Origin of the sequence: uncultured Vibrio sp., assembly GCF_947488985.1 — a bacterium.
Lineage (GTDB): Bacteria > Pseudomonadota > Gammaproteobacteria > Enterobacterales > Vibrionaceae > Vibrio.
Window position 1 is genome coordinate 1 of the sequence record NZ_CANLBV010000011.1, and the last position, 57,671, is coordinate 57,671.

At 46.5% G+C, this 57,671-nt stretch carries 56 protein-coding genes and 2 pseudogenes; 15 read left to right on the top strand and 43 right to left on the bottom strand.

Features of this window, described 5'->3' with window-relative positions; translation table 11 throughout:
- Positions 1 to 225 precede the first annotated feature (225 nt).
- The 8 genes from fusA to fkpA all read right to left on the bottom strand — a co-directional run bounded on the left by fusA (position 226) and on the right by fkpA (position 6,349).
- Positions 226 to 2,322, bottom strand: coding sequence for an elongation factor G (gene fusA / locus Q1A70_RS03995; protein WP_299687366.1), 2,097 nt, complete (start codon positions 2,320 to 2,322; stop codon positions 226 to 228).
- Between the two features lie 165 nt (positions 2,323 to 2,487).
- Positions 2,488 to 2,958: a 30S ribosomal protein S7 gene (rpsG, locus tag Q1A70_RS04000; RefSeq protein ID WP_010435163.1), complete on the bottom strand. Its 471-nt coding sequence runs from the start codon at positions 2,956 to 2,958 to the stop codon at positions 2,488 to 2,490.
- A 106-nt stretch (positions 2,959 to 3,064) separates the two neighbouring features.
- On the bottom strand, positions 3,065 to 3,439 hold the full coding sequence (rpsL, locus tag Q1A70_RS04005) for a 30S ribosomal protein S12 (protein ID WP_004737194.1): 375 nt from the start codon (positions 3,437 to 3,439) through the stop codon (positions 3,065 to 3,067).
- 182 nt (positions 3,440 to 3,621) lie between these two features.
- Positions 3,622 to 3,897, bottom strand: coding sequence for a sulfurtransferase complex subunit TusB (gene tusB / locus Q1A70_RS04010; protein WP_299687363.1), 276 nt, complete (start codon positions 3,895 to 3,897; stop codon positions 3,622 to 3,624).
- Positions 3,898 to 3,905: 8 nt separating this feature from the next.
- Positions 3,906 to 4,262 carry a sulfurtransferase complex subunit TusC gene (gene tusC, locus Q1A70_RS04015; protein WP_299687361.1) on the bottom strand — a complete coding sequence of 119 codons (357 nt, stop codon included), beginning with the start codon at positions 4,260 to 4,262 and terminating at the stop codon, positions 3,906 to 3,908.
- The gene (tusD, locus tag Q1A70_RS04020) at positions 4,259 to 4,648 is read right to left on the bottom strand and encodes a sulfurtransferase complex subunit TusD (RefSeq protein WP_299687359.1); all 390 of its coding nucleotides are present in this window, start codon (positions 4,646 to 4,648) and stop codon (positions 4,259 to 4,261) included. The genes tusC and tusD overlap by 4 nt, the downstream gene beginning before the upstream one ends.
- On the bottom strand, positions 4,642 to 5,367 hold the full coding sequence (locus Q1A70_RS04025) for a transcriptional regulator (RefSeq protein ID WP_299687357.1): 726 nt from the start codon (positions 5,365 to 5,367) through the stop codon (positions 4,642 to 4,644). Before Q1A70_RS04025 ends, tusD begins: the two co-directional genes overlap by 7 nt.
- Positions 5,368 to 5,572: 205 nt before the next feature.
- The gene (fkpA, locus tag Q1A70_RS04030) at positions 5,573 to 6,349 is read right to left on the bottom strand and encodes an FKBP-type peptidyl-prolyl cis-trans isomerase (RefSeq protein WP_299687355.1); all 777 of its coding nucleotides are present in this window, start codon (positions 6,347 to 6,349) and stop codon (positions 5,573 to 5,575) included.
- A 131-nt stretch (positions 6,350 to 6,480) separates the two neighbouring features.
- Between fkpA and Q1A70_RS04035 the strand changes: the two genes are divergently transcribed.
- Both Q1A70_RS04035 and Q1A70_RS04040 read left to right on the top strand, forming a co-directional pair.
- A complete protein-coding gene (locus Q1A70_RS04035) occupies positions 6,481 to 7,458 on the top strand; it encodes a hypothetical protein (RefSeq protein WP_299687372.1) in 978 nt (325 codons plus the stop codon).
- A 4-nt stretch (positions 7,459 to 7,462) separates the two neighbouring features.
- Entirely contained in the window at positions 7,463 to 7,690 is a 228-nt protein-coding gene (locus tag Q1A70_RS04040; RefSeq protein ID WP_299687353.1) for a SlyX family protein, read from the top strand.
- 195 nt (positions 7,691 to 7,885) lie between these two features.
- Here the strand turns inward: Q1A70_RS04040 and Q1A70_RS04045 are convergent, their stop codons facing one another.
- The 5 genes from Q1A70_RS04045 to kefG all read right to left on the bottom strand — a co-directional run bounded on the left by Q1A70_RS04045 (position 7,886) and on the right by kefG (position 12,361).
- Positions 7,886 to 8,851: an isoaspartyl peptidase/L-asparaginase gene (locus Q1A70_RS04045; protein ID WP_299687351.1), complete on the bottom strand. Its 966-nt coding sequence runs from the start codon at positions 8,849 to 8,851 to the stop codon at positions 7,886 to 7,888.
- Positions 8,852 to 9,074: 223 nt separating this feature from the next.
- On the bottom strand, positions 9,075 to 9,653 hold the full coding sequence (gene slyD / locus Q1A70_RS04050; RefSeq protein ID WP_299687349.1) for a peptidylprolyl isomerase: 579 nt from the start codon (positions 9,651 to 9,653) through the stop codon (positions 9,075 to 9,077).
- 94 nt (positions 9,654 to 9,747) lie between these two features.
- Positions 9,748 to 9,948, bottom strand: a complete 201-nt coding sequence (locus Q1A70_RS04055) for a YheV family putative zinc ribbon protein (protein ID WP_299687347.1) — start codon at positions 9,946 to 9,948, stop codon at positions 9,748 to 9,750.
- Positions 9,949 to 9,993: 45 nt separating this feature from the next.
- Positions 9,994 to 11,790, bottom strand: coding sequence for a glutathione-regulated potassium-efflux system protein KefB (gene kefB / locus Q1A70_RS04060; protein WP_299687345.1), 1,797 nt, complete (start codon positions 11,788 to 11,790; stop codon positions 9,994 to 9,996).
- A complete protein-coding gene (kefG, locus tag Q1A70_RS04065) occupies positions 11,774 to 12,361 on the bottom strand; it encodes a glutathione-regulated potassium-efflux system ancillary protein KefG (protein ID WP_299687343.1) in 588 nt (195 codons plus the stop codon). The genes kefB and kefG overlap by 17 nt, the downstream gene beginning before the upstream one ends.
- Before the next feature lie 171 nt (positions 12,362 to 12,532).
- Between kefG and Q1A70_RS04070 the strand changes: the two genes are divergently transcribed.
- Positions 12,533 to 14,455, top strand: a complete 1,923-nt coding sequence (locus tag Q1A70_RS04070; RefSeq protein ID WP_299687341.1) for an ABC transporter ATP-binding protein — start codon at positions 12,533 to 12,535, stop codon at positions 14,453 to 14,455.
- The gene (locus Q1A70_RS04075) at positions 14,452 to 14,922 is read left to right on the top strand and encodes a TIGR02444 family protein (RefSeq protein ID WP_299687339.1); all 471 of its coding nucleotides are present in this window, start codon (positions 14,452 to 14,454) and stop codon (positions 14,920 to 14,922) included. Before Q1A70_RS04070 ends, Q1A70_RS04075 begins: the two co-directional genes overlap by 4 nt.
- Before the next feature lie 127 nt (positions 14,923 to 15,049).
- On the opposite strand, the gene Q1A70_RS04080 is transcribed toward Q1A70_RS04075, so the two are convergent.
- The 6 genes and pseudogenes from Q1A70_RS04080 to Q1A70_RS04105 all read right to left on the bottom strand — a co-directional run.
- Complete coding sequence (locus Q1A70_RS04080; protein ID WP_299687337.1) at positions 15,050 to 15,349, bottom strand: hypothetical protein; 300 nt, start codon at positions 15,347 to 15,349, stop codon at positions 15,050 to 15,052.
- Positions 15,350 to 15,399: 50 nt separating this feature from the next.
- On the bottom strand, positions 15,400 to 15,867 hold the full coding sequence (locus Q1A70_RS04085; protein WP_299687335.1) for a MarR family winged helix-turn-helix transcriptional regulator: 468 nt from the start codon (positions 15,865 to 15,867) through the stop codon (positions 15,400 to 15,402).
- Positions 15,830 to 16,840 (bottom strand): DUF2955 domain-containing protein, encoded by a 1,011-nt coding sequence (locus Q1A70_RS04090; protein WP_299687332.1) that lies wholly within the window; start codon positions 16,838 to 16,840, stop codon positions 15,830 to 15,832. Before Q1A70_RS04090 ends, Q1A70_RS04085 begins: the two co-directional genes overlap by 38 nt.
- 72 nt (positions 16,841 to 16,912) lie before the next feature.
- A complete protein-coding gene (locus Q1A70_RS04095) occupies positions 16,913 to 17,962 on the bottom strand; it encodes an HlyD family secretion protein (RefSeq protein ID WP_299687330.1) in 1,050 nt (349 codons plus the stop codon).
- Positions 17,963 to 18,149: 187 nt separating this feature from the next.
- Positions 18,150 to 18,344 carry an EamA family transporter gene (locus tag Q1A70_RS04100; protein WP_363318228.1) on the bottom strand — a complete coding sequence of 65 codons (195 nt, stop codon included), beginning with the start codon at positions 18,342 to 18,344 and terminating at the stop codon, positions 18,150 to 18,152.
- Positions 18,253 to 18,964: pseudogene (locus tag Q1A70_RS04105) on the bottom strand (ISAs1 family transposase); the annotation flags it as partial. The gene Q1A70_RS04100 and the pseudogene Q1A70_RS04105, both read right to left, overlap by 92 nt.
- A gap of 102 nt (positions 18,965 to 19,066) precedes the next feature.
- On the opposite strand from Q1A70_RS04105, the gene Q1A70_RS04110 reads away from it, so the two are divergent.
- The 4 genes from Q1A70_RS04110 (at position 19,067) to crp (ending at position 22,198) form a co-directional block, all read left to right on the top strand.
- Entirely contained in the window at positions 19,067 to 20,074 is a 1,008-nt protein-coding gene (locus tag Q1A70_RS04110; RefSeq protein ID WP_299687327.1) for a hydrolase, read from the top strand.
- A 94-nt stretch (positions 20,075 to 20,168) separates the two neighbouring features.
- The gene (locus Q1A70_RS04115; protein ID WP_299687325.1) at positions 20,169 to 20,381 is read left to right on the top strand and encodes a YheU family protein; all 213 of its coding nucleotides are present in this window, start codon (positions 20,169 to 20,171) and stop codon (positions 20,379 to 20,381) included.
- A gap of 75 nt (positions 20,382 to 20,456) precedes the next feature.
- Positions 20,457 to 21,326 carry a phosphoribulokinase gene (locus tag Q1A70_RS04120; RefSeq protein WP_010435210.1) on the top strand — a complete coding sequence of 290 codons (870 nt, stop codon included), beginning with the start codon at positions 20,457 to 20,459 and terminating at the stop codon, positions 21,324 to 21,326.
- Positions 21,327 to 21,565: 239 nt separating this feature from the next.
- Entirely contained in the window at positions 21,566 to 22,198 is a 633-nt protein-coding gene (crp, locus tag Q1A70_RS04125) for a cAMP-activated global transcriptional regulator CRP (RefSeq protein WP_004410522.1), read from the top strand.
- Positions 22,199 to 22,353: 155 nt separating this feature from the next.
- Here crp and Q1A70_RS04130 read toward each other — a convergent pair whose 3' ends face one another.
- The 17 genes from Q1A70_RS04130 to pilM form a co-directional block, all read right to left on the bottom strand.
- Positions 22,354 to 23,145 (bottom strand): DUF1338 domain-containing protein, encoded by a 792-nt coding sequence (locus Q1A70_RS04130; protein WP_299687321.1) that lies wholly within the window; start codon positions 23,143 to 23,145, stop codon positions 22,354 to 22,356.
- Between the two features lie 182 nt (positions 23,146 to 23,327).
- Positions 23,328 to 24,785 (bottom strand): succinylglutamate-semialdehyde dehydrogenase, encoded by a 1,458-nt coding sequence (gene astD / locus Q1A70_RS04135; protein ID WP_299687319.1) that lies wholly within the window; start codon positions 24,783 to 24,785, stop codon positions 23,328 to 23,330.
- 61 nt (positions 24,786 to 24,846) lie between these two features.
- Positions 24,847 to 25,872: an arginine N-succinyltransferase gene (astA, locus tag Q1A70_RS04140; protein ID WP_299687317.1), complete on the bottom strand. Its 1,026-nt coding sequence runs from the start codon at positions 25,870 to 25,872 to the stop codon at positions 24,847 to 24,849.
- 107 nt (positions 25,873 to 25,979) lie between these two features.
- Positions 25,980 to 27,191, bottom strand: a complete 1,212-nt coding sequence (locus Q1A70_RS04145) for an aspartate aminotransferase family protein (RefSeq protein WP_299687316.1) — start codon at positions 27,189 to 27,191, stop codon at positions 25,980 to 25,982.
- Between the two features lie 465 nt (positions 27,192 to 27,656).
- Positions 27,657 to 28,235, bottom strand: coding sequence for an aminodeoxychorismate/anthranilate synthase component II (locus tag Q1A70_RS04150; RefSeq protein ID WP_299687368.1), 579 nt, complete (start codon positions 28,233 to 28,235; stop codon positions 27,657 to 27,659).
- A 254-nt stretch (positions 28,236 to 28,489) separates the two neighbouring features.
- Entirely contained in the window at positions 28,490 to 29,506 is a 1,017-nt protein-coding gene (trpS, locus tag Q1A70_RS04155; RefSeq protein ID WP_299687315.1) for a tryptophan--tRNA ligase, read from the bottom strand.
- Between the two features lie 151 nt (positions 29,507 to 29,657).
- Entirely contained in the window at positions 29,658 to 30,344 is a 687-nt protein-coding gene (locus tag Q1A70_RS04160) for a phosphoglycolate phosphatase (protein WP_299687314.1), read from the bottom strand.
- Between the two features lie 119 nt (positions 30,345 to 30,463).
- Complete coding sequence (gene rpe, locus Q1A70_RS04165) at positions 30,464 to 31,138, bottom strand: ribulose-phosphate 3-epimerase (protein ID WP_017068835.1); 675 nt, start codon at positions 31,136 to 31,138, stop codon at positions 30,464 to 30,466.
- A gap of 204 nt (positions 31,139 to 31,342) precedes the next feature.
- Entirely contained in the window at positions 31,343 to 32,188 is an 846-nt protein-coding gene (locus tag Q1A70_RS04170) for a Dam family site-specific DNA-(adenine-N6)-methyltransferase (RefSeq protein WP_299687312.1), read from the bottom strand.
- A 69-nt stretch (positions 32,189 to 32,257) separates the two neighbouring features.
- On the bottom strand, positions 32,258 to 33,799 hold the full coding sequence (locus Q1A70_RS04175; RefSeq protein WP_299687310.1) for an AAA family ATPase: 1,542 nt from the start codon (positions 33,797 to 33,799) through the stop codon (positions 32,258 to 32,260).
- Positions 33,800 to 33,878: 79 nt separating this feature from the next.
- Positions 33,879 to 34,967 (bottom strand): 3-dehydroquinate synthase, encoded by a 1,089-nt coding sequence (aroB, locus tag Q1A70_RS04180; protein ID WP_299687308.1) that lies wholly within the window; start codon positions 34,965 to 34,967, stop codon positions 33,879 to 33,881.
- Between the two features lie 25 nt (positions 34,968 to 34,992).
- Complete coding sequence (aroK, locus tag Q1A70_RS04185; RefSeq protein ID WP_009848907.1) at positions 34,993 to 35,511, bottom strand: shikimate kinase AroK; 519 nt, start codon at positions 35,509 to 35,511, stop codon at positions 34,993 to 34,995.
- 176 nt (positions 35,512 to 35,687) lie between these two features.
- Positions 35,688 to 37,406, bottom strand: a complete 1,719-nt coding sequence (locus tag Q1A70_RS04190) for a type IV pilus secretin PilQ family protein (RefSeq protein WP_299687305.1) — start codon at positions 37,404 to 37,406, stop codon at positions 35,688 to 35,690.
- 35 nt (positions 37,407 to 37,441) lie between these two features.
- Entirely contained in the window at positions 37,442 to 37,960 is a 519-nt protein-coding gene (locus Q1A70_RS04195) for a pilus assembly protein PilP (RefSeq protein WP_299687304.1), read from the bottom strand.
- On the bottom strand, positions 37,947 to 38,540 hold the full coding sequence (gene pilO / locus Q1A70_RS04200) for a type 4a pilus biogenesis protein PilO (protein WP_299687302.1): 594 nt from the start codon (positions 38,538 to 38,540) through the stop codon (positions 37,947 to 37,949). The genes Q1A70_RS04195 and pilO overlap by 14 nt, the downstream gene beginning before the upstream one ends.
- The gene (locus Q1A70_RS04205; RefSeq protein ID WP_299687300.1) at positions 38,540 to 39,127 is read right to left on the bottom strand and encodes a PilN domain-containing protein; all 588 of its coding nucleotides are present in this window, start codon (positions 39,125 to 39,127) and stop codon (positions 38,540 to 38,542) included. The genes pilO and Q1A70_RS04205 overlap by 1 nt, the downstream gene beginning before the upstream one ends.
- Positions 39,111 to 40,136, bottom strand: a complete 1,026-nt coding sequence (gene pilM, locus Q1A70_RS04210; protein ID WP_299687298.1) for a type IV pilus assembly protein PilM — start codon at positions 40,134 to 40,136, stop codon at positions 39,111 to 39,113. Before pilM ends, Q1A70_RS04205 begins: the two co-directional genes overlap by 17 nt.
- A gap of 151 nt (positions 40,137 to 40,287) precedes the next feature.
- On the opposite strand from pilM, the gene Q1A70_RS04215 reads away from it, so the two are divergent.
- Positions 40,288 to 42,849 carry a PBP1A family penicillin-binding protein gene (locus tag Q1A70_RS04215; RefSeq protein WP_299687296.1) on the top strand — a complete coding sequence of 854 codons (2,562 nt, stop codon included), beginning with the start codon at positions 40,288 to 40,290 and terminating at the stop codon, positions 42,847 to 42,849.
- Between the two features lie 262 nt (positions 42,850 to 43,111).
- Here Q1A70_RS04215 and oxyR read toward each other — a convergent pair whose 3' ends face one another.
- Positions 43,112 to 44,005, bottom strand: a complete 894-nt coding sequence (gene oxyR, locus Q1A70_RS04220; protein WP_299687294.1) for a DNA-binding transcriptional regulator OxyR — start codon at positions 44,003 to 44,005, stop codon at positions 43,112 to 43,114.
- Between oxyR and Q1A70_RS04225 the strand changes: the two are divergent.
- Both Q1A70_RS04225 and Q1A70_RS04230 read left to right on the top strand, forming a co-directional pair.
- A pseudogene (locus tag Q1A70_RS04225) lies at positions 43,998 to 44,182 on the top strand (hypothetical protein). The gene oxyR and the pseudogene Q1A70_RS04225 overlap by 8 nt on opposite strands.
- Before the next feature lie 46 nt (positions 44,183 to 44,228).
- The gene (locus Q1A70_RS04230) at positions 44,229 to 44,957 is read left to right on the top strand and encodes a glutathione peroxidase (protein ID WP_299687292.1); all 729 of its coding nucleotides are present in this window, start codon (positions 44,229 to 44,231) and stop codon (positions 44,955 to 44,957) included.
- Positions 44,958 to 45,043: 86 nt separating this feature from the next.
- On the opposite strand, the gene Q1A70_RS04235 is transcribed toward Q1A70_RS04230, so the two are convergent.
- On the bottom strand, positions 45,044 to 45,391 hold the full coding sequence (locus tag Q1A70_RS04235) for a RidA family protein (protein WP_076656781.1): 348 nt from the start codon (positions 45,389 to 45,391) through the stop codon (positions 45,044 to 45,046).
- Positions 45,392 to 45,478: 87 nt separating this feature from the next.
- On the opposite strand from Q1A70_RS04235, the gene Q1A70_RS04240 reads away from it, so the two are divergent.
- Complete coding sequence (locus Q1A70_RS04240; protein WP_299687258.1) at positions 45,479 to 45,727, top strand: DUF3624 domain-containing protein; 249 nt, start codon at positions 45,479 to 45,481, stop codon at positions 45,725 to 45,727.
- A 242-nt stretch (positions 45,728 to 45,969) separates the two neighbouring features.
- On the opposite strand, the gene argH is transcribed toward Q1A70_RS04240, so the two are convergent.
- The 4 genes from argH to argC all read right to left on the bottom strand — a co-directional run bounded on the left by argH (position 45,970) and on the right by argC (position 51,338).
- Entirely contained in the window at positions 45,970 to 47,844 is a 1,875-nt protein-coding gene (gene argH, locus Q1A70_RS04245; protein ID WP_017061136.1) for an argininosuccinate lyase, read from the bottom strand.
- Between the two features lie 347 nt (positions 47,845 to 48,191).
- Positions 48,192 to 49,403 (bottom strand): argininosuccinate synthase, encoded by a 1,212-nt coding sequence (locus tag Q1A70_RS04250; protein WP_299687253.1) that lies wholly within the window; start codon positions 49,401 to 49,403, stop codon positions 48,192 to 48,194.
- Between the two features lie 130 nt (positions 49,404 to 49,533).
- Positions 49,534 to 50,322, bottom strand: a complete 789-nt coding sequence (gene argB, locus Q1A70_RS04255) for an acetylglutamate kinase (RefSeq protein ID WP_299687251.1) — start codon at positions 50,320 to 50,322, stop codon at positions 49,534 to 49,536.
- An 11-nt stretch (positions 50,323 to 50,333) separates the two neighbouring features.
- The gene (gene argC / locus Q1A70_RS04260) at positions 50,334 to 51,338 is read right to left on the bottom strand and encodes an N-acetyl-gamma-glutamyl-phosphate reductase (protein ID WP_299687249.1); all 1,005 of its coding nucleotides are present in this window, start codon (positions 51,336 to 51,338) and stop codon (positions 50,334 to 50,336) included.
- Between the two features lie 153 nt (positions 51,339 to 51,491).
- On the opposite strand from argC, the gene argE reads away from it, so the two are divergent.
- The 3 genes from argE to Q1A70_RS04275 all read left to right on the top strand — a co-directional run bounded on the left by argE (position 51,492) and on the right by Q1A70_RS04275 (position 56,405).
- A complete protein-coding gene (argE, locus tag Q1A70_RS04265) occupies positions 51,492 to 52,628 on the top strand; it encodes an acetylornithine deacetylase (RefSeq protein ID WP_299687247.1) in 1,137 nt (378 codons plus the stop codon).
- 251 nt (positions 52,629 to 52,879) lie between these two features.
- Positions 52,880 to 55,516 (top strand): phosphoenolpyruvate carboxylase, encoded by a 2,637-nt coding sequence (gene ppc, locus Q1A70_RS04270; protein WP_299687245.1) that lies wholly within the window; start codon positions 52,880 to 52,882, stop codon positions 55,514 to 55,516.
- 349 nt (positions 55,517 to 55,865) lie between these two features.
- On the top strand, positions 55,866 to 56,405 hold the full coding sequence (locus tag Q1A70_RS04275; RefSeq protein WP_299687243.1) for a PadR family transcriptional regulator: 540 nt from the start codon (positions 55,866 to 55,868) through the stop codon (positions 56,403 to 56,405).
- Positions 56,406 to 56,555: 150 nt separating this feature from the next.
- Here the strand turns inward: Q1A70_RS04275 and metF are convergent, their stop codons facing one another.
- Positions 56,556 to 57,455, bottom strand: a complete 900-nt coding sequence (gene metF / locus Q1A70_RS04280; RefSeq protein ID WP_299687241.1) for a methylenetetrahydrofolate reductase — start codon at positions 57,453 to 57,455, stop codon at positions 56,556 to 56,558.
- Between the last annotated feature and the right edge of the window lie 216 nt (positions 57,456 to 57,671).

Consider the following 57,671-nt stretch of genomic DNA (forward strand, 5'->3'; position numbering starts at 1 on the left):
TGTTTTACCGTGGTCAACGTGGCCGATAGTACCAACGTTTACGTGCGGTTTCGTACGTTCAAATTTTTCTTTAGACACAATCGTGTTCCTTCCTAGTTATGATTCGCCACGTTCATTATTGAGCGAGACGCGCCAGAAATTGCTATTTTATGCGCCAACTCTCGTTAGCGCAATATTTGGACGCATTAGATCTTTCAAAAAATGAAAAAAATGCGTTCCTTTTGTTTAACCACGCTCTGCAATGATTGCTTTTGCAACATTGTTAGGCACTTCAGCGTACTCACTAAACTCCATAGAGTAAGAAGCACGACCTTGTGTCGCAGAACGTAAATCAGTTGAGTAACCGAACATGACAGACAACGGAACTTGTGCACGAATTATCTTCAGGCCAGCTGTCCCCTCGTCCATACCTTCGATGATGCCGCGACGACGGTTAATATCGCCAACAACGTCACCCATCCAGTCTTCTGGAGTAGTCACTTCAACTTTCATCATAGGCTCAAGCAGAACTGGTTGCGCTTCAAGTGCACCCGCTCTGAAAGCCATAGAGGCAGCGATTGTAAACGCCATCTCACTTGAATCTGTTTCATGGTAAGAACCATCATATAGTGTAGCTTTGATATCCAGAACTGGATAGCCAGCAAGCACACCATTGTTCATCTGCTCTTCAACGCCTTTAGCAACTGAAGCGATAAACTCTTTCGGTACGATACCATTGGCAATTTCATCCACAAAGACAAAGCCTTCGCCAACTTCTGATGGTTCCAGTTTCAGCCATACATGACCGTACTGACCTTTACCACCATGTTCACGGATAAATTTACCTTCCGCTTTCGCTGTACCACGAATAGTCTCACGGTAAGCCACTTGCGGGTTACCAACGTTGCAGTTCACGCTAAACTCACGCTTCATACGGTCAACGATGATATCTAAGTGTAGTTCACCCATACCAGAAATCAGTGTCTGGCCTGTTTCCGCATCCATATCAACGCGGAATGATGGGTCTTCCGCTGCTAGTTTTCCTAGAGCGATAGTCATTTTGTCTTGATCAGCTTGAGAGCTTGGCTCTACAACGATCTGAATAACTGGGTCTGGGAACTCCATGCGCTCAAGAACAATCTTATGGTTCTGGTCACAAAGGGTTTCACCAGTAGTCACATCTTTAAGGCCAATGATGGCTGCGATGTCACCTGCTCGTACTTCTTTTACTTCTTCACGCTTGTTTGAGTGCATTTGAACAATGCGACCTAGGCGTTCACGTTGTTTCTTCACTGAGTTGTAAGCTGTTTTACCGCTTTCAACCACACCGGAGTAAACACGGATGAAAGTTAAAGTACCAACGAATGGGTCTGTTGCAATCTTGAATGCTAACGCTGAGAACGGTTCTTTGTCGTCTGCGTGACGCTCTGCTTCGTTCTCGTCTTCATCGATGCCCTTAATTGCAGGTACATCGACTGGAGAAGGAAGGAAATCTACCACTGCATCTAGAACAGCTTGTACACCTTTGTTTTTGAATGCACTACCACAAGTCGCCAGTACGATTTCATTATTAAGGGTACGAGTACGAAGACCTTGTTTGATTTCAGCTTCTGTTAGTTCACCTTCTTCAAGGTACTTATCCATCAGCTCTTCATTGGCTTCTGCAGCTGCTTCAACAAGTTCTGTACGATATTCTTCAGCCATTTCTTGCATGTCTGCCGGAATATCTTCGTACGTGAAAGTCATGCCTTGGTCAGCTTCGTTCCAGTTAATTGCCTTCATCTTGATAAGGTCGACAACGCCTTGGAAGTTTTCTTCAGCACCAATGTTCAGTTGAATTGGAACAGGAGTTGCGCCTAGGCGATCCTTGATCTGTTCAACGACGCGCAAAAAGTCTGCGCCGGTACGGTCCATTTTATTAACGAAAACCATACGTGGAACTTGGTACTTATCTGCTTGACGCCATACTGTCTCTGACTGAGGTTCAACACCCGATGAGCCACAGAACACAACAACAGCACCATCAAGTACACGCAAAGAACGTTCTACTTCGATAGTAAAGTCTACGTGTCCAGGAGTGTCGATGATATTGATACGGTGATCCGGGAACTGAGCTTCCATACCACGCCAAAACGTAGTGGTTGCTGCTGAAGTGATCGTAATACCGCGCTCTTGCTCTTGCTCCATCCAGTCCATGGTGGCTGCACCATCGTGAACTTCGCCGATTTTGTGAGAAAGGCCAGTATAGAACAGAATACGTTCACTTGTGGTTGTTTTACCTGCATCTACGTGAGCAACGATACCAATATTACGGTATTGCTCAATAGGAGTTTTACGAGCCACGGTTGAATCCTCTTATTAGAGACTTAGGGACTATTGCTATGTCTAGATGATGCATGGACAGCGACGCTTCGCTAAAAATTGCTTGCCCTAGAAATAGCAATAGTTCCTAGCATAAGCATAGGAACTAAAGAAGTGCTGCAAGGATCCTTGCAGCACTGAAAGGTATTACCAGCGGTAATGTGCGAACGCTTTGTTTGCGTCAGCCATGCGGTGAACGTCTTCACGTTTCTTAACCGCAGTACCTTTGTTCTCAGACGCATCTAGCATTTCAGCAGCTAGGCGTTGAGCCATAGATTTTTCACCACGCTTACGCGCAGCTTCAACTACCCAACGCATAGCAAGAGCGTTACGGCGAACCGGACGAACTTCTACAGGTACTTGGTAAGTTGAACCACCCACACGGCGAGATTTAACTTCTACCGCTGGACGAACATTTTCAAGAGCTTCTTCAAATACAGCTAAGTGGTCTTTACCAGACTTCTCAGCCATTGAATCTAGTGCAGTGTAAACAATTTTCTCTGCAGTAGATTTCTTTCCGTCAACCATAAGGATGTTAACGAATTTTGCCAGCAATTCAGATTTGAACTTAGGATCTGGAAGGATCTTACGCTGACCTATTACGCGACGACGTGGCATGGATATTCTCCGTTGTCTTCTTCAGGTTTTTTCCAAAACTTTTCAGAATAATAAATAAAATAGTGTTTGGCCTTACTTAACGCTTTCTTTTAAAAAAGAAAATGCATTAAGACTTAGGACGTTTCACACCGTACTTAGAACGACCTTGTTTACGGTCGTTAACGCCAGCACAGTCAAGCGCGCCGCGAACAGTGTGGTAACGTACACCCGGAAGGTCTTTTACACGACCGCCACGGATTAGTACAACACTGTGCTCTTGAAGGTTGTGACCTTCACCACCGATGTACGAAGTTACTTCGAAACCGTTGGTTAGACGTACACGACATACTTTACGTAGTGCCGAGTTAGGTTTTTTAGGTGTAGTAGTGTAAACACGAGTACATACACCACGTTTTTGTGGGCACGCTTCTAGTGCAGGCACGTTGCTTTTAACAACTTGCTTTACACGAGGCTTGCGAACCAACTGGTTAATAGTTGCCATTAACTAGCTCCTGAAATTTACTTGAAAGTAAGCTTTGTGAAAAATCTATCCCTAGTTACAAGTCGTAATTAGGGACGCAAAATTCTATTCAGCAGTGGGATGTGTGTCAAGAAATATACAGATTTTTTTTAGCCATCCAGAGCTCAGGATGGTCTAAGTCTGGTTGTTGCGATAAAAGCCAACTACCAAGTCACTGATTTATCGTTTAAAATCGTTAATTTCACAAACCCTTCATAGTCTACCTGAGTCAGCGAACTTGAAACGAGCTGTTGTAAACCTCGGCTCTCCAGATCAGGTTTCAGTACCGATACGCGTCCGACCGATGAAATTTGAGCAAATAATTGATGATTTGGAAGGCAAACATACACGGAATCTTCAACCAAAAGGAAATCATCTTCTGGCTGTGAGTAAGCGAGTGCGAGTTTGAGTTTGTCGGCAGTCTTTACAATGTGAAGCATATCATTTCCTAGAAGGTCAGTATCTGATGGCTCTCGGCTAACTTCAGGGCTAGCTCATCAACCTCTATGGTGGTCACATCGATCAGCAGGTTATCTTGCGAAAGGCCAAATTGATTCAGGCTATGCTGACACGCGTATACCTGCTCAATATCGTACAGTTCCATCAGCTTAAATGCAGTGATGTAGTCTCGTGATAGCACTTTGTCGGGCTGCTGCGCTTCTAGGAGTTGCGTTACGCCATTACCAATGAAGAACACAGCGATATCTTCGCTATAGGCAGAGGCCGCTAGCAGGGCGTCTAGTCCTTCTCTGCCAGCTGCGGTGGTGTGAGGAAAACTATTAAATATGAAGGCTAATTTTCTCAAAATTGCACCACCCTATCTTGCGTTAAGAGGGCTTCCGATAGGCTACCTAACCCAGCTTGGGTGAAACCAGCCGCTAGGTTAGAGGCGCTTAGTTGATGTTGCCTTGCTTCTTCAGAGCTAATCACTCCACGTCTTAACGCGGCAGCCACGCACGTTTCAAGGCTAATACCTTGCTCATCCGCCAGCTTTTGCCAAGCAGAGGCCAAGTCAAATTCATCGTTAGCGGGCACGGTAAGATCTGAGCCATTACTGACGCCGTCTTGATAGAAAAATACACTATGAAGTTTATGGCCCTGTTTGATCAGAGCCTCAGCAAACAAATAGGCACTTCTCGCTGATTGTGAGCCATAAACAGGCCCATTGACTATGAGTGTATAGCTTAGCAAGCCTCGCCATCCTCTGTTTTACGTTGGCGGATATACAAATACACGGTGTGCTTAGAGATGTTCAGTCGCTCAGCAACACGGTTAATTGCATCTTTGATATCGAAAATACCTTTATCGTAAAGCTCCATCACAATTTGACGGTTCTTGGTATTGTTTGATACTGACTTGTCTGCATTGATTTCTTCAATGGTGCGCTCAACCGTTTGGTCAACAAGCTCTTCAACATCGCTGGCAAAGTTAACCGATGAAGCCGCTTCGTCCGCATCTTGGGTAGGCATGAAAGATTGCAGCACTTGTGAGAATGGCGCATCTAGGTTGACGTTAATACACAGCAGGCCGATCACTCTGTCATCACCATTGCGGATAGCCACAGTGATCGATTTCATTAACACGCCACCTTTCGCTCGCGTGAAATATGAACGTGAGAAATTGCGCTTAGAACCTTCGATGTCTTTGAGCATCTTCAGTGCAAGGTCGGTGATAGGAGAGCCAACCTGACGACCGGTGTTCTCACCATTAGCAATTTTAATCGCCGAGGTATTTAGGTCTTCTAACGAGTGCAATACGATTTCACAAAACGGCCCAATCAGGCTTGCAATGCCATCTACCACCGCTTCATACGATCTTAAAATAATTTTATCGTGTTCACTGAATGGCATAACGTGGACTGATTCCATTTCAAGTAACACATCTGCATTGACTGTTTCTGTAGTAGTCACTTATTCCTTACCTTCGTGTGAAAAATCAACAAATTTATGTAAGTTTATCAGAAAATTTTAATTGCACACCTAGCTAACATTGCAACTAGTGATTTAGAACAAGTTTAAAAATCAAATACTCACCTTCAAATCATAAAAAAGCCTAACTCAAAGGTTAGGCTTTTTATTCAATCCAGGTATTTTAGTACGAAGCTGTTAATCGATATTACTGTGCAAGAGCCGCTTCAGCGTTATCGATGTTTAGTAATTCAACTTCGAATACTAGCGTTGAGTTAGCAGGAATAGTCGGTGTGTCTTGCTCACCGTATGCTAGCTCTGGCGGGATTACGAACTTGTACTTAGAACCCACTTGCATCAGTTGTACGCCTTCCGTCCAGCCTGGAATCACACGGTTTAGTGGGAATGTTGCAGGCTCTCCACGATCGTAAGAGCTGTCGAACTGAGTACCGTCTGTTAGTGTGCCTTTGTAGTGAACTTGAACCGTATCTGTCTCTTTTGGAGAAGCGCCTTCACCCGCCGTCATCACTTGGTAAAGTAGCCCCGAATCCGTTTGCTCTACGCCTTCTGTTTTCGCGAACTCAGCGCGGAAGTCATCACCCGCTTGCTTAGTCTCAGCCGACTTTTCTGCCGCTTGAGCTTGCATATTTTCAGCAACACGCTTGTCTAGCGATTCAAGAGCAGCGCGAGTTTCTTCTTCGTTAAGCGCGGTTTTTTCTGCGAATACGTCTTCAATACCTTGAAGAACCATATCTTTGTCTAGGTTAATACCAATTTCACTTGGTTTATCAATACTTGTGCTCAGGTAGTTAGCGAAAGATACACCGATTGCGTATGCCGCTTTGTCGTCTTCTGTTTTAAAGTTTACTGCTTCGACTTTAACTTCTTCTACTTGTGGAGCTTCTGCCTTTGGTTCTTCTTTCTGACAACCAACTGCTAGCATAACCGTTGCGGCAAGCAGTGATACTTTTAAAACTGATTTCATTGAATTCTCCAATTAATGGCCAAGCCATTGGTTATTGTGCACAAATCTAATGATTAGATTGGTGTGAATACGTTAGTTATAACAATATACTCGTCTTATGTCTTTCGACACAAACTGGATTATTAGATGTGATGCGTATATTTTTCCACTCATTGCTATGGGCAATTGTCATCACCCTGTTAAATGGGTGCTTTTTCTTCCAAGATGACGCACAACGCTGGGATATTGAACCCGATGGTGCCACCAGCTTTGCCCTGAGCCGAGATGGACGCTTCGCCCTGCTCTATTCCCAACAAAAGCACTTACTCCTTTGGGACTTAGATCAAAACAAGGAATTGGCTCAACTCGGCCCTCAAGATCAGTCTGCCAGCCAAGTTTCACGGATTCGCATATCGGACAATGGCCGTTTCGCCATTACCGCCAGCCAGATGAACTTCGCCGTTTGGGACTTATCTTGGAGCCAAGCACAAGGACTTTGGTCGATTTCCGATGGTTTGATTCGCGATGTCGATATCTCTAGCAATGGCGAAAAAGTACTGCTCGGTCTATCAAATGGCAAAGCCATCTATGTGGACTTAGTCACCGGACGCCGTTTAGAGTTCCTCGCTCACCGAGAAAAAGTGAATTCAGTGTCCCTCTCTTCCAATGGTCGATATGCGTTATCAGGCGGTAACGACTACAAAGCCTACCTTTGGGATACCGAATCAGGGTTAGTCGTGCACACTTTTGAACATCAACAAAGAGTAGTACGTGTAGCCCTGCAACGCGATGGTGAGCTGGCTTTCACTTCTGATGGCGGCAATCAAGCCGTAATTTGGGATCTCAAAACGGGACAGCCTCAAGCCGAGCTACAAAGCTGGTCGCGACAGCTGATATTCTCCAGCGCTCGTTTTTCTGACGACGGCAGTATGCTGGTGACGGGTACGCCATCAAGCCAAGTGAGTGTGTGGAATACTCAAGATGGAAAACGAGTTTCTCGTCACGATGCTGAGCCATTAAAAGATGCTCGCCCTCCCCGTGCGGTAGTGTATGATGCAGCCTTTGATGATAACAACCGTGTGATATCGGGCACCTCTGCGGGCATCGCCCAAGCTTGGAATGTGGATTAGAACGATGACAGAAAAGCGAATTGAACAACTAGAAAGCCGTGTGAATGACCTAGAATGTCAGTTGGCTTTCCAAGAACAAACCATTGAAGAACTCAACGAAGCGCTTAGCCAACAACAGATATTGATTACGAGAATGCAAGATCAGATGAAGTTCGTGGTGGGTAAAGTAAAAAATATAGACGGCTCTAACCTAGCTGACGCATCAGAAGAGACGCCACCTCCACACTATTAAGTGCGGCTCAAAATAACGAATGGATTCTAGCGATGCATATCGTTAGTTTCTCGTCCTCAATGTGTAAACACATTTCAGGATGGGACATAGAAAACCAAAAGGGCAACCGATAGTTATCTGTCGCCCTTTTGTATATTTCATCTGAGTGAATAAGCTAAAGTCAATTAAGCCGATACACAATTTACATTACAGGCTCTAATCATCAGCATAGATCTTCACTTCTACTTGCCCTTCCGTATCAACGCTTGCACGGTACATTCCAGAGCTATTCATCGCGAAATGAATATCGCCTTGACCATCCATAGCAATAAGTCCGCCTTCGCCGCCCATGGCTTTCAGTTCACCTTGGATGATAGCTTCGCAAGCGGTATGAACATCTTCTTTCAAATAACGCATTCGCGCTGCGACATCACCAGCGACCATTTTACGTAGGAAGAACTCGCCCATACCCGTTGTCGAAACCGCCACGTTGCCATTTTCAGCCATGGTTCCGGCGCCAATGATCGGTGAGTCCCCCACACGGCCGTATTTCTTGTTGGTTACGCCGCCGGTACTGGTTGCGGCCGCTAAGTTACCCGCTTGATCTAATGCCACCGCGCCAACCGTGCCGTACTTTTTATCGTCAGGATATTTTGGGGCTTGCTGTTCATCATATTTCGCTTCAGACAACGCAAAGATACCTTTCTCTTTCATCGACTGAAGTTGGTCATAGCGGCGCTCCGTAAAAAAGTAATCTTGCTCGGTAAAGGGGTATTCATGCTCGAAGGCAAACTTCTCAGCACCATCGCCTATCAATAGTACATGCTCGCTTTTCAGCATCACATCTCGTGCAAGCTCAATAGGATTTTTGATATGACGAATCCCAGCGATCGCCCCTGCATCCATATCACGACCGTGCATCACAGAAGCATCCATCTCCACAAACTCATCATGAGTCAGAACCGAGCCTTTACCTGCATTAAAATGGGGACTGTCTTCCATCACCTTGACTGACGCCACCACCGCGTCCAGAGCATCGCCCCCCGCCTGCAGAACTTGGTAACCCGCTAACACCGACTTTTCCAAAGCCTCGGTAATGCCCATTTTTAATTCATCGCTCATTTGCGCTCGCAAGATGGTCCCTGCGCCACCATGAATGGCAATTGAAAAAGGCTGCGACATGCGAACTCCCCACTGACATCGTCTTAACATAGAGTGTTATCAATACCACATCCATCGTTTGATGTCTGAAAACACAAACCAAACTTTTGCGAAGACTTAACCCGAATGAGTAAATATTTAGCTCGGTCGAGTAAAAGTCCGATCAAAAAACACCTGCCTAATACGAAAAAAGCCTCCGCAAGGGAGGCTTTCAATATTCTTAAACTATACCATACATTCGGTATTAGTGAGAACCACAGCTACCGCCGCCGCAGCAGCCGTCTTTTTTCTCTTCGCCGTGACCTTCACCGCCACAACAGCCGCCTTCATGATCATGATCGTGACCACCACAGCCACCTTCTTGGTGTACATGACCGTGTTGCACTTCTTCTTCAGTCGCTTCACGAACCGCTACGACTTCAACGTCAAACGTTAGAGTTTGGCCAGCCAGCATGTGGTTACCATCAACAACAACTTCGTCGCCATCGACTTCCGTTACTTCTACTGGGATTGGACCTTGGTCAGTATCCGCTAGGAAGCGCATGCCCACTTCAATTTGCTCAACACCTTGGAATACGTCAGCAGGAACACGTTGCACAAGTGCGTCGTTGTGCTCGCCGTAAGCATCTTCTGCAGTAACTGTTGCAGAGAACTTGTCACCAGCGACTTTGCCTTCAAGCTCTTTTTCAAGACCTGTAATTAGGTTGTTGTGACCGTGAAGGTAATCTAGTGGAGCTTCTGTCGTTGACTGGTCAACGACTACGCCATCTTCAAGTTTCACTTGATATGCAACACTAACTACTACGTTCTTTTCAATTTTCATGAGAGCTCCAAGGAGGTTTGGACTAAGCTCGAACAGTTGAGCTTAGGAAAAATTCTGTACCCGGATATTATGGGGATCAATTAAAGAAACTCAATCATTCAGGCTTAAAAATACCGATCATTTCTTGATTCGCATGTTCAGATTTCTCTACAGTTTTCGGTTTACGCTGCTCTGAGAAATCGCAATCGACACATTCTACAAGCTCGATATTATTCTCGACCCACCAACGGAGGGTGTCTTGAGTACTGCAACTTGGGCAGTTTGCCCCTGCGATAAAGCGTTTTTTCTGTTTCACTTTTCTATCCTTTACAACTCTGGATTCATCGTTATGGTGCACGGGCTATTGCCAATAGTTTCGCGATTGGTGATCGTTTTCCATCTCTCGGCCAAAAATCTCTTCGAGCTCTTTGCGGGCTTCTTTTGCTCTTTGAGCCAATTCCGCATCTTCATTGTGCTGAGGAAGCAACTCTTTCAACATCCCGTTATCCAACTTCCTAAAATGCGCTTCTGCTCGCTTTGCCTTATATGGGTGCATACCCAGTTCGGTTAAGGTTTGACGACCTAAATCCAACGCCCCTAAGAAGGTCTCTCGAGAATAGTTGCTCACACCGTGGTTAATCAGTTGATACGCCTCAACACGACTTCGAGCGCGCGCTAAGATCTTTAAGCGAGGGAAGTGTTGCTTACATAAATCGACGGTTTTCATGATTTCGTCTGGGGAGTCGGTACACAACACGATCGCCTCAGCCTTATCGGCACCAGCGGCACGTAACAGCTCTAGATGAGTCGAGTCCCCGTAAAAGACCTTATAGCCAAACTTTCTTAGAATATGTATCTGGCTAGCATCGCTTTCAAGCACGGTGATACGGATCTTATTGGCATACATTAAGCGGCCAATGATCTGGCCGAAACGACCAAAACCCGCAATGATCACGCGAGGGCTGCGATCGACCACATCCGAAGACATTGCACTTTCACTTATCTGGTTCAGCTGACGGGCAAAATATCGGTCTTGCAACTTAAGCATCAATGGCGTAGTCACCATCGAAAGGCTCACCACCACCAGCAAGAACGACACTTGGTCACCACTTAAGATGCCTTGGGCACTCGCCGCAGTGAAAATAACAAAAGCAAATTCCCCCCCTTGGCTAAGAATCATCGCCATACGGCTACGTGCTTTTTCCTGTGTTCCAAAGATTCGAGCAAGGGTATACAGGATGAAACCTTTCAAAACCACAAGTGCCAATACCGTCATCAATATCGCGAATGGGCTTTCAGCGAGTAAGCCTAAGTTCACCGCCATGCCGACCGAGATAAAGAACAGACCAAGTAATAACCCTTTAAATGGCTCAATGGCAATTTCCAACTCGTGTCGATATTCACTTTCAGCTAAAAGCACACCGGCTAAGAAAGTACCCAATGCCATCGACAAGCCAATCTGCTGCATGACCACAGCAATACCAATCACCAGTAACAAGGCGGCGACAGTAAACAGCTCTCGTACGCCACTCATGACGACGTAACGAAATAGAGGTCTCAATAAAAAGTGACCACCGATCAGCAAACCAATCACGCCGCCTAGCATCCACATCATGTCTGCCCAGCTACCACCAGTATTACCAGCCAGCAGAGGCAACATAGCCAGCATTGGAATGACCGCTATATCTTGAAAAAGTAACACCGCAAAGCCTGATTGCCCCGCTTCTTTCCCCCCGAGTTCGCGCTCCTCTATCACGCGCAGTGCAATCGCGGTGGAAGACAACGCCAACCCCATGCCAATCACGAGGCTGGTTTGCCAGCTTAATCCAAACAGGCTGGCTATGGCGGTGATGATCAAGGTGGTGATCAGCACTTGCGCGCCACCCAACCCGAGAATAGGCGCTCTCATCTGCCATAGCGTTTTAGGGTTAAGCTCTAAACCAATCAGAAACAGTAGCAGCACCACACCAAACTCAGAGAAGTGCAAAATGGCTTCGACATCACTGATTAAACCCAGCCCCCATGGGCCAATCGCAACTCCGGCTAATAAGTATCCGAGAACCGAACCCAATCCGGCGCGCTGCGCGATAGGCACAGCAACCACCGCAGCCGCTAAAAATATTACGCCACTTTGCAAAAAATCATTCGTCAGAGCCATCGGTCGCTCCTATCTCTTGTAGCGGGTCTCGTAACCAATTTCGATAGGCCTCAGCATGCTGGTTGCGCGTCATCTCCGGCACGTTGCGGGCCCAGTGCAGAACCAAGGGTGATATCCAGTTCATCTGACACAACGCAGCGGTCAGCTCGAAGGGTTGCAAGATCTCTTGTAATGGATATTTATTATAGCCTGCGGCACCAAACGCCTCTTCTTTGCCACCGGTCGTGATCACGCTGCGCCAGTGCTTGCCTTTGAGTGCACTTTGCTCACCAAACGCAAACCCCTTACCGAGCACACGATCAAACCACTCCTTCAATAGCGAAGGGCAGGAATACATAAACAGAGGGTGTTGAAACACAATCACGTCGTACTGCAGCAGCAATTCATGCTCATAAGGCACATCGATAAAGAAATCTGGGTAGATGGCGTAGAGATCATGAATTTTGACATGACCGAGCGACTCTATCTTCTTAATCATCATTTGATTAGCAATAGAGGTTTGCGGCTCTGGGTGTGCGTAGATGATCAACACCTTTGGCACGACTTTATCTGTCGAGGGGCTATTACTCATTCCTTTGAAACATTCCTTTAAGAGCTAAACGGTGGCAATACCACAATATTTTAAGTAAAAGTTATTAGTATGTTACTGGCATAATAACGCAAATTGCATTGTGATCGACTTTTATCTGGTTTCAGCCTACTATGCAGGCGTCCGTTCACCTCTAATTCCTATGCTACTTCTATGATTACTTTCTCTGATATTCAATTGCTACGCGGTGGTAAGCCACTTCTCGACCAAGCATCTGCGATTTTCCACCCGGGCGACAAGATCGGTTTGGTTGGTAAAAACGGCTGTGGTAAATCGACACTGTTCGCCTTAATCAAGGACGAACTGTCTATCGATGCCGGCTCATTCAGTAAGCCAGCCCATTGGGAGATGGCTTGGGTGGCGCAAGAAACACCGGCCTTAGAAAGAACGGCGATTGAATACGTGATCGATGGCGACCGTGAATACCGTGGCCTTGAAGATCAGCTTGCGAAAGCGGAACACGCCGACAACGGCACGCTCGTCGCGGAGATCCACGGCAAGATTGAAACTATTGGTGGCTATAGCATCAAAGCACGCGCTGCCGAGTTACTGGACGGTCTTGGCTTTAGCCAAGAGCAAATGACCTGGAACCTGACTCAGTTTTCAGGTGGTTGGCGTATGCGTTTGAACTTAGCGCAAGCCCTGCTGTGCCGCAGTGATCTGCTGCTGCTCGATGAGCCAACCAACCACTTAGATTTAGACGCAGTCATGTGGCTAGAGCGTTGGTTACAAAGCTACCCGGGTACGCTGGTGCTTATCTCGCACGATAGAGACTTCTTAGACCCGATCGTCAACCGCATCGTGCACGTTGAAAACCAACAGCTCAACGAATACACCGGCAACTACTCATCGTTCGAAACCCAGCGAGCGCAAAAGCTGATCCTGCAACAAGCGATGTACCAGAAGCAGCAGAAACAGATGTCTCACATGCAGAGCTACATTGACCGTTTCCGTTACAAAGCTTCAAAGGCACGCCAAGCGCAGAGTCGTATTAAAGCATTAGAGAAAATGGAGCAAGTGCTGCCCGCTCAGTTTGATAACCCATTCAGCTTTGAGTTTAGAGAGCCAGACGCACTACCCAACCCAATCATGATGATGGACGAAGTCTCAGCAGGCTACGATAACAACTTGATTCTAGAGAAGATTCGCTTGAACCTAGTGCCAGGCAGTCGTATTGGTCTGCTTGGTCGAAATGGTGCGGGTAAATCAACGCTGATTAAACTGCTTTCTGGCGAACTGAAACAGCAAGGTGGTGAGCTGAGCTATTCGCAAGGCGTTAGGATTGGTTACTTTGCGCAGCACCAATTAGAAACCCTGCACCCAGAAGAGACACCATTGCAGCACATGATGCAGATCGCCCCTAAACACACCGAGCAACAGCTGCGTGATTACTTAGGTAGCTTTGGCTTCCAAGGCGAGAAAGCACTCGATAAAGTGGCACCGTTCTCGGGTGGAGAAAAGGCACGCTTGGTATTGGCGCTACTGGTCTGGCAAAAACCAAACCTGTTGCTGCTCGATGAACCAACCAACCACTTGGATCTCGACATGCGTCAGGCGCTGACTTTTGCATTACAGACGTTTGAAGGTGCGATGGTTATCGTATCGCACGACCGTTATCTGCTTCGTGCAACCACCGATGATTTATATCTGGTTCACGACCGCCAAGTGGCACCGTTTGATGGTGATCTAAGCGATTACTATAAGTGGCTCACCGAGCAACAGAAAATTGAGCGCAAAGAAGCCCAAGCATTAGCACCAGCTAAAGACAGTGCCAACAGTGCGGCTGCGAAAAAAGAGCAGAAACGTAAAGAAGCGGAATTTCGTAAGCAGACCGCCCCTATCCGTAAAAAGCTCACTCAATTTGAAAAGCAGATGGATAAATTAACGCTAGCTCTGGAAGAAGCCGAGCAAGAATTATCTGATACTTCACTGTATGAAGCTGAAAATAAGGCTAAACTGAATAAAGTACTCGCGCTACAGGCAAGCAGTAAGTCACAGCTAGAAGAAGTCGAAATGGATTGGATGTCCACTCAAGAAAAACTTGAGCAGATGGAACAGGATATGGATAGCTTATGAGCCTAGAGCACGCCCCAACATCACTCACACTGGAACAACTATGGCAATTTAGCCTTCAGTACTACAGTGTGCGCGGTGTAAAGGACGCGTGCTTAGCGTTGCAAAACCAGCATCACGGCAACGTTAACCTACTGCTGCTGCTCAAATGGCTTGATGAGCAGCAATTGTCTTTTGCCGAGCAAGAATGGCACAAAGTACAGCAGTGCTTAACCCGCTCCGAGAATTTGCTTCATAACTATCGCGAGCTGCGTAAACACCTCAAAACGCACGTCTCGGACTCACTATATCGCGAAGCCTTACAGTTCGAATTGCAGCTTGAGAAGCAACAGCAAGCCGACCTCGTTGATTGTATTAATTCGTTAGCACTTGTCACTAATCAACACTCACCACTGGCGCTGCAATATTGCCGCTTATTAGGAGCTGAAAACCTCTATCACGCATTTTCTGAACCCGCCCCACAACCCTAGCCCATTTCCTTTCCCTTTTATTCAATCAAGACCCAAGCTTGTCTGATCGGTATCGATGTATACGGCATAGCGGTGACATACTATCGGTAGAACATGCCACTCGTACAACAGCTAAGGGCTATTCGCTTCAACTGAAAACTTGAGAACCCTTGAATGTTGCGGCTTGTTCTTTGGTCTTCCACTCTTTCTTTTCCGCGTTATAACCTCGAGTTGTCAGCTTAAGATTACCGTCAGATTCAAATAGAAAGCTAAACGACAAAGAACCGAGCTTTGATCGCAGTGGATACGGGATATAACAAGCTGAATACCATGTACCAGCGAACCGTTCGGCATCAAAATCAGAGGCGGGGATTTTAGACGTGGGTTTACTGCCACGCAACGTAAACAACAACTTAATCATTAGCATCGCTAATATTTTGTATGTCATGTCACTTACTCTTTATTCGATGGTTATTGGATCCACACCTCGACCGCACATTAGTCGATGAATTGGTCTGTCTTTACAAGCTTAGCCAACAAGGTCTGTAGCTGCTTGGATTCGTCTTCACTCAACGCGCTCTGAAACTGCGCGCTGATGCTATCGACCATAGGCTCACAATATGCGGCAAGCTTCTTGCCACCTTCTGTTAAAGAGAGCAATTTTATCTTTTTGTTCGTTTCACTCTTGCTGGCCTCGATCAGGTTCAGCTTAATCGCGTTATCAACCAAACGCTTGGTCACAGAGCGATTTCGAAGCAAGTAATTGGTTAACTCTTGCTGAGTGATTTTGCCATGCTTGTCTAACACTCGAAGCGCACCAAACATCTCTAAAGAAATGCCCGAAGTGGCGCCCATCTCAGCGGCGATTTGAGCTCGAAATTGTTTGTAAGCAAAACCCATTAAGAACATAGGATTGCTGTCGAGAGCATCAATTCCGGTGATGGGTAATGCTGGTTGATTTTCCATATATAATTCCTTGGCAGACCACTAATAATGCCAACACGATGGACATTAACTCTGCACGAAAGTAAGTATCTTGCAAACCAAGATCGGTTGCTGAAACATAGAGTTGCAATGGTAGCATAGTTCCTAACATCGCTTCAGTATGCATACCTCGCACACCGCCACGACTGCCGCTTATCCAAATCGCTATCATGGTCACCAAGCTTGTGACTCCAATGATATACACCCAATTATAGGAGTGCTGCCCAGCTAACAAGGTGACGAAGACCAACGCCAATGCGCAACCACCAACATGAGCTTGTAAACAATTTTTCACTACCATTTGATAGTTCATGCGTTCACTTTGTGCTGCCGCAATGATCACTGGCATCATACAGAACGTCGCGGCGATCAAATCGACCATCATCAAGAATGCTAAACCAACTCCGAGCATGACCACATATATCACTCGCTGTTGGTACGTCACTGGTACGCTTTGCATTGGCGGCGACATCGCTTTGGGCGGCTTCAAGAACAGCATCACAAATCTCACCACAACCATGGTCGTCACCATGCTAACGGCCATATCGCGAACCCAGTCAGTCATCAGCATTGGGCCATGTTGTGCAAACACAATCACCAAAAACCAGTTGAGCAATGGGATGTAAATTTTCCCAAGTTTTGCCGGCGTGTCGGCCCACCTTCTTGCTAAATCAAATATCCATAAACTGATCACCCAAACCACTGCCGGGTGTGAGGCAAATAACTGATCGACAAATAGAGCCACACAAGCGACACCCAAGATAGGGAGAAACGCTTTGAGCATACCTCGCACTGAGTAGTCGTTAACCTTGGTCGCTGCCATCACAGGATAAAGAGCGAGGTACGCCGCAACACCTAGCTGTAGCCAAAGTTGAGCCAACATACCCAAAGACACGATAGCGCTGATCCAAGCTACTTCAGACCAGTTAATCGGGCCTCGAACTTCGTTATTCATAATCTGCCTCTTAGGTCGTGAATCGTTATTTCGTCAGTGGATGGTCAGTTAGTCGATGATTGAAAAACACAGTTAAACTAGGTAACGAATGCGAGCCAATACTTCCATCCATGCACTTCCGATCACATCCCAAAACGTCCCTTCTGGAACTACCATAACGCTCACTTTAGAACCTGAGAACAATGAGTGATCAAGTGACGGCAATGTTACTTGTGTACGCACCTTTTGTTGATCTCGAACCCAACGATCATCGTTCACTACTTTCGCTAAGCCGCTGTTGTCGCTGCTTGCATCGTAGATAGCCAGTTCACGACCTTGAATATTTCCCTCAAACACCTCACCAGGCATCGCATCAAACACCAAACGAACGGTTGTTCCCGCGGTCAGGTTTGCACTGCCTTTTTCATTGAAGTCTGCGTTAATCCAAGCATGCTGGCGGTCAACCAAAAACAAAACGGGGCTGCCAGCGCCAACATAGGTTCCTGAGTTAAGGTTGAGGTTGCTGATTACGCCATCAACAGGCGCGACGATTGTCGCTTTGTCCAAATCCAATTGCGCCAGCTCAACGCGAGTTCGAGCACCAGCCAAGGCACCGTTGTCGCTGCTTTTCGCGAGCTCGGCTTTTATCTGTTCAATCTCGGCTTGCGCAGCTTCGACGGCTTGTTGTCTTACAATCGTATCCGCTCGGCTATCATCTAACGTTTCTTGGCTAACAAGCTTTCTCGAAATCAATTGCTGGTTACGCTTCAACTTTCTCTCGGCATTCACAGCTTCGTGTTGGCGCTGACGTAACGTCGCTTCTGCGCCATGCAAATGCTGCTTGTTTGCTTCATAGCTTTGCTCTGCTTCAACCAAAGCCGCTTGAGCCTGAATTAGCGCCAATTCAAAACGCGTTGGATCTAAGCGAACCAACAAGTCCCCTTTTTTGACATCCTGACCATTCTTAACAGCCAGCTCCACAACTGGCGCCGACACCTCTGCAGCAATACGGCTGGTTGGAATGTGCAATTGAGCTTGAGTTGTGAACGGCGCAAGGTTGTCACTTGCCACCAAGAAAAGAGCAAACAAGGCACTGGTGCCAAGTGTTAAATAGAGCATCCATTGATACACTTTATTAGTCATAATGTTTCACCTACAACAAAGTAATGCGCTTAGTATACCCCATTTTGTTTCAGATGCAACATAAATCAAAGGAAAGGATCTTATAGATCTTGTAAGAAATACAGCAAGATACTGTTTATGAAAAATATAAATAGAAATCTGAATAAGAAAAAAGTCTGTTCTCTTACCTCAATGCGGTAGTCAAAATTTAAGCCTTTGCCAATTTAATACGGCGCCACAATCTTCCATCGATGGCTGACAAGCCAATGGCGATCAACAACATACCAACAAAGTTAATCACTTCTAACGACTCATTGAGGAACAATGAACCAAGCAAGATGGTGGAAACAGGCTCGAACAAAGTGACGAGTAATACATTGGTCGCTCCTGCAATCTCTAAGATTTTGAAATAAAGAACATAAGCGACGACAACAAGCCATATTCAACGCCGAATCCCCGGCGTAAATTCGCTGCTCGTCTTCTTTGAAAATAACGTCCAACGCCCAGTGCTGCTGATTCTCAATATGCCAGTGCTTTCTTGTTGCCTTTGAGGCTAACTCTAAAGATAAATGGTCTGTGCAAATATAGTACGAGGTTTCATAACTTCCTTTCTCTTTGACACTCCTATCTCTTATCACTGCAACAATGCTTTTTACGAGAAACCACTTATCTCTGAGTGCTTCGCTGAAGGCTGCAGGAAGCACGTAAACCTGACGAACCTCTTTTCTACCATGCCCTTTATCTTTCGTGATGTACGATTCCTGTTTATCTTCAGACATAGCCCAATGGCCTTGGAATTGCGCATCAATCTCTGCTAACAAGCTTAGTTGATTCAGTTTAACTTGTACTAGGAAGTCTCCGCCTTTATCAACCACTTTATTAAGTGTTTCAACCTGACAATGCAGGGCATCAGCCGTTAATAAACATCCTTTGATATCCAAAGCGTCTAGCATGTTTCTTATTGCTATTAGCTCCATACATACCTTTGCCGTCACAAGGTTAGTGTATGAGAGTCAAACCCTTGCACTTATACCGAGAATCAACCAAGCTCAAATGAAAATGTGGGCGTTCCGCTAAAAGCCCAACACTTTACCAAAGCCCATAAAAGAAGCATGAACTGTTTTTATGACAATATTTACCGCAGCAGCTGGTCTATCTAATCCGCACTTACAAACCTTATTGCCACGATTTATTAGAAAGCAGGCGCTGTTTCAGCCTCAGTGGCAAACACTAGAAACGCCTGATGGTGATTTTCTCGATGTCGCTTGGAGTGAATCGCCAGAAAGTGACACTCCAAGTATTAATCACTCTAGCCGTGGCAAGATCAGCAACAAGCCTATCTTCGTTCTTTTTCATGGCTTAGAAGGCAGCTTTAACAGCCCTTACGCCAACGGGCTAATGAATGCGTTTGCAAAAGATGGTTGGTTGTCTGTGATGATGCACTTTCGAGGCTGCGGTAAAAAGCCGAACCGTTTGGCTCGCGCTTATCACTCCGGAGAAATCGAAGATGCGCGCTTTTTTCTAACCCACCTGCATGCGCAGTTTCCTAATAACCCAAAGGTTGCGGTTGGCATCTCTTTAGGCGGCAACATGCTGGCCAACTATCTGGCTGAGTATGCCGATGAGCCACTGTTATCGGCCGCGACTATCGTCTCTGCACCTTTTGATCTCGCAAGTTGTTCGAGCCGCATTGAGCAAGGCTTCTCCAAGATCTATAAGAACTACCTGCTTAAATCACTCAAATCGAATGCCTTGAAAAAGGTCGCCCTGCTGCAAGATGAACTCGGTATCAGCGCCGAAACCATCCACAATATCGACAAACTGTATGAGTTTGACGAACGAATTACGGCCCCTTTGCACGGCTTCAAGGGTGCCCAAGACTATTATGCGCAATGCTCAGCGCTGCCCAAGCTCAATAAGATTAAACTGCCGACTCAGATCATTCATGCCAAAGACGACCCTTTCATGACCGATGACGTGATCCCAAAGTTCACTCTGCCTAACAACATAGATTATCGCCTATTTAAACAAGGCGGACACGTAGGCTTCATTACCGGTAGCACACTCAAACCTAGATTTTGGTTGGAAGAAGCATTGCCAGCCTACTATCAAAGCATTCAAGATTCGGCATGATGACTGAACCTTATTAAATAGAAACAAAACAGACTAAGCACAATCATTACCACATAGAACAACGTATCCATGAACATAAAAGAGAGAAGTATTTATGATCATCCCATGGCAAGACATCGCACCAGAGACACTGGAAAACCTCATCAAAGAGTTCGTACTGCGTGAAGGTACCGACTATGGAGATGTTGAGATCTCACTGCAAAACAAGATTGATCAGGTAAAACATCAATTAGCCTCTGGTGAAGCCAGTATCGTGTTTTCTGAACTGCATGAGACCGTTGATATTCAGCTCTCGAAACGCATCTAGGCTGCGCTTAGAAAACAGCCGTGTTATAGTGCAAACGATTACTAACAAGTAAGTTACTCAAAGACAAGGGTTGTCATGTCCGCTAAACATCCAATTATTGCGGTGACGGGTTCATCTGGAGCCGGCACCACCACCACCTCAGAAGCCTTCCGTAAAATGTTCAATATGATGGATGTGAAGGCCGCTTGGGTTGAAGGAGATAGTTTCCATCGCTTCACTCGTCCAGAGATGGATGTCGAGATCCGTAAGGCACGCGAGCAAGGTAAGCACATCAGCTACTTTGGCCCACAAGCGAACGACTTTGGTGCCTTAGAAGAGTTCTTCCGTAAATACGGCAACGAAGGGACAGGTAAAGTCCGCAGTTACTTACACACTTTCGATGAAGCCGTACCTTACAATCAAATGCCGGGCACCTTTACACCATGGCAGGAGATCCCTGAAAATTCCGATGTGATGTTTTACGAAGGCCTACACGGTGGTGTGGTGGATGGTGATATCAATGTTTCTCAGCACGTTGATTTACTGATCGGCATGGTACCCATCGTTAACCTTGAATGGATCCAAAAATTCGTGCGTGATACTCGAGATCGTGGCCACTCACGTGAAGCGGTCATGGACTCAATTGTTCGTTCAATGGATGACTATCTGAACTACATTACCCCGCAATTTTCACGCACTCATATCAACTTTCAGCGCGTTCCTACGGTAGACACATCCAACCCACTTAACGCCAAAGGGATCCCAAGCTTAGACGAAAGCTTCGTCGTCATACGTTTACGCGGTATTAAAAACGTCGACTTCCCTTATCTGTTAGCGATGATTGACGGCTCATTTATGTCTCGCCATAACACGCTCGTGGTTCCCGGAGGCAAGATGAGCTTTGCCATGGAGCTGATTGTAAGGCCCATCCTCCAGCAACTTATCGAGACCGGGAAAATAGGTTAACAAACCGCCATCCCTATTGATTACTTTTCATACCGTGATCATCTACACATTTTTGCTTAAAAAATCGTAGCTTGGTCACGTTTAAAATCAAGAAATAGTACCTGAAAAAGGATACTATTCTTACACGAGACACAAGAAAGCTTGCAGCAATTAACCTGTGCTTTTACCCTACAAGTCAATCTAGGCTTAGCTAAGCTACGGAAAGCAGCAAGCATACCCTGCAGAGGAAGTGAGATATTATGGTTCTAGGTAAACCTCAAACCGATCCAACATTAGAGTGGTTCCTTTCACACTGTCATATTCATAAGTACCCTTCAAAAAGTACGTTGATTCATGCTGGTGAAAAGGCTGAAACTTTGTACTACATCGTTAAAGGTTCTGTGGCAGTTCTTATCAAAGATGAAGAAGGTAAGGAAATGATCCTTTCTTACCTTAACCAAGGTGATTTCATCGGTGAGCTTGGCTTATTCGAAGAAGATCAAGAGCGTACTGCGTGGGTTCGAGCTAAATCTCCTTGTGAAGTGGCTGAGATTTCTTTCAAGAAATTCCGTCAACTGATCCAAGTGAACCCAGACATCCTAATGCGCCTTTCAGCGCAAATGGCAAGTCGTCTACAAGTCACTAGCCAAAAAGTGGGTGACTTAGCATTCCTTGACGTTACTGGTCGTATCGCTCAAACGCTACTAAACCTAGCAAAACAGCCAGATGCAATGACTCACCCTGACGGCATGCAAATCAAGATCACTCGTCAAGAAATTGGCCAGATCGTTGGTTGTTCTCGTGAGACAGTAGGTCGTATCTTGAAGATGCTAGAAGAGCAGAATCTCATTTCGGCACACGGTAAAACTATCGTGGTCTACGGCACTCGTTAATCTCGATTAACCAAGACAAAATTTGAAAGCCATCCAATTTACACTGGATGGCTTTTTGTTTTTAGAGCTCTAGAGAGCAAATGCGAGATGCGAATAAAACACCTACAGCTTCCAAGCGCAAACTGTCTCGAAGCGAAGCGTGCTCGTATCTTTCTTTAACCGTTGGTGCTTTCAAAGATTTTATCAGCCGATGCTGCAACAAATCCTGTATAAAGCTCACCATTGGCCATAGTGTAACGCTTAGCGAACTCATAGAAGCCACCAGGAATCATCTCATTGCCTTCAACAAATGAAACGGGGACTTTGTCTGCCATGGTTGAGGATTGCTCTAACAACACCTCTGAAGAGCCTTTCACCTCACCGCCAGAGGCATTAATCGTGAAACCCGACTCGCTCAGGTAGTCATTCACGGCTTGCACTTCATTGAAGTTATTCAGCTGATTGATACTGACCGTAAAGTGATTGGCACCATATCCATGAGCCGCGAGCCAAGACGCGTATTCGCTCTCTTTCGCCAGCACTTGGAAATCAGCGAAGCTCAAATCCCATAGACGCCCACCAAACAAGAACTCATGACCTTGAAGCTTGTTTGCATCCACTTGCTCAACAAGCTTAGCCACAATGGCTTGCAGTTCACTTGAACACTCTTCAACCTTCAACTCACTAATGAACACTTTGGGTTGTTTTGGATCCGAGTGTTCGTAATGCTTCGCGACTAGCTTCTTGCTCTCAAACAGGTAGTCACCACATGCTTTATAGCCTAGCTCAAGGAAAGGCTTAGCAAGCGTTTCAAGACCCAAAGGGGCAACATTGAAGGTGCGCAGGGCAATGTGATCATTAATCAGCGCTGCATCTTCTTTCAGCAAGCGGTGTACTTTCCCTGCTGATGGACAAAGCCTATGGATGTAATCGTCCCACAGTAATTTAAACAGTCGTTCGGGCGTCATGGTGACTCCTTATTAGAGGTTCTGGGCGTGTTGACCTTTCGCGGTTAAATTTCGTTCAAGATAAAAGCATTTTAATCGCGGCGAGGGGGAAGTAGCCTAGTCATTCTAAGCAAATCCTCCTCAACAAAGAGTAAAACGCTTTTAGCCGAACCCTCCGGGCAGCGTTTGCTCATGCATTTAAACTACAACTCAATACCCGGGCTAAACGTCGCTGGCAGCTGAGTTTCACCACCTTCCATTGAAGCCATTGGGTAAGCACAGTAATCAGCCGCGTAGTAAGCGCTTGGGCGCAGGTTGCCCGAAGCACCTGGGCCACCAAATGGGACATCACCACTTGCACCTGTTAACTGGCGGTTTCGGTTAACAATACCGGCACGGATATGATCCACGAAGTATTGCCACTCAGCATCGTCTGTTGATACAAGACCAGCTGATAAACCAAAGCGTGTGTCATTCGCCAATTCAACCGCTTGCGCTAGTGATTGGTAACGCACCACTTGTAGCAATGGCCCGAAGTACTCTTCATCCGGCAGTTCTGTAATGTTGGTGGCATCGATAATACCCGGAGAAACAAACGCTGCTTTGCCCGCTTTTACTTCAACTAAGCTAACACCACCTAACGATTGCAAGTTAGCTTGCGCGTCCAGAATGAACTTAGCGGCAGCTTCAGAGATTTGCGGCCCCATGAAGGGCGCAGGCTCAGCGAAAGGCTGATCAACACGAATATTTTGCGTAGCTGCTACCAACTTATCGAGCAGTTGATCGCCCTTTTCACCAACAGGTACATACAAGCGACGTGCACAGGTACAACGTTGACCGGCACTAATGAAGGCTGATTGAATAATGGTATAAACCGTCGCATCGACATCGCCATAGTGCTCACTGATCACCATCGGGTTGTTACCGCCCATCTCTAGCGCCAGCATCTTACCCGGCTGACCGGCAAATTGACGATGCAGGATATGACCAGTATTGGCACTACCTGTGAACAGTACGCCATCAAGACCTTTAGCATCCGCCAGTGCGATGCCTGTCTCTTTAGCGCCTTGTACGAGGTTAATCACGCCCGCAGGAAGACCCGCTTGTTGCCATAACTTCATTGCAAACTCGCCCGTCCAAGGCGTCTGCTCTGACGGCTTAAATACCACGGTATTGCCCGATAGCAGCGCTGGAACAATATGACCGTTAGGTAGGTGACCCGGGAAGTTGTAAGGGCCGAACACCGCCATCACACCCAATGGACGGTGACGCAGTACAATTTGGTTGCCTGCCGCTTCGCGTGACGCTTCACCGGTACGCTCGTGGTAAGCACGAATAGAAATAGCAATCTTGCCCGCCATCGCGCCCGCTTCAGTGCGAGTTTCCCAAATCGGTTTGCCGGTCTCTTTGGCGATGATTTGCGCGATCTGTTCGCTGTTCTCTTTTACTTTCTCAGCAAAGTTCAACACGATCGCTTCACGCTCGGCAAAACTCAGCTTCTTCCAAATTAAAAAAGCCTCGCGTGCTGCTGCTACAGCAGATTCAACCTGCGCGGGTGTTGCGCTATCACCTTGCCACACTACTTCATTATTGTATGGGCTGACTGATGTCATGGTGTCACCTTGACCTGCCACCCACTGTCCTGCTATCCACTGAGTCATACTTCTATCCTTTCCATCTTCGACAGATAATCGCTGCGGTTATTGATCTAACGCTAATGAGCTAAAGTGATTGAGCGAGCATACGAACGAATTCGCCTTCTTTGACTTCGAGAGCCTGTGCTACGTCAGGTGATAAAATCACGGTGTCGCTGGCTTGGTCATACGCCCCTTTCGCAGCAACGGCACGGAAGTTATCAAATGAGGTGTTTCCGATCAGAAAGTCTTGTGAACTAGAGTGCGTTGCAATTTGAACCTGCGCCCGAATCGAATGACGCACAGATTCGATATTTGTTAAATCGCACTCAACCGTTGGCCCGGCATCAAAGATGTCGACATAGCCACGGTTAGTAAAACCCTCACGTTCCAGCAACTTAAGAGCTGGACGGGTATTGTCGTGTACTTGGCCAATCACCGCCTGAGCTTCTTTACTCAATAGATTTACGTAGATTGGCAGCTTCGGCATCAGATCGGCGATAAAACCTTTCTTACCAATACCAGTGAGGTAATCCGCGAGCGTAAAATCAATCGAGAAAAAGTGCTCTTGTAGCCATTGCCAGAAAGGAGAGTTACCTTCGGCATCTGATACGCCCCGCATTTCAGCAAAAATGGTCGTTGAGAATCGCTCTGGATGCTCAGCCATCAGTAAGAAGCGGCACTTAGACATCAAGCGACCATTCAAGCCGCCTCGGAAAGCAGGACGTAAAAACAACGTGCAGATCTCACTGCATCCGGTGTAGTTATTTCCAAAAGTCAGCAATTTAACTACGTTATTCACGCCAAGCTTGTGTGAAGAGTGAACCACCTTACTAATGTGGTAAGAGTAAAAGGGCACATCCCAGCCAATAGAAGCCTCGATGCCTGTGGTACCAGCCACTTCACCGGTTTCCGTGTCAAAGCCAACCATAAGGTAGCCTTCGTCACCGGGCTCAGTCACATCTTGCTTAGCAAAACTGTATTCGGAATGAGTAATTCGACTGGTTAACAACTCTTCGTTAACCGGGAGCGATGTGAATCCGTGTCCTGATTCCACCGCGCAGTTATGCAGCGAGTCATAATCAGATAATGTTATTGGGCGAACAACCAGCATCAATATTCCCTCCAGATGCAAAATAGGCCCAAGACCAGCAGCTTGGGCCTTTAGCAAAACGTCATGGGATCACTCTATTGGCGATCATTCCTATGACGCCGCTCAGGCTAAACGAGCGTCGCGATTGCCTTGTCTAGTTTTGATAAGCCTTCTTCAATCTCTTGTGGCGTGATAACCAGTGATGGCGTAAAACGCACCACGCTGGCACCGGCAACCAGTACCATCAAACCTTGCTCGCCAGCGGCAACTAATACATCACGAGCACGCCCTTGCCATTCGTCGTTAAGCGCAGCGCCTAGTAACAGACCCTTACCACGAATTTCACTGAATATTTGGTACTTATCGTTAATTTTAGCCAAACCATCACGAAACAGTGCTTCACGCTCTTTGACACCCGCCAATGTTTCAGGCTGACTAACCACATCAACCACCGCTTCAGCAACGGCACACGCCAATGGGTTACCACCGTAAGTCGAACCGTGCGTACCGACTTTTAGATGAGCCGCGAGTTCCGTTGTGGTGAGCATGGCACCGATAGGGAAACCACCACCCAATGATTTTGCCGTGCTGAGAATATCAGGTGTAACGCCTAGGCCCTGGTAAGCGTAAAAATCACCCGTACGACCATTACCGGTTTGCACTTCATCAAAGATAAGCAGGGCATTGTGTTTGTCACACAGCTCACGAACCGTGCTCACAAACTCAGACGTTGGAGAAATGATGCCACCCTCACCTTGCAGAGGTTCCATCATGATGGCGCAAGTACGATCTGAGATATGTGCTTCAAGTGCTGCAATATCGTTGTAAGGCAGATGAGTGACATCGCCCGGTTTAGGCCCAAAGCCATCCGAGTAAGCCTCTTGACCACCGACAGTGACAGTAAAGAAGGTACGACCGTGGAAGCCTTGGTGAAATGCAATGATTTCAGATTTCTCAGGACCATGAACATCCGCCGCCCAACGACGAGCCAGCTTGAGGGCTGCTTCATTCGCTTCAGCGCCAGAGTTAGCAAAGAATACTTTTTTGGCAAAACATACGTCGGTTAGCTTTTTTGCTAGACGCAATGCAGGTTCGTTGGTCATCACGTTACTTAGGTGCCAGATCTTATTCGCTTGCTCGGTAATCGCGTTAACCATTGCCGGGTGACAGTGACCCAAACAGCTCACAGCGATACCACCTGCAAAGTCGATATACTGTCGGCCTTGTTGGTCCCAAACGCGTGCCCCTTCCCCTTTTACTGGGATCATTTCCATCGGGTTATAACAAGGCACCATCACCTCATCAAATAGACTACGTTCTACATTCTTTTCCACTGTCATCCTACATTCCTTCTCGGTACCGCAAGCTTCGCAAATAAGCGTAATGATTCATAAGTGAGACGAAAAATATTTTGTCCCGCCACAATCCAGCTGCAGCATTATATTTACATTTAATTAACCTTTACAATAGTAGATTATTCTTTAGCTATGCTAAACAACCAGCTAAACGCCACTACCTATGACTATTTATGCATTAATAAACCTGTTTTATGAAGCTTTTTTTACCTAAAGATATTTCCAGTCACAACCAAGCCTTGCTGGCATTACGCCATATAGGGAGTGAGAGGAAATAAGGCGAATAATTTTGCATGGGCTAAAAACTTAGCGAAGCGAGAGAGAAATGTTATAAAAAGTGATCAGTGTCAGAGGGAAAGAGGCGCGTAAGGCCCGAATTTAAACGCTTAACGAATGAGCTGACAGGTTTAACTGGCTTATTTAGACGGAGAAAGGGTCAAATTTAAACACTTAGCGTGCTAGGAAGTTAGCGAGAAGCTGGTGTCCTTGCTCTGTTTTAATCGATTCAGGGTGAAATTGCACCGCATCAATAGGCAAGGTTTTATGTTGATAACCCATGATCTCATCCATACTGCCATCTTCAAATTCCGTCCAAGACGTCAGTTCAAAGCAGTCTGGTAACGTGCCATTTTTCACCACTAGCGAGTGGTAACGTGTCACGGTCAACGGGTTGTTCAATCCTTGAAAAACACTCTTGCCATTGTGGCGTATCGGAGAAGTTTTACCGTGCATCACTTGTCTGGCTCTCACCACTTCACCACCAAACACCTGAGCAATCGCTTGATGACCCAGACACACGCCTAAGATTGGTAGCTTACCTGCAAAGTGCTCTATCACTTGTAGAGAGATCCCTGCATCGTCAGGCGTACAAGGACCCGGCGAGATCACAAGATGGCTAGGATTCAGCGATTCAATACCCGCAATATCAATCTCATCGTTGCGAACCACTTGCACAGTCACGCCTAACTCACAGAAATACTGATACAAGTTATAGGTAAAAGAGTCGTAGTTATCGATGATAAGTAACATGGGTAAAATCGTTGGTTGAATACTGAATGATTGGGAGATGTAGAGGCGGTATTGTGCAACACCTAGGGTGAAAGGCAAGTGGAAACTGCATTTCATCAATAATTAACAGCGAGTGAAAGCGTTATCCATTTCAGCTGAAGTTATTGAATGCTCATCACTACTATTTAGTAATAGTAATTGAGTGCACTAAAAAGCCCAAAGTAAACAAAAGCTACTTTGGGCTCAAATTATCAAGCGAGTTGTTTTAGTTCACCCTATGGGCGAGCAACAAAACCAACCGCTTGGTATGCTTTTTTCAGGGTGACGGCAGCACGTTCAGAGGCTTTTTCAGCACCCGCTTTCATGACTGCGTCCATGTAGGCACGGTCAGCACGGATACGGTGGTATTCAGCTTGGATCGGCTCAAGCATCTCAACCAATGCTGCGCCTACATCTTTCTTGAATGGGCCGTACATCTCAACGCCTTGGTACTGCGCTTCGATCTCTTCAAACGTTTTACCCGTCGCTGCTGAGTAAAGACCCATTAGGTTAGAGATACCCGCTTTGTTTTCCCAATCGTGAGCAATGCGTGGTGGTGTTTCTGCATCCGTTTGCGCTTTGTTGATCTTCTTAATGATCGACTTAGGCTCTTCTAGCAGAGTAATCACGTTCTTACGGTTATCATCCGACTTAGACATCTTCTTAGTCGCGTCTTGCAGGCTCATTACACGTGCATTCACCGTTGGAATGTAAGGTTCTGGCACTTGGAAGATTGGTGTTTCAGGCCCGTAGATGTTGTTGAAACGAGTGGCGATATCACGCGCTAGCTCTAGGTGTTGTTTCTGGTCGCTACCTACTGGCACTTGGTGAGCACCGTAAAGCAGGATGTCTGCAGCCATCAACACTGGGTAATCGTATAGGCCTACGTTTACGTCATTTGAGTGACGTGCAGACTTATCTTTAAACTGAGTCATACGGCTCAGTTCACCCATTTGTGTGTAACAGTTAAGAAGCCAACCAAGTTGAGCATGCTCTGGTACGTGTGACTGAACAAATAGCGTGCTCTTCTTTGGATCAACACCGACAGCAAGACAGATTGCTAGTGCGTCTAGAGTCGCTTCATGCAGTGCTTTCGGGTCTTGGCGAACCGTAATTGCGTGAAGGTCTACAACACAGTATTGGCAATCGTAATCATCTTGCATCTGTTGCCATTGACGTAGAGCACCCAAGTAGTTACCGATACTTAGTTCACCAGATGGTTGAACACCACTCAATACGATGGGCTTGCTCATGGTTTTAATTCCTTTGCTTATTCGCTAAGTTTATTGAACGCTTAGCTTCTTAACTTAAATATAGAAAAGCCGCACAGCTCTTTCTGCGCGGCTCATCCAGTGTACTCATTGACAAGTATTTTGCTAGTGGCTTCGCTAACTTTTGTCCGCTTTATACTGAAACGAGAACGACATCGAGTAATTGCGCGACGCTATCCGCGACATAGTCAGGGTTTGATGCTGAAATGGGCTCGCCGTGGTTGTAACCGTAAGTTAGGCCAAACGAGTGGCAACCCGCATTCTTAGCCGCTTTGATGTCGTTGCTTGAATCACCAACCATCAGCATCTCCTCCGCTTTCACGTTGTGCTTTTCTAGCAACCAGTTCAGCGCTACTGGGTTCGGTTTTTTCTCTGGGAAAGAGTCGCCGCCAAGTACATCTACAAAGTACTTATCGATACCGTGTTGTGCCAGAACGTCGGGGACAAACTTCGATGGCTTGTTGGTTACAAGCGCCAGGGTGAAGCCCGCTTTATGTAGCTCTGCTAGCGTCTCTTTCACCGATAGGTAAAGGTGGCTTAGCTTGTGGCCGCCCTGTTCGTAAAAATCATCAAACAGGATGCGCGCTTTCTTCAGCAGCTCAGGCTCTAGGCTTGGATCAACGGTTAGGTTGCGGCTGAGTGAACGCCCGATAAGCACGTCTGCACCATTACCTACATAATCGCGAACTTGTTCTTCGCTCACTGAAGGGAAGCCTAACTCCTGACAAGCTTGGTCAGCGGCGACAGCCAAATCAGGCACGCTGTCTAACAAGGTTCCATCCAAATCAAAGGCAATCAGTTTTATTGAGCTTAATGACATCTTACTTTCCTATTAATTATATTCGTCTTATGTGTTGAGCAATAAAACGTAAAAAAGGGGCCAATCAGCCCCTTAATCTAAATTTTTTGATTTTGGGTCAACTGACCCTAGTTCTACTTTTATGCGTTTACTTTTGCAAGCTCGGCACGCATCTCATCAATCACTTCTTTGTAATCTGGTTGATTGAAGATAGCTGAGCCAGCAACGAACATATCTGCACCCGCTTCTGCGATTTCACGAATATTATCAACCTTTACACCACCGTCGATTTCTAGGCGAATATCACGACCTGATTCGTCAATCAACTTACGAACAGCACGGAGCTTATCGAGCGTGTGAGGAATGAAAGATTGGCCGCCGAAACCTGGGTTCACAGACATCAATAGAATCATGTCTACTTTATCCATGATGTAATCTAGGCAAGAGAGTGGTGTTGCTGGGTTTAGAACCACGCCCGCTTTACAGCCGTGCTCTTTGATCAGTTGTAGAGTGCGATCGATGTGCTCTGATGCTTCAACGTGGAAGGTAATCATTGAAGCACCCGCTTTTGCAAACTCAGGCACGATGCTGTCGACTGGCTTAACCATTAGGTGAACATCGATAGGAGCAGTAATGCCGTAGTCGCGCAGCGCTTTACAGATAGGTGCGCCAAAAGTCAGGTTAGGTACGTAGTGGTTGTCCATCACATCGAAGTGCACAACATCAGCACCCGCTGCGAGTACTTTTTCTACGTCTTCACCAAGACGAGCAAAATCTGCAGACAAAATCGATGGAGCGATTAGAAAATCTTTCATACCAAACCTCTTAAGAGTGAGTAAATTGCGAATGTCACCGTCTTGGTGCTCTCTCATACACAAATACAAGACTCAAGCCCAAGACTATTTGGTGTGCAATTCTACCTAAGCACCTAAGCAGATCCTAGCAGTTCGAAAGATTAGTTTAAGAAAGTATCCGTTGGTCACTCAATTTAATGAGTTTGGAGGTGATTCTGACCAGAACTATTCCGCTGATGGGTGTTGCTGGTTTTTCTCTTTATGGAAAAGTGCCAGTAACTCATCAACTTTATTACGCCCAGCGCCATTACGGCTGATAGTGCGCTTCACCTTCACCACATTCAATTCCGCACCATGATACAAACGACGAGTTAATGTCGTGTCGTGGTTAGAAATCAACACAGGGATACCACGTTCTGTCGCTGCTTTTTCAGCAACGTCAGCCAGTGCGGCTTGATCATCTAAGCTGAAGCCATTACCTGCGTAAGAGGTAAAGTTAGCGGTATTTGACAGTGGTGCGTACGGAGGATCGCAGTAAACCACGCAACCTTTACGAGCACGGCTAAAGGTCTCATGGTATCCCTCACACACGAAAGTGGCCTTTTTCGCTTTTTCAGCAAAAAACTCCAGCTCGGCTTCTGGGAAGTAAGGCTTTTTGTAAGAACCAAACGGAACGTTAAAACCGCCTTTCTTGTTGTAGCGACACAGGCCATTGAAGCCAAATCGGTTCATGTACAAGAAAGCAAGTGAGCGATACATAACATTGTCAGTATCGTTGAACTGAGCTCGGATATCTAAGAAGGCTTCTTTGCGATTGTTCTCAGGACAGAACCAGCGCTTCGCTTCCGTGATATAAGTTTCAGGATCGGTTTTAAGTAGATTGTACAGGTTGATAAGATCGGGGTTGATGTCAGCCAGCAGGTACTGTTCGTAGTCCGTGTTCAAAAACACAGAACCAGCACCAACAAACGGTTCTACCAATTTACGAGCAGGTGGCAGGTGACGTTGGATGTCTTCAACTAGGCCATATTTACCACCAGCCCATTTTAGAAAGGCACGCTGCTTTTTCATTTACTGCTCTATCTATCAACACAAAAATAAGGCTGCGGAATGTAACATATTTTGAGGCTAAGCTCAGGGTTATTTCGCACGTTCTATCTCTCGATGCACTTGATTCATCGATTTTGCCCAAGGTTCCAACTGTTGAAGTGGCTTTGAGAGTGTACTTACCGCATCTCGCGCCACCTGAATCGTTGGGTAATCTTGATAAGTGATGATAAACCACTTGGTGTCATTACGATACGTTGGGTAGATACGAACCTTATCCTCTAGTTCATGCTCTTCAATAAAAGATTGCACATCTTCCAATGAGGTCATCGCACTCAGTTGCAGGGTATAAGCGCGTGGCGAGATGGCTTGCAGCGCTTCACGAGCAAATGAGAAGGTGATGGTCTTAGTTGGAGGCGTTGACTGTGTCAGATTTGAATCCTCACTAACTGAAAGCTGCGACTCTGTTTCTGCTTCTGTTTCTGCTTCTGCTTCTGCTTCTGCGGCATCAGGCTTCGAGCTCACCGCCGCCCCCGAATTCTCATCAACGACTGTATCAATCGCACTGGTATCGACGCTTTCAGCTTTATCATCAAGCAAGGCGTCAACCACATCAGAAGTAATCACCACACGCTGCTGATCTTGCGCAGCCTCGCCGACACTGGCGGTATCTTCCACCACAACCGGCGGCAAAGAGGCACTGTCATCATCTGCGCCTTGATAACGCTGGCCGGATTCATATCCATCTTGTTGGTTAACGGCGGTTTGCTGACGACCACTTTCGACCTCAATGGTTGGAATTACCGTCTGTTCAATAGGAACAATAAGAGATTGCGCTTTATCATCGGGGGTCGGTTGACTGAACATCCACCAATAGCCACCACCAATTAACACCAACAGCAAGGCCACCACAATCGTGATATTGATCGGCGAGCCAATGATTGAGCGAATAATAATCCTTTTTTCCACTTTCAATTCTCCTAAAGCCATTAACTCACCGGGCAGAGGTTGCGCTTTCTTAAACGCACGACGCACACGAGCTTCAGACTCATCATTAACGTATCGAATCACCAGTGATTCAAAGAAATGTTCAGCCTCTGGTTGCGAAAGGTTATCGATTTCAAGATCGATAGGCTTGTGTTGTTGGCCGTGACTCAGGCGCGTTAATAAAGGGTCTAGGTGGCCAGTTTCCGCGAAGAGAACGACGTTGATCGTCCATTGGGGGTTTGCTTGAGCTTCCAGCACCAATATCCATAATTCGGAGATGAATAGCTCTGAGAGTCGGTGGGCATCATCAACAACGATAACCACACTGCACGGTTCTCCATCCAGTAACCGAATAAGGCTATCTGATAAAGAATCCTGTTGATTGAATAAGGGGTCAGAAACAATTTGGCTAAGAATAAGCGCGCGGCGTTGTTGATCATCTTGGCTTGGGTGGCAAAGCAGTAAACACTGATTTTTTTCTGTCGACCACGCTTCTAGATAACGCTGAGCTAACCAAGACCGGCCAGATCCCGCTCGACCAGCTACGGTCACTAGGTTTGAACTAAAGTTGGTTAGAAGCTGTAAGCGCTCTAGCAACTCTACTTGAGACTCTAACTCTAATACTCTTAATTCATGAGCCAAACTCATTGGGGATCCCTACTGACAAGGTCAATCAGTAAAACGCTTCAGTTGCCTAGGGTTTAGCTAGGCAACCTCACAACCAAATTTAAAGAGTACGGCAGAAGTCAATCGCTTGTTTAATGATGTCTTGAGGCACATCTACAACCACTTCAGCAGTACCAATACTTGTTGGTAATACCAGACGCAACTGACCAGATAACACTTTTTTATCACGCATCATGTGCGTCATAAAATCATCAAAAGACATGCTTTCTGGTGTATGGACTGGTAATTTAGCATTCTTGAGTATCGCTATAATTCGCTCAAGTTGCTGCTGGGTGATCAGCCCCTGCAATTGCGCCGTTTTCGCTGCCATTACAGTGCCTGAAGACACAGCTTCACCATGTAGCCAATTACCATAGCCTAGTTCTGCTTCGATCGCATGACCAAATGTATGACCTAGGTTCAATAATGCTCTGATTCCTGACTCTTTTTCATCTAGAGTCACCACTTCTGCCTTAATTGCACAACAACGAGCAATTGCGGTAATCAGTGCCTCTTCATCAAGTTGATAAAGTTTCTCTAGATTCTGTTCCAACCAATCAAAGAAGGCTTCATCGTAAATGATGCCGTATTTGATTACCTCAGCCATGCCCGCTGCAAACTCACGCTCAGGAAGCGTTGATAAACAGTTAGTATCGATGATCACAGATTTCGGTTGGTAAAAAGCGCCGATCATATTCTTGCCAAGGGGATGGTTTACTGCGGTTTTACCGCCTACAGAAGAGTCCACTTGAGAAAGAAGGGTCGTTGGGATTTGAATGAAATCAATACCACGCTGGTAACAAGCAGCAGCAAAACCGACCAAATCACCAATAACACCACCACCTAAGGCAACCACCACCACATCGCGGCTGTAATTTCCTTCAAGCATGTAGCTCATCACTGAATTGAACGTTTCAAGGGTTTTATACTGTTCGCCGTCTGGCAACTCTAAAAGAGTGGTTTGACAGCCTACTTGATCCAGTAGCGATAAAATTTCATTCGCATACAGAGGCGCGACTGTCACATTGCTGATAACAACGACTTTCTGTTTGCTAGATAAAAAGGAAAGGTACGCCGGGTCTTCAAATAACCCGGCGCCAATAGAGATTGGGTAGCTACGTTCAGCTAGATTGACCGTAATCCGTTCCATGGGTTTGCTCTCCGAAAAAATGAACTTAACGTTCTTCTAGCATTTTTACGATCTGGTTGGCTACCACTTTTGCACTTTGATCGTCAGTACGAACTGTATAGTCCGCCACTTCTTCGTATAGTGCGTTGCGCGATACCGCTAGATCTTCTAGCACATCACGCGGGTTGTCTGTTTGAAGTAGAGGGCGTTTCTTGTCGCGGTTAGTGCGAGCAAGTTGCTTTTCAATTGTTGTCTCTAGGTATACAACAATGCCTCGTGCAGATAGACGGTTACGGTTTTCTTTGCTCAGCACTGAACCACCGCCTGTCGCAAGAACAATACCTTGTTCTTCTGTCAGATCGTTGATTACAGATTCTTCGCGCTTACGGAAACCATCTTCGCCCTCAACATCAAAAACCCATGCGATGTCTGCGCCAGTGCGCTCTTCGATCACAGTGTCAGAGTCTAGAAACTCCATATGAAGTTGGGAAGCTAGGTGTCTACCAATTGTACTTTTGCCGGCGCCCATTGGGCCAACAAGAAAAATATTGCGTTTCTCAGCCATGTTTTTAGCAGTAATTTACAACGTTAATTCAATGACATCGCCACAAGGTAGGTCAGTACAAGTACTGAAATTAAAAGGCCCGTGGCACCGATTCCTCACAGATAATTCGTGATAAGACCCGAAATTATCAAGGTTAGGTGCCACTAATGCAACTTTATTTTTAATCTAATTGTTCATTACTGAATCACAACTTTGGGTGTGACAAAAATAAGTAGCTCACTTTTGCCTACATTTTCATAGCTGCGACGGAACAATGCCCCCAAAACGGGCAGGTCTCCCAACAGAGGAACTTTATCAACAGTGCTACTCACGCTGTGTTGAAATATCCCGCCAAGCACAACGGTTTCACCATTATTAACAAGTACTTGAGTGCCAATTCTTTGAGTGTCTATTGCCACTGCTTCCCCGGTTCCTGTTTTTACAACTTGTCCCGGTCTATCTTGAGTCACGCTCAAGTCCAGCACCAAACGGTTATCGGGTGTGATCTGCGGGGTCACCTTAAGGCTCAATACCGCTTTCTTAAATGCGACCGAGGTCGCACCACTCGAAGAGGACTCTAAATATGGAATTTCTGTACCTTGTTCAATATAAGCGGGTTTTTTATTGGTGGTAATTAGGCGTGGGCTGGAGATAATTTCCGCTTTCGACTCTTGTTGTAAAGCAGACAATTCGAGATCAAGCAGCGTCTCTGAGCCGAGTTTCGCCACTTGAAACGCAATACTTGAAGCATTAGGCGATGTGGCCGCTAGGTTCACGTTGAGGTAGTCATCGATCAAACTGCTGCCACCATCATCGTTATATGGGCTAATAGCGGATAAATGGTTACCTTCTACCGAGCCACCAACGGTGAAATCGCCATTGGTTGAGGATACCCCCCAACGCACCCCCAGTTCATCTAGGTTACCTTCGGTGACGGTGACAATGCGCGCCTCTATCTGCACCTGCTTAACGGGGATATCCAAAGACTCGATGATCCCACGAATCACCGCAATGTTCTCTTCAAGCTCACGGATAAGCAGTGAATTAGTTCGCTCGTCAATGGTGATCGAGCCACGCTCAGACAACATGCTCACCGCGCCTTCACCGGCAATCATATCGGCAATGTCGGTCGCCTTGGCAAAGTTGATCTTGATGATTTCCGATTTAAGCTCCCCCAACTCCTCTTCTAAACGCGATTTCTCTAACGCTTGTTGCTCTCGAAGGTCGAGCTCTGCTTTTGGGGCGACCAAGATGACATTGCCATCAACACGCTTATCCAACCCTTTCACTTGCAAAATAATATCGAGAACTTGCTGCCACGGTACGCCATCTAAGCGTAACGTTAGGTTGCCCGCGACCGAGTCAGACACCACGAGGTTGAAATCGTTATAATCGGCAATAAGCTGCAGGACATTACGCACTGGGATATCTTGGAAGTTAATCGATATCAGCTTACCCTCTTGCTCTAGAATGCTTTGCTCGGTTGTTGCTTGATCGATGGCGGGTTGACTGATCACCACCTCAATAAAACGCCCCTTGAGATCGTATTGATACTGATAGTCACCGCGGATCGTCGCCAGCAGTCGTGTACTTGGCGTCTCTTGATAGACCTCAATCCCTTCCACTGAGGTGGCGAAGTCTTTAACGTCCAACAGATAGACCTTGTCGTCATCGACCTGAGTATTGATTAGCTCGATGCTCACCCCTTCCTGAGCACGCTGCACATCCACCATTGCCGTGCTGGCTGCGAGCTCAATGATAATGACCGCGTCTTTATCCTTATTCACCCTAAAATCAATATTCTCGAGCTTATTCGGTGGGCTCTGGGCATAGCTGGACATGCTCGCCATCAACATCACAGGTACTGCTAGACCTTGCAGAGCTTTGGTTATGAACTCATTTATTCCTTTAATCATATTTACATCTCATATCCACATCATGTGACATTGGGTTACTTCAGAGCTAGCTTAACGTTGCGCTTATGCCAGCAACCTAAACCATCTGGGAGGGTTTCATTAATCAGAATATATTGATTGGTGACCTGAGTGACTCGGCCATTGTTTAAACCGATAAACTGACCTTTTTTCACGTTCACTACATTACCGCTTGGTGTTTGCACTAAACCAAATACGCTCGACCCACTGCCCATCACGCCTTTCAAGCGCAGCTTACTGAGTGAGTATTTTTCTAGTTTACCGTTGCGAGAGCGGGCTCTTGGCTGCCAACAGTCCTTTTGCACCAAGGGTTGGTTTGGCACAATGGCCTCTTTGGGAAGCTCGAAAGGAGGACGAAAGGCTCGTCGTTGGTAAGTGGCGGCAGTAAACTCAGAGGCCGGCAGCAGCAGTTCGACTTCTTTTTTTGCTTTCGCTTCGGCCTGCACCACAAAATCTTCCAGTGAGTCTTGATTAGCTTTGCAGCCAGCCAGTAACAGCACCAAAAAGCTTAGGTAGAACACTCTATTGATCTTCATTGTTCACCTCCGGCTTAAACTGATACGTGTATGCTCGAACCCTAAAATGCAGCGTGCTGCTTTCTTGGCTAACCCGCTGCCACTTCACATCATCAAAGCTGATGATCCGTGACAACTTAGCGATGGCCGCTGAGAAGTCACCAATGTCGTGGTAGTCCCCTGTCAGTTCGATATTGAGAGGAAGCCGATAGAGAAACTCCTTATTCTGCTTCTCCCCCCAATCGATTCGGGTAAAGGTCAGCGCGTTATCCAAACCGAGCTCATTGACCGAGGCCAACATACTGGCTAGCTCTTTTTGAACCGGTAGCTGCTCTAGCAGGTAATCATAACGGTTGGTTAACTCATTCAACTGGCTCTGGAGCTTGGGCAGCGCGGCCACCTTATTGGCTTTGATCCTCAAGGTCGCTTTCAAGGTCTGCTCTTGTTGCTTCATTTTTTGCAATTCATTATCCAATGGCAGCACATACAGCCAAGTCCCGAGTCCTTGTATCAACACCATCAACACAAAGATCACCAGCAACTGAGGCAGCAGTGGCCAATCGGTGATCTCATCAACATCCAGATCTTGAAAGCTAGCCATTATTCCCCCCCCTTGTCGTGAGCGATTGGATTGTCTAGTGACACAGGGCTGAACACAAAGGAGACCTTGAAGGTTTGGAACTCCTTGTTGAATCGCTGACGGTTATGCACGATAGAGTGCATTTCAACTCCAGTTAGCGATTCAGAACGCTCTAAGTTGTCGAGCATGGTCGCGAGACGGGCCGTGCTGTCGCTGATCCCCGACAGTTCAATCTCCTGACCATTCATTTTGATTTTATCGACATAGACCCCTTCCGGAATGAGCTTCGGCATCAGGTTCATAAAGTCGGTGGTTTTATTGCGGCCAAGCTGTAAGGACTCGACCACTTCCAGCCGAGTCAAGATCGCTTTATGCTCTTGCTCAGCAACCTTTAGCGATTGAATTTGACGGTCGAGCTTCTCTATGTGCTGTTTGAGGTAATTGAGGCGAGATTGCTGCTGAGATTGTTGCTGATGGAAGTAGGTACCCGCCGCCCATTGCCCAGTAAGCGCTAGGATCACGCCAAGAATGACGAGGTTGATAAAACGTTTTTTGTGCTGAGCGCGAAGCTCATCGCGCCACGGCAGCAGGTTAATTTGATGCAACATGCTTCTCCCCCTGCCATTTGAGTCCACTTATTGCCATCCCCGCTGCAATGCCAAAGTGCTGCCAGTCGATGGGCAGCTGGCGTCTCTTGGCGACTTTGTTCTCAAACAGAGACAAAGGGTTCAATAACTCACAGCTCAACTGAAAATGGCGCTCCAACTCTTCGGTCACCATCGGCGTGCTCGCCCCCTCACCCATCAGCCAGATCCCTGAAATAGGCTGGTGCGGATTGACCGATGAATAGAGCTGCACCTGGCGCTTGAGCTTTTCGATCAAATTGACCACAAAGCGATGGCTATCCTCAGAGGTGCCAAAACTCGGCTCGATATGGCTCGGGTGTTTGATACCATGTAGCTCTTGAGTGCCAAAAGCGATGTCTTTATAGAAGGGAACGGAACCTTGCGGGATAACCCCTAACGAGGTTTGATCAACCCCAATATCCACCAGCAACCAGTGATTCTTGTCTGGATACAGGCGATCGGCGAGCTGCCAGATATTAAGCAGCCCATGCGCCTGCGTATTGACCATTACAGGTTTAAAGCCAGCCTTAGTTAGAGCGTCGGCTCGACTATCCACGACTTCCTTGCGAGTCGCGTACACCTGATAGCTGCTTGTCGATCCTTTGCCAAATCGTTTGTCTTCCAGCTTTACAAAATCTAAACTCAGCTCCTCGATAGGAAACGGAGATTGATGAGCGAAGGTTTGATAGATAGAAAACTCTTTTTCTCGCTCTTCTAACTCACACTCTATTTGCAGTACCTTGCTGATCACAGTGTTATCAGGTACCGAAATGGCGACGTTACGGCTGCCAAAAGGCAGGCTTTTCCTAAGTTCTTTGAGTTTCTTAACAGTCTGCTGATACTCAAGAGTATGGTTAGCTGTAAAAATGTCGTCCGAAATCGGCAGCTCTTTGTATCCCACCAGGGCATACAACTCCCCAACGGGTTTTAGCACCACAGCTTTGATATTGTGGTGATTTAAATCTATACCTGTAATTAATGATGAACCCATGTGACCTAGCTCCTGAAGTGCTGAGCATTTCGTTGATTATCTAGGGGTTGTGATTATTAGTTAAATAAGCGTTAATAAACGAAAGCTAAATTTTTAACCTAGAGTACAAGGGTTTGCTGCTCATCAGCCTTAACTAATCAGGGATTATCCGGTGAAGTTCATAAAGCGATTACTCATATTTACATTGATTTGCATGATTCTTGGAGTCAGTACAATTTTCGGGGTTTATTATTACCAGAAACCCGAACTGCCTGACGTTGCCACTTTGCGCAATGTAGAGCTGCAAACTCCGATGCAAGTCTTCAGTCAAGACGGCAAATTGATCTCTCAATTTGGTGAAAAGCGTCGTAATCCAGTCACTTATGACGAGATTCCTCGCCACTTAGTTGAAGCTCTGATTGCCACCGAAGATAGCCGTTTCTACGACCACCCAGGCATAGATCCAATCGGCATCACCCGTGCCGCGATCGTGGTAGCTATGTCCGGATCCGCAAAACAAGGCGCGAGTACTATTACTCAGCAGCTAGCGCGTAACTTCTTCTTATCGAATGAGAAAAAGATCATGCGTAAGATCAAAGAGATCTTCATCGCGATTCACATTGAGCAATTACTGAGTAAAGAAGAAATCATGGAACTGTATGTGAACAAGATTTTTCTTGGTCACCGCTCGTATGGTTTCGGTGCAGCCGCACGCGTGTATTTCGGCAAAGATTTACCCGAACTGACTCTCAGTGAAATTGCGACATTGGCAGGCATGCCAAAAGCCCCTTCTACCATGAACCCTATCTACTCGGTTGAGCGTGCCACTCACCGTCGTAACGTGGTACTGCGCCGCATGCTAGACGAGCAATACATCACTCAAGCAGAGTTCGATGACGCTCGTAGCGAAGAACTTATCTCTAAATACCACGGTGCAGAAATCGAACTGAGCGCACCATATGTTGCAGAAGTTGCACGTGCTTGGATGGTGGAACGCTACGGTGAAGAAGCTTATACATCAGGCATGAAGGTCTACACGACCGTTGATTCAAAGCTGCAAAAAGCAGCCAACCAAGCCGCGATTAAGAACCTACTTGGCTACGATGAGCGTCACGGCTACCGTGGCGCTGAAAAAGTGTTGTGGCAAACCGAGCAAACCGCTTGGGATCAACAACAAATCGTCAAGCACCTTAAATCTCAGCCGACCTACGGTGACCTTATCCCTGCGGTCGTCACTGGCGTCAGTGCTAAAAGCGCCGATGTATGGGTGAAGAACAAAGGCAACGGTGTTATCGAGTGGCAAGGCATGAATTGGGCCCGCAAATTCCTAACCGATGATCGTCAAGGCCCTGCCCCTTCTCAAGCACAAGATATTATGGCAGTGGGTCAACAAATCTGGGTTCGCCATGACGCAATAACCGGCGAAGAAGAACCTCAAGAGGCGACAGAAGAATTAACAGAAGCGAAATCAGAAACACCAGCTATCTGGCGACTAAGCCAAGTGCCGAATGCGAACACCGCGTTTGTTGCCATGAACCCGAACAACGGTGCGGTATTGTCGATGGTCGGTGGCTTTAACTTTGTTCACAACAAATTTAACCGTGCGACGCAATCTATTCGTCAGGTCGGCTCTGGGATCAAGCCATTTATTTACTCAGCAGCGATAGAGAAAGGGCTAACCTTAGCGTCACTGATCAACGATGCGCCGATCAACCAATGGGATAAGAGCCAAGGTACCGCATGGCGACCAAAAAACTCACCACCGACCTACGTCGGCCCTACGCGTTTACGCATTGGCTTAGCTCAATCTAAAAACGTAATGGCGGTACGTGTGCTGCGTGAGGTAGGCTTAGATGACACTCGTAATTTCCTGACTCGCTTTGGGTTTGATATTGACGAAGTCCCGCGCTCTGAAACCATCGCCTTAGGTGCTGGCAGCTTAACGCCAGTAAAGGTTGCACAAGGTTACTCTGTCTTTGCCAACGGCGGCTACTACGTTGAACCTTTCTATATCAGCCGTATTGAATCGCCATTTGGTGAGACTGAATTTGAAGCGACACCAAAAGTAGTGTGCCAACAAGACTGCCAACAGCAACTCAATATAGACCCAATGGCTAACGAGTTTGCAGAGCAAGATGTGGATGCTGAAGTACAATACGCTCCTCAAGTGATCTCTGAGCAGAACGCCTTCCTAGTTCGTGAAATGATGTACAGCAACATCTGGGGCGGCGGTGACTGGAGTGCAGGTACAGGCTGGAATGGTACAGGTTGGCGTGCGCAGCCGTTAAAGCGTCGTGACATTGGCGGCAAAACAGGTACCACCAATGATTCGAAAGATACTTGGTACAGCGGTTACGGCCCTGGCATGGTTGCAACAGTATGGGTTGGCTTTGATAACCACAACCGTAACCTAGGTCGCACTAAAGCGAACTCGAATCTTGGTAAAAACCAGATCACGGGCGCTGAAGCGGGCGCGAAGACAGCAGAACCTGCCTGGGTAGATTTCATGGGTACAGCGTTAGCGGGTGTTCCAGCACAGCGTAAAGCGCTTCCAGAAAACATTATCCGTGTTCGTATCGACCGTGAAACGGGTTTACTGACCAACAAGTTCGATAGCTCATCGATGTTTGAGTATTTCGAGAAAGGCACCGAGCCAACCGAATACATCGCTGACCGTTTCAATGACGATATCTATTCAACGTCATCTAATGAAGCGGGAGAAGAGCTGTTCTAGCCGATAGCCTGAATAAACAAAAAAGGGTTGATATGAATGCATATCAACCCTTTTTTATCTCTTCCGTTGGAACTTTATACCAATCACAGTCAGTAAGTGATCAGAAATAGCGCAGGAAAAAAGCTTGAGAACAAGGCAGCATTTTTCGATGAGTAGTTATTCTACAATCAAAAATTCTAACGCAGTTATCGAACGTTTTAACAAGCTAGGGTGAGCAGGTATTTACTGAGATTGGTATATTGCCTCGATAAGCCGAACTCAGTTAGACCACTTTCTCTAGCTGCGTTCGGATAGTCTCCGCCAATTGCTCGAAGCGCCCCTTTAACGGAGAGCCCGGTCGGTAAGCCACGACAATTCGGCGTGAAGGCGTTGGGTTTACCGCAGGCACGTAGCAAACACCATCTTTTTGCTTTTCCTTCGGTACAGACAATTGAGGTAGCAAGGTAATCCCCGCGCCTGCTGCGACCATATTACGCAGTGTCTCTAAACTGGTTGCTTTAAAGCGCTCATCATCTTTGGCACCAGCGGCAAAACAAAAGCCCAATGCTTGGTCTCTTAAGCAATGGCCATCGCCCAGTGCAAGTACCGTTCGACCATTGAGCTGCAGCATATCGACACAGTCTTGCCCTGCCCATTCGTGATCGCAAGGTACCGCAACGCTGAGTGGTTCATCATAGACATCGATCTCTTTAAACGCTGCCGTTTCATCGACCGCCGCCAAGACTAAGCAATCGAGCTTGCCATCTTCTAGCTGACTCACCAACTGATGGGTTTGAGCTTCGTGCAGGTAAAGCTCAAGCTCTGGGAAGCTCTCTTTAAGGTGAGGGACAATCTTAGGTAAGATGTAAGGACCAACGGTTGGAATGAAACCAATGTGCATTGGCCCTGTCATCGCATCACCATGGCCGCTCGCCATATCTTTAAAGGTCTTCACCTCGTGAAGGATGCGCTTTGCTTGCTCAACCAGTTGTAAGCCCGATTCTGTAAATATCACCTTTCTTGGGCTGCGCTCGGTTAACTGCAGTCCAATTTCATCTTCCAATTTGCGTATCTGCCCACTTAAGGTAGGCTGACTAACAAAGCACGCCTCTGCTGCTTTTCGAAAATGTTTATGCTCTGCGAGTGCCACCAAATATTCAAAGTCACGAATGTTCACGATCAGTCTCTTACCTCTGGTTTTAAGAAGAACAAGGGGTTCATTGGGGCATTTAAAAACAAAATGCCATTGATAGAGTTTGCCTATCAAAACCATAACATTAAACGATTGGAGCTATCAAAGAATTTGTCGAATAATGAGCTCAACAAAACGAAACAGAGAAAAGAAATACGTTAAGCTCTAAATCGAAAAAAAAATAAAAAGACTATTTAAGGAAATCAATATGTTTGCATCTAAAGAAGGTCAGTCAATCCCTCAAGTCACATTCCCAACACGCCAAGGTGATGCATGGGTTAACGTAACGACTGAAGAGCTATTCAAAGACAAAACCGTTATCGTATTCAGCCTACCAGGTGCGTTTACGCCAACGTGTTCTTCAAGTCATCTACCTCGTTACAACGAACTATACTCAGTATTCAAAGACAATGGTGTGGATGACATCCTGTGTGTTTCCGTTAACGACACCTTCGTTATGAACGCTTGGAAAGCAGACCAAGAAGCGGAAAACATCACATTCATCCCAGATGGTAACGGTGACTTCACCGACGGCATGGGTATGCTAGTTGAGAAAAACGACATCGGCTTCGGCAAACGTTCATGGCGCTACAGCATGCTGGTTAAAAACGGCGTGGTAGAAAAAATGTTCATCGAAGAAGACGTACCCGGCGACCCGTTCAATGTGTCTGACGCAGACACTATGCTTAACTACGTTGCACCTGAGCACAAAGAGCAGCAGTCAATTACGGTATTCACTAAGCCTGGTTGCCCTTTCTGCATGAAAGCAAAACAAAACCTAATCGACAAAGGTCTCAACTACGAAGAAGTGGTTCTAGGTAAAGATGCAACCACAGTAAGCTTACGTGCTATCTCTGGTCGCTCAACGGTTCCTCAAGTCTTCATCGGTGGTAAACACATAGGTGGCAGCGAAGAGCTCGAAACGTTCCTAGGCTAATCACGCATCTAGGTTAAACGGTTAGTAGTAAAAAACGAAAAAGGAAAGCCATTGGCTTTCCTTTTTGCATTTTACTAACCCAGTCATCACTTCTCAGCGGCAATCACAGAGATTTCAACAAGTAGCGCTTCGCGAGCCATATCGCCAGTCACACATGCGCGAGCTGGAGCATGACCTTCTGGTACCCATGCATCCCAAACTGCGTTCATTTCTTGGAAGTCTTTCATGTCTTTCAAGTAAATCGTTGCTGACAACATGTGCTCTTTGTCGCTGCCTGCTTGCTCAAGTAGCACTTCTACTTTATCTAGCATGGTCTGAGTTTGTTCAGTGATGTCTTTCGTTGCATCAGCACACACTTGGCCACATAGGTAGATAGTACCGTTGTGTTTAACAATACGGCTCATGCGTTGCTTGGTTTCTTGGCGCTCAATCATCGATCTTCTCTCTCTGTGTCACCGTGATCCAACATCTTGTGACGTGGTATTATCAGGGCAATAAGCATAACGCGAATCAAGCCCAAGATGACATGTCTTCATTGCAATAAAAATGAAAAAATCTTCAACAAACTCGGTCGCTGCCAACGGTGTATGAATCAGCTCATGGTGCTGTCGATCTTGAGTTGGGGAGCATGGTGGTTATTTTTCCGAGAAGATCCGAAGAGCATCAATGCCATCGCTTTAATGATGGCGGCTTTCGCGTTCAGTGGCTTGCTATCGCTGCATTGGGTAATGAAGTTTGTGGTGCTGCCTTTAAGGAATAAAAAGCGTTAGCTGGGGAGTTTGTTGGATAAGCGAGAATGGTTCAATACATCAAGCGTTCATCGTAATTATCGAGCTATGATTATTTGCCAAACAGCTGATAGAAAAAAGCCCCAGAACCAATCGATTCTAGGGCTTTCTTAGAAAATTCTAAGAAAAAGCAGTGGTACTTTAATAGACCAGGCTTTTCTTAATTTGTTCCCCAAAAAGGTCAGATTTTTGATCTTTTTTTTAGGGACTATAAAATCAATGCCTTATGCAACATTTACTTTAGCGATAATCTGCTCGACCAAGTTCACTTCCAAAGCAACTTCATCACACGCATGTTGACGAGGACACTGGTCGCAATCTTTCAGTACCTTCTCAGGTAGCAGAGATTTCGATGTTGGTAAGAAGTCATGCTTCATAAAGAACTCAGGCGTACGAGTCAGTACAAACACCTTCTTGATAGCCATTTGGCGTGCTTTCTCAACCAAGTGCTGAACAATCGCGGTTCCCTGCCCTTGGCCTTGCCAACCGGCTTCAACGCCCAGCGAACGTATTTCCGCTAAGCCAGAGTCATACACATAGAGCGATGCACAACCTGTCACTTCACCATGATGTTCTGCGACCGCAAACGAGCCAATATCACGCACCAGTTCATTACGAGAACGAGGCAGGTTTTCACCCATATTCGCCCAGTAAGCGACCATACCTTCCAATGCTTCAATATCGGTCAGACGAGCAGGACGAACCTTGACGATGGAAGTATCACGCTGTGATAAACGTTTCTCAGCTTGGTCAACGGCGTAAGCCACTTGCTGTGGAGATACGCCGCCTAGCGCGCTACGTTTTTCAAGACACGATTCAATGGTCAGGATGTCATACACATCCTCTTCTATCACCTCAGAGAACTCTTTCATCTCTGCGATGGTTAATTCTTCTAATGCGCAGCCTTTCGCAATCGCCGCCACTACTGTTACACCGACAATATGGTGAGCTTCACGGAAAGGAATGCCTTTCGCCACTAGGTAATCAGCCAGCTCTGTAGAGTTTGCGTAACCTTGCTTCGCTGCTTCAAGTGTACGTTCGCCGTTCACTTTAATGCCGTCAAAACAAAGTGCAGCCATTTCCATACAATCATTCCAAGTGTCTAAAGCGTCGAACAGACCTTCTTTATCTTCTTGCATGTCTTTGTTGTAGGCCAAAGGCAGAGCTTTTACTGTCATCATCATTGCTGCTAATGAACCGTAAACACGGCCAGTTTTGCCACGAATAAGCTCTAGCGCATCAGGGTTTTTCTTTTGTGGCATCAGAGACGAGCCTGACGTCACGGTATCCGCTAACTCGATGAAGTTTGATTCACCAGAGTTGTAGAAAATCATATCTTCTGCAAGACGCGAAAGGTGAAGCATAGAGATAGAAGCGATCGACATCAGCTCCATCACATGGTCACGGTCAGATACTGAATCTAGAGAGTTACGCGTTGCACGACGGAAACCTAAGTTGTGAGCTAACTCTTCACGGTCCATCGGGTAAGCGGTTCCTGCAAGGGCACCAGAACCCAGCGGACATGTATCTAAACGCTTAATCGCATCATTCAAACGAGAATAATCACGCTCAAGCATTTCAACGTAAGCCAAGCACCAGTGAGCAAAAGTTACCGGCTGAGCACGTTGTAAGTGAGTGTAGCCAGGAAGCACGGTTTCTTGATGCTGAGAAGCAACGTTGACCATTTGGCTCTGTAGGCGATCCAATGCCAATAGCAGTTGGTTACCTTGCTGACGACACCATAGTTTCAGGTCGGTCGCCACTTGATCATTACGAGAACGGCCAGTATGAAGCTTTTTGCCCAAGTCACCGACTTTGCCAATAAGTTGTTGCTCAACCCAGCTGTGAATATCTTCTGCATCAGAACGTAGAATCTGTTCAGGATCTTCCATCACCTCAAGTTTTAGCTCATTCAGCGCTAACTCAAGCTTCTGTTGCTCTTCTTCTGTTAATACGTTGACCGACAGTAAAGCTTTAGACCAGGCAATTGAGCCCACAATGTCTTGCTCAGCCAATCGGTAATCAAAACGAAGAGAGTCGTTAAAATCTTTGAACCGGGTGTCTGCTGCTTGGGTAAATCTACCGCCCCATAATGCCATTGTGTATCTCCTAATTGCACAGTGCTCACTGTTTTTGCAAATGATAATTCTGATTAAGATTCAGTATTTTTCTGATGGTTTAAACTTACGGCAATTCAAAATAAAAATAAAGTATTAATTCATTATTTTCACATATTTATTCACCAATAGAGCCATCCATGGATTCTTTATCGCATAGGGCACCAATTATATGCCATTCAATAGTAAAAACCGAAACGGATTTATTTAGCATTCAGAAAGCAAAAAGCCCATTCAATCATCAAGAGTAAATGGGCTTTGCATAATAATGTCTGTTTACTGACCTTCAATTTTTCATCAAAGGCTAGCTCACTAACTCATTGTTAGGATTACTTTTGGCTATTTAGCGCACGGATACGGCTTGATAGTGAGTAAAGGCGGATGAAGCCTTCAGCGTGGCTTTGGTCGTAAACCTCATCTTCACCAAAAGTAGCAAACTCTTCAGAGTATAGGCTGTTGTCAGAACGCTTCTGAGTTACCGTTGCATGACCTTTGTAAAGCTTGATAACCACTTCACCATTCACGTCTTGTGCTAGTTCTTCTGTCGCTGCAAGGATTGACTTACATAGCGGAGTGAACCAACGACCATCGTACACAAGGTGAGAAGCTTTAACACCTAGCTCTTCACGGAATTCGAATGCAGCTTTATCTAGAACCAGCTGCTCTACTGCACGCAGTGCTTCCATCATGATTGTGCCACCCGGAGTTTCGTAACAACCACGAGACTTCATACCAACAAGACGGTTCTCTACGATATCGATACGACCAACACCGTGCTTAGCACCCTTCTCATTGAGGTAAACCAGTGCGTTGTATGGCGTCATTATTTCACCATCAACCGCTACCACTTCGCCTTTTTCAACTTTAAGCGTTACTGTTTCAGATTCGTTTGGTGCTTGCTCTGGGTCTACAGTCCAAGCCCAGCAATCTTCGTTAGGCGCATTCCACGTATCTTCTAGAACACCACCTTCTGTAGAGATGTGCCATGCGTTTGCGTCACGCGAGTAAATCTTAGTAAGAGAAGCAGTACAAGGAATGTTACGCTCTGCTAGGTAATCTAAACACTCTTCACGGCTCACTAGATCCCACTCACGCCATGGTGCAATGACGTGTAGGTCTGGTGCAAGCGCTGCAAATGCGCCTTCAAAACGAACTTGGTCATTGCCTTTACCTGTACAGCCGTGACATAGAGCATCTGCGCCAACTTTACGTGCGACTTCTACTTGTGCTTTCGCAATGATTGGACGCGCCATCGACGTACCCAGTAGGTATTTACCTTCGTAGTAAGCGCCCGTTTTTAGCGTTGGGTAGATGTAGTCAGCCACCATCTCTTCTTTAAGGTCGGCGATGTAACATTCCGATGCACCAGACGCTTTTGCTTTCTCTTCGATACCGATCAGCTCTTCGTCGCCTTGGCCCACATCCGCAACAAACGCAACCACTTCACAGTCGTAGTTCTCTTTCAACCATGGAATGATCACTGATGTGTCTAGACCGCCAGAGTAGGCTACTACAACTTTCTTTACGTTAACTTTGCTCATTTTCTTTCTCCTAGTTTCCATACTGCACATGGCGGTCAGCGTTGGAAATGACATTAATTATGTATTTGCTAAAAATAGTGATGCTAAATTTGTTTGTCTAAATTCTTTAAGCAGTGACTCATGGTGAGCCCTACTGAGGTAAAAACTGTGTTCCTATGCTTTTACCGGCAAAAAGTTGTGTCAGCTTTTCTGGGTATCGCCAAGTCGCTACTTCGATTGGTCGACCGAGATCATTGGCGGCTTCGAGTGCGGCTTGAACCTTAACGATCATACCGTCGGTAATCACTTGACCAGCGATAAGATCATCAGCTTGTTGTTGATTAAGACTTGGAATGAGATGACCTTTGCCATCCAACACACCGCTCACATCAGAGAGCAGCACCAGTTCAGCGTCCAGCGCGCCTGCCACAGCCACCGCGGCTTGGTCAGCATTGACGTTCATAAGTTGACCTTGCGCCGTTAAGCCAATCGAGCTGATGATTGGCACTGCGCCAGTATTGAGAATCGCTTGCAGAACGTTGGAATTACCCGGCTCCGCTTTGCCCACTGCACCCAGTTCAGGGTTGAGTTCACTCACTTTACACAAGCCACCGTCCGCCAGGCTCAAACCAACCGCGTTGAGACCGCTTTTAATCGCCTGACCTTGCAGTAATTTGTTGGCCGTACCCGCAAGTGCGCCAGCGATCACTGGGATCTGATCGTATGGAGTAACACGTAGTCCGTCTTTCTTAACCGTTTCGAGGTTCAACTTATTCATCAAATCATCAACCAAGTACCCGCCACCGTGAACAATCACGATTGGGCGTTGTACCTGTTGCTGATACGTTGAAATCGCACCAAATAGTTGACTCAGCGTGTCTTGACACGATAGCGCAGCGCCGCCTAACTTGATGATTAATGGTTGATTATTAAGGCTCATTTCTCGCTCCCCTACACTAACGCAGTTAATGGTGCAAAACCATAGCGTACGTTTAAACACTGCATCGCTTGGCTAGATGCACCCTTTAATAAGTTATCAATCGCTGAAACAACAATGATGTGCTGACCTTGAACCTTCCAACCTAAATCGCAGAAAGGTGTCTGTTCGACATCCTGAATTCTTGGCAGTGTCTCTTTGAGTAGTCTCACGGCTGGCTTGCCTTGATAAGCTTGCTCAAAGGCGTCTTGTATCTGTTGTTCTGTTACGCCGTCAGCCAGCTTCATTGTGATGGTCGCCAAAATGCCACGCTTAAAGTTGCCAAGGTGCGGCGTGAAAATCACATCACAGCCTAAGTGTGCCGCGATTTCCGGTTGATGACGGTGATTAAAGACACCATAAGCCTGTAAGCTCACCTCACAAAAGCTGTTGACCATCGTCGCTTTACGACCGGCCCCCGTGACACCACTGGTTGCGTTGATCACTGGCCATTGATTGTCATCAAGTAACTGTGCTTCAACTAAAGGCTTAATCGCCAGTTGTGATGCAGTTGGGTAACACCCCGCGACAGCGACCAATTGAGCTTGTTTGATGTCTTGCTCATTCCACTCGGCTAAACCGTAAGCGGCCTTATCTAGCCATTGTTCGTGTTGATGCTCAAAACCGTAGAATTCTTGATAGAAGTTTTCACCCTTAACTCGAAATGCACCCGATAGGTCGAACACTTGGCAACAGTTCTCAAGAAAGATTGGCGCAAGATCATGGCTGACCTCGTGTGCTGTTGCTAGAAAAATCACATCAGACTGTTTCGCCACTTCTTCTGGATTTATTAGCGGTTGCACCGGCATATCAATCAAGCCAGCTAGCTTGCCATGCAGCGCGGCAATCGGTTTACCTGCGTCGACACTATTGGCTGAAACATATAAACCTGATAGCGTGAGCTCTGGGTGTTTGTTTATCATGAGAGCCAATTCAGCCCCTGTATAGCCGCTTGCGCCAATGATCGTGGTTTTCAACATCTCAACACATCCATTCCTGAGGTAAGTTACATTTCAAATTTGACTATTCATACTTAATTTTTAGCTTTATTTGATTTGTTATGCATTAAATATGATTTAATATGTGTTTTACCGACTTATGGTTTTCCTGTCAATAGTAGAAGTGAAGTTATTATGCAATTACCGAGTTTTCTTGAGGTCTATAAGGGCCTAATTTCCACCGACTCTATCAGCTCAACCGACCCTAGCTGGGATCATGGCAACGAGAAAGTGATCGAAAAGATGGTTCAATGGTTTAAAGACTTAGGCTTTAGCGTTGAAGTCGTGGAAGTCGAACCTGGCAAGCACAATATGATCGCGAAGATGGGGACAGGTGAAGGTGGTTTGTTACTCGCAGGGCATAGCGACACCGTGCCCTTTGATGAAGGACGTTGGAACTTCGACCCTCATGCACTGACAGAGCACAATAATCGCTTCTACGGCTTGGGAACGGCCGATATGAAAGGTTTTTTCGCGTTCGTTTATGAAGCGGCCAAAAAAATGGATTGGAGCAAGCAGACTAAGCCGCTTTATGTTCTAGCAACCTGCGACGAAGAGACCACCATGCTAGGTGCACGCCACTTCACTGAGAATGCACCATTTAAACCGGATTACTGCATCATAGGTGAGCCGACCAGCCTAGTGCCGGTTCGTGGTCATAAAGGTCACGTGGCTAACGCGGTGCGCGTCACGGGTAAATCCGGTCACTCTTCAGATCCTGCATTAGGCGTTAATGCCATCGAGATCATGCATGAAGTGCTGTTTGCCCTCATGCAACTGCGTGACAAGCTCATCAAAGAATACCATCACCCGGGGTTTGCGATTCCAAGCCCAACCCTAAACTTGGGACATATCCACGGTGGCGACAGCGCCAACCGTATCTGTGGCTGTTGTGAACTGCACTATGACGTGCGTCCTTTGCCGGGTATAAGCTTAGATGGCTTGGACAACATGCTGCGTAGTGCACTCAAAGAAGTCGAAGCAAAATGGCCGGGCAGAATTGAAATCACACCGCTACACGAGCCTATTCCGGGCTACGAGTGTCAACACGACCATCCATTTATTGGAGGCATGGAATCGGTATGTGAGACCGAGTCACAAACCGTGAACTACTGTACTGAAGCTCCATTCCTTCAAGAACTGTGTCCAACCTTGGTGCTGGGTCCGGGCTCAATCGACCAAGCCCACCAACCGGATGAGTTCTTAAGCTTCGATTTCATTAACCCAACGATTAATGTACTGAGTAAATCAATCCATAAATATTGTTTTTAGTTCACGTTTACTGACTTAAAACTACATATTAAGCCACCCGACAAGGTGGCTTTTATCCGGCAATCCCTGATATAGCCTGTATTTTGTAATTAAATTTCACCTCACCCAATAGCATTGGGAAATTCACTTATCCTGTGTTTCACAAAACTAATAATGACAAAGTTAGAATGCTTTATTTGACTAGATACAGCAGTTTTCGCTAGATTGTGTACCTAACAAGGAACAATGGATGTAATTTTTTACGAGGCAGGATGACAATGAACGAGAAATACGCCGCTCTCAAGAGTAACGTAAGCATGCTGGGACGCTTGCTGGGTAACACAATCCAAGATGCACATGGTGACGTTATCTTAGAGAAAGTGGAAACGATCCGTAAACTTTCCAAATCCGCCCGTGCAGGCAACAAGGCTGATCGTGATAGCTTAGTTGAAGAGATCAAAAACCTGCCAAACGAACAACTTACTCCTGTTGCTCGTGCATTTAACCAATTTCTTAACCTCACTAACATGGCAGAGCAATACCACACCATCTCTCGCCACTGTGAGGAGCATGTTTGCGAACCTGACGTGCTGCAATCTCTATTTTCTAAATTAAACCAGAATGACATCAGCAAGCTAGATGCGGCTCAGGCCGTTCGCGACCTGAACATTGAGCTCGTTCTGACAGCACACCCAACAGAAATCACTCGTCGCACCATGATCAACAAACTGGTTAAGATCAACGAGTGCCTGTCTAAATTAGAATTAAGCGACCTATCACACAAAGAGCGCGTCAAAACAGAACGTCGCCTAGAGCAGCTGATCGCCCAAGGTTGGCACTCAGATGTGATTCGCCAGCAGCGCCCAACTCCGCTTGATGAAGCGAAATGGGGCTTTGCTGTGGTAGAGAACTCACTATGGGAAGCCGTGCCAGATTTCCTGCGTGAAATGGATGACCGTCTTAAAGGCTACCTTGGTGAAGGCCTGCCGATTGATGCTCGCCCGGTACACTTCTCATCTTGGATGGGGGGTGATCGCGATGGTAACCCATTCGTCACTCACACGATCACTAAAGAAGTGATGCGCTTATCCCGCTGGAAAGCGGCGGATCTTTACCTCGGTGACGTGAATGAGCTGATCACCGAACTATCGATGACCAAGTGTAATGATGCCGTTCGCGAACTTGCAGGTGATGAGCACGAAGCCTATCGTGCGATCCTAAAGAACCTACGCACGCTGCTCAATAACACTCTCGAAGTGCTGGATGCGAAGCTACATTACGCAGAAGTGCCAAAGAAAGAGACCCTGCAGAACATCGACCAACTTTGGACACCGCTTTACGCGTGTTACCAATCGCTGCACGAATGTGGCATGGGCGTGATCGCAGATGGCTCGCTACTTGATACCCTGCGCCGTCTCAAAGCATTCGGTGTGCATTTGGTCCGCCTCGATATTCGTCAAGAAAGCACTCGTCACTCCGATGTATTGTCAGAATTGACTCGCTACCTCGGCATTGGTGATTACGACCAGTGGAGCGAACAAGACAAGATCGCTTTCTTAACCAATGAATTAAGCTCAAAACGCCCACTACTTCCTCGTGATTGGCAGCCATCTGAACAGGTTAAAGAGGTTTTGGACACCTGTAGGGTCATTGCTGATCAACCTCGCGAAGCCTTCGGTGCTTACGTGATTTCAATGGCTCGTACTGCATCGGATGTACTGGCGGTTCACTTGCTGCTGCAAGAGTGTGGTTGCCCATACCGCATGGACGTGTGTCCATTGTTCGAAACGCTGGACGACTTGAACAACTCAGAAGCAGTCATGAAGCAGCTAATGAGCATCGATTTGTACCGTGGCTTTATCCAGAACCATCAAATGGTGATGATCGGCTACTCTGACTCGGCCAAAGATGCTGGCGTAATGTCTGCAGGTTGGGCTCAGTATGACGCAATGGACAAGCTGGTTAAGGTCTGTGAAGGAGAAGGCATTGAGCTGACTCTATTCCACGGTCGCGGCGGTACGGTTGGTCGTGGTGGTGCTCCGGCACACGCGGCACTGCTTTCTCAGCCACCGAAGAGCTTGAAGGGCGGCCTACGTGTAACCGAACAAGGCGAAATGATCCGCTTTAAGCTTGGCCTACCAGATGTTGCCGTAAACAGCTTCAATCTCTACGCAAGTGCGATCCTAGAAGCGAACCTTCTGCCGCCACCAGAGCCAAAGCAAGAGTGGCGCGATCTCATGGAAGTGCTATCGCAAGTCTCTTGTGAAGCTTATCGCAACGTGGTTCGTGGTGAAGAGAAGTTTGTTCCTTACTTCCGTCAGGCGACGCCAGAACTGGAGTTAGGTAAACTGCCACTCGGCTCTCGCCCTGCTAAACGTAACCCAAATGGTGGTGTAGAAAGCCTGCGTGCGATCCCATGGATCTTCTCTTGGAGCCAAAACCGCTTGGTGCTTCCAGCATGGTTAGGTGCAGGTGAAGCAATTCAGTACTCCATCGATCAAGGTCATCAACCACTGCTTGAAGAGATGTGTCGCGAGTGGCCATTCTTCTCAACGCGTTTGGGTATGTTGGAAATGGTGTACTCAAAGTGCAACATGGAGATTGCCAAGTACTACGATCAACGTCTGGTTGACGAAGAACTATTACCTTTGGGTGAGTTACTGCGTGAGCAGCTGCAAAAAGATATTAAAGCGGTGCTGAATGTCGAAAACAACGAGAACTTGATGCAAAGCGACCCTTGGGGGCTAGAATCTATTCGTCTTCGCAACATCTACGTTGAGCCACTAAACATGCTTCAAGCGGAGCTGCTTTACCGTACTCGTAAGTGTGAAACACCACCAGCAGAGCTCGAAGAAGCGCTAATGGTGACGATTGCAGGCATTGCGGCAGGCATGCGAAACACTGGTTAACGAGCAGATTGCACTACAATAACAATGAAAGGCCGCCTAGTGCGGTCTTTTTGTTTTATAAAATGACCAATATTGAGTTTTTTATCATTTTTTTGAGTTATTCCGCCCATGTATTCTACTTTATGCTTATTATTTAGATATACTACTGCCCCGCTGCGGAAACCATACAAAAAAAATAATCTGCAGCGACTTAACCACTAAGCGAGTCAAGCTAGGTGATAAACGGCTTAATTAGGTGACATAATCAACTGTTTAGTTGGTGTACTTAGACAGAATCAATAGAACGTGCCATTAGAAGCACACTTGTTGTTTAAGTATTTATTTATTGTTTACCATTTGGATTTTAGACATGTCATTACCACACGTAATTCTAACCGTTTTAAGTACACGCGATGCTACCGGTTACGATATAACAAAAGAATTCTCTGCAAGCATTGGGTACTTCTGGAAAGCTAGCCACCAACAAGTTTACCGCGAGCTAAATAAAATGGCTCAGAACGATCAAGTCACTTGCGTACTCGAACCTCAAGAAGGCAAGCCGGACCGTAAAGTTTACTCGATCACCGATGCTGGACGCAGTGCACTAGGCGCATGGTTTGAACAGCCGACGGCTCACCCAACGGTTCGTGATGAGTTTTCAGCTAAACTCATGGCTTGTGCGATACAGCCTTCTGACGCGTTCCACGCACAACTTGCTGAACTGGTAGAAGAGTCTCGCAAGCTGGTTTCTCATTACAAAGAAATCGAAGCCGCTTACTACGCAACGCCATCAACACTCGACAAGCAAGCTCGTCTTGAGCGTCTAACACTTCGCCGTAACCTGCTGATCCGTGAAGCATGGATTATATGGGCTGAAGAAGTACTGCTTGAACTGGACGCAATCGCTTAAGCTAGAAGCTAGAAGCTAGAAGCTAGAAGCTAGAAGCTAGAAGCTAGAAGCTAGATAAGTAAAAGGCTTGAACTCTTAGAGTCCAAGCCTTTTTAGTATCTTTAGGATTTGATATTTACCGCTAGCGAAAAGTGGCTACTCACATAGAAACTACACCGCAGCCACTTGCGGACGAACCCCTAGCGTGTGGCAAAGCGCATAGGTCATTTCTGCACGGTTTAGCGTGTAGAAGTGGAAATCCTTAACACCTTCACGGCTCAAGGTACGCACCATATCAATCGCCTGACTCGCACCGACTAACTGACGAGTGGTTGGATCGTCTTCCAAGCCTTCAAATTGCTTCGCCATCCAGCCTGGGACTTTAACGTTATTCATCGCCGCAAAGCGAGACGCCTGCTTGAAGTTAGAAACCGGTAAGATACCCGGCACAATTTCAACATCAATCCCCGCTGCAACACAACGGTCACGAAAACGTAAGTAGCTTTCTACATCAAAAAAGAACTGAGTAATGGCACGATTGGCACCCGCATCCACTTTACGCTTTAGATTAATTAGATCAGATTGAGCGCTTTTGGCTTCAGGGTGAACCTCAGGAAATGCCGCCACTGAGATATCAAAGTCATGGCGAGATTTCAGCAATTCAACCAGATCGGAGGCATACATATCTGGCGCACCGCCACCAGCCGGAATATCACCACGCAGCGCTACAATGCTTTCAATGCCATTGGCCCAGTAGTCATCAGCAATTTGAATCAGCTCTTCACGGCTCGCATCAATACAGGTTAAATGCGGCGCAGCCACTAAGCCAGTTTGGTTTTTGATTTCTTTAATAATTGAGTGGGTACGATCACGTTCGCCCGAATTTGCCCCGTAGGTAACCGATACAAACTTTGGTTGAAGTGTTTTTAGGCGGTGAACCGAATTCCACAGAGTCTCTTCCATCTTTTCACTGCTTGGTGGAAAAAACTCAAATGACACATTGATGTTGTCAGAAAGCTCAGCGATATTCTGATTTAAAGCGTCGATATGACTTGCGTGTGTGTATCCCATTTTACTCTCCCTGTGGCAAAAGCAGCCACTGATCAATCTCAATTCCCTGAACGCTTTTAGACGTCTATATGTCTACAGAATGTATTGAATATGATTTAATGTCAACAGCTTGATTATGAATTATATTCAAGTTGATCGTGAGTAAAGTTCAAGTCGCTAGAATGGTCGATAAGCTAAGCGGGGGGGAGGGAAAATGGCTGAAAGGCAGGTTGTGCT

Coding starts and splice junctions, on each gene's coding strand:
- rpsG (WP_010435163.1), bottom strand. CDS start 2,958: ATGCCACGTCGTCGCGTAATAGGTCAGCGTAAGATCCTTCCAGATCCT.
- rpsL (WP_004737194.1), bottom strand. CDS start 3,439: ATGGCAACTATTAACCAGTTGGTTCGCAAGCCTCGTGTAAAGCAAGTT.
- tusB (WP_299687363.1), bottom strand. CDS start 3,897: ATGCTTCACATTGTAAAGACTGCCGACAAACTCAAACTCGCACTCGCT.
- fkpA (WP_299687355.1), bottom strand. CDS start 6,349: ATGAAATCAGTTTTAAAAGTATCACTGCTTGCCGCAACGGTTATGCTA.
- Q1A70_RS04035 (WP_299687372.1), top strand. CDS start 6,481: ATGCGTATATTTTTCCACTCATTGCTATGGGCAATTGTCATCACCCTG.
- Q1A70_RS04040 (WP_299687353.1), top strand. CDS start 7,463: ATGACAGAAAAGCGAATTGAACAACTAGAAAGCCGTGTGAATGACCTA.
- Q1A70_RS04045 (WP_299687351.1), bottom strand. CDS start 8,851: ATGTCGCAGCCTTTTTCAATTGCCATTCATGGTGGCGCAGGGACCATC.
- slyD (WP_299687349.1), bottom strand. CDS start 9,653: ATGAAAATTGAAAAGAACGTAGTAGTTAGTGTTGCATATCAAGTGAAA.
- kefB (WP_299687345.1), bottom strand. CDS start 11,790: ATGGCTCTGACGAATGATTTTTTGCAAAGTGGCGTAATATTTTTAGCG.
- kefG (WP_299687343.1), bottom strand. CDS start 12,361: ATGAGTAATAGCCCCTCGACAGATAAAGTCGTGCCAAAGGTGTTGATC.
- Q1A70_RS04070 (WP_299687341.1), top strand. CDS start 12,533: ATGATTACTTTCTCTGATATTCAATTGCTACGCGGTGGTAAGCCACTT.
- Q1A70_RS04075 (WP_299687339.1), top strand. CDS start 14,452: ATGAGCCTAGAGCACGCCCCAACATCACTCACACTGGAACAACTATGG.
- Q1A70_RS04080 (WP_299687337.1), bottom strand. CDS start 15,349: ATGACATACAAAATATTAGCGATGCTAATGATTAAGTTGTTGTTTACG.
- Q1A70_RS04085 (WP_299687335.1), bottom strand. CDS start 15,867: ATGGAAAATCAACCAGCATTACCCATCACCGGAATTGATGCTCTCGAC.
- Q1A70_RS04090 (WP_299687332.1), bottom strand. CDS start 16,840: ATGAATAACGAAGTTCGAGGCCCGATTAACTGGTCTGAAGTAGCTTGG.
- Q1A70_RS04095 (WP_299687330.1), bottom strand. CDS start 17,962: ATGACTAATAAAGTGTATCAATGGATGCTCTATTTAACACTTGGCACC.
- Q1A70_RS04110 (WP_299687327.1), top strand. CDS start 19,067: ATGACAATATTTACCGCAGCAGCTGGTCTATCTAATCCGCACTTACAA.
- Q1A70_RS04115 (WP_299687325.1), top strand. CDS start 20,169: ATGATCATCCCATGGCAAGACATCGCACCAGAGACACTGGAAAACCTC.
- Q1A70_RS04120 (WP_010435210.1), top strand. CDS start 20,457: ATGTCCGCTAAACATCCAATTATTGCGGTGACGGGTTCATCTGGAGCC.
- crp (WP_004410522.1), top strand. CDS start 21,566: ATGGTTCTAGGTAAACCTCAAACCGATCCAACATTAGAGTGGTTCCTT.
- Q1A70_RS04130 (WP_299687321.1), bottom strand. CDS start 23,145: ATGACGCCCGAACGACTGTTTAAATTACTGTGGGACGATTACATCCAT.
- astD (WP_299687319.1), bottom strand. CDS start 24,785: ATGACTCAGTGGATAGCAGGACAGTGGGTGGCAGGTCAAGGTGACACC.
- astA (WP_299687317.1), bottom strand. CDS start 25,872: ATGCTGGTTGTTCGCCCAATAACATTATCTGATTATGACTCGCTGCAT.
- Q1A70_RS04145 (WP_299687316.1), bottom strand. CDS start 27,191: ATGACAGTGGAAAAGAATGTAGAACGTAGTCTATTTGATGAGGTGATG.
- Q1A70_RS04150 (WP_299687368.1), bottom strand. CDS start 28,235: ATGTTACTTATCATCGATAACTACGACTCTTTTACCTATAACTTGTAT.
- trpS (WP_299687315.1), bottom strand. CDS start 29,506: ATGAGCAAGCCCATCGTATTGAGTGGTGTTCAACCATCTGGTGAACTA.
- Q1A70_RS04160 (WP_299687314.1), bottom strand. CDS start 30,344: ATGTCATTAAGCTCAATAAAACTGATTGCCTTTGATTTGGATGGAACC.
- rpe (WP_017068835.1), bottom strand. CDS start 31,138: ATGAAAGATTTTCTAATCGCTCCATCGATTTTGTCTGCAGATTTTGCT.
- Q1A70_RS04170 (WP_299687312.1), bottom strand. CDS start 32,188: ATGAAAAAGCAGCGTGCCTTTCTAAAATGGGCTGGTGGTAAATATGGC.
- Q1A70_RS04175 (WP_299687310.1), bottom strand. CDS start 33,799: ATGAGTTTGGCTCATGAATTAAGAGTATTAGAGTTAGAGTCTCAAGTA.
- aroB (WP_299687308.1), bottom strand. CDS start 34,967: ATGGAACGGATTACGGTCAATCTAGCTGAACGTAGCTACCCAATCTCT.
- aroK (WP_009848907.1), bottom strand. CDS start 35,511: ATGGCTGAGAAACGCAATATTTTTCTTGTTGGCCCAATGGGCGCCGGC.
- Q1A70_RS04190 (WP_299687305.1), bottom strand. CDS start 37,406: ATGATTAAAGGAATAAATGAGTTCATAACCAAAGCTCTGCAAGGTCTA.
- Q1A70_RS04195 (WP_299687304.1), bottom strand. CDS start 37,960: ATGAAGATCAATAGAGTGTTCTACCTAAGCTTTTTGGTGCTGTTACTG.
- pilO (WP_299687302.1), bottom strand. CDS start 38,540: ATGGCTAGCTTTCAAGATCTGGATGTTGATGAGATCACCGATTGGCCA.
- Q1A70_RS04205 (WP_299687300.1), bottom strand. CDS start 39,127: ATGTTGCATCAAATTAACCTGCTGCCGTGGCGCGATGAGCTTCGCGCT.
- pilM (WP_299687298.1), bottom strand. CDS start 40,136: ATGGGTTCATCATTAATTACAGGTATAGATTTAAATCACCACAATATC.
- Q1A70_RS04230 (WP_299687292.1), top strand. CDS start 44,229: ATGTTTGCATCTAAAGAAGGTCAGTCAATCCCTCAAGTCACATTCCCA.
- Q1A70_RS04235 (WP_076656781.1), bottom strand. CDS start 45,391: ATGATTGAGCGCCAAGAAACCAAGCAACGCATGAGCCGTATTGTTAAA.
- Q1A70_RS04240 (WP_299687258.1), top strand. CDS start 45,479: ATGACATGTCTTCATTGCAATAAAAATGAAAAAATCTTCAACAAACTC.
- argH (WP_017061136.1), bottom strand. CDS start 47,844: ATGGCATTATGGGGCGGTAGATTTACCCAAGCAGCAGACACCCGGTTC.
- Q1A70_RS04250 (WP_299687253.1), bottom strand. CDS start 49,403: ATGAGCAAAGTTAACGTAAAGAAAGTTGTAGTAGCCTACTCTGGCGGT.
- argB (WP_299687251.1), bottom strand. CDS start 50,322: ATGAGCCTTAATAATCAACCATTAATCATCAAGTTAGGCGGCGCTGCG.
- argC (WP_299687249.1), bottom strand. CDS start 51,338: ATGTTGAAAACCACGATCATTGGCGCAAGCGGCTATACAGGGGCTGAA.
- argE (WP_299687247.1), top strand. CDS start 51,492: ATGCAATTACCGAGTTTTCTTGAGGTCTATAAGGGCCTAATTTCCACC.
- ppc (WP_299687245.1), top strand. CDS start 52,880: ATGACAATGAACGAGAAATACGCCGCTCTCAAGAGTAACGTAAGCATG.
- Q1A70_RS04275 (WP_299687243.1), top strand. CDS start 55,866: ATGTCATTACCACACGTAATTCTAACCGTTTTAAGTACACGCGATGCT.
- metF (WP_299687241.1), bottom strand. CDS start 57,455: ATGGGATACACACACGCAAGTCATATCGACGCTTTAAATCAGAATATC.